The 52,946-nt window shown below is 64.4% G+C and carries 62 protein-coding genes, 2 tRNA genes and 1 pseudogene (2 of these 65 running past the window's edge); 24 read left to right on the forward strand and 41 right to left on the reverse strand.

Translation table 11 applies throughout. The annotated features are described in order from the left end of the window. On the forward strand, nucleotides 1-588 hold the 3' portion of the coding sequence (locus PI990_RS23925) for an alpha/beta fold hydrolase (protein ID WP_184487759.1). Its footprint begins 327 nt before the window's first position; the window shows 588 of its 915 coding nt (coding positions 328-915); its start codon lies beyond the left edge, outside the window; it ends in the stop codon at nucleotides 586-588. Beyond that, nucleotides 585-1,469, forward strand: coding sequence for a metal-dependent hydrolase (locus tag PI990_RS23930; RefSeq protein ID WP_043243092.1), 885 nt, complete (start codon nucleotides 585-587; stop codon nucleotides 1,467-1,469). The genes PI990_RS23925 and PI990_RS23930 overlap by 4 nt, the downstream gene beginning before the upstream one ends. Nucleotides 1,470-1,524: 55 nt before the next feature. Here the strand turns inward: PI990_RS23930 and rmuC are convergent, their stop codons facing one another. The 5 genes from rmuC to PI990_RS23955 all read right to left on the reverse strand — a co-directional run bounded on the left by rmuC (nucleotide 1,525) and on the right by PI990_RS23955 (nucleotide 6,036). Beyond that, nucleotides 1,525-2,886: a DNA recombination protein RmuC gene (gene rmuC, locus PI990_RS23935; protein WP_271661348.1), complete on the reverse strand. Its 1,362-nt coding sequence runs from the start codon at nucleotides 2,884-2,886 to the stop codon at nucleotides 1,525-1,527. A 166-nt stretch (nucleotides 2,887-3,052) separates the two neighbouring features. Next, nucleotides 3,053-3,460 carry a tetratricopeptide repeat protein gene (locus PI990_RS23940; RefSeq protein WP_021221395.1) on the reverse strand — a complete coding sequence of 136 codons (408 nt, stop codon included), beginning with the start codon at nucleotides 3,458-3,460 and terminating at the stop codon, nucleotides 3,053-3,055. 348 nt (nucleotides 3,461-3,808) lie between these two features. Beyond that, nucleotides 3,809-4,864 (reverse strand): AraC family transcriptional regulator, encoded by a 1,056-nt coding sequence (locus PI990_RS23945; protein WP_271658681.1) that lies wholly within the window; start codon nucleotides 4,862-4,864, stop codon nucleotides 3,809-3,811. 11 nt (nucleotides 4,865-4,875) lie between these two features. Beyond that, nucleotides 4,876-5,628, reverse strand: coding sequence for an RES family NAD+ phosphorylase (locus PI990_RS23950; RefSeq protein ID WP_271658682.1), 753 nt, complete (start codon nucleotides 5,626-5,628; stop codon nucleotides 4,876-4,878). Between the two features lie 36 nt (nucleotides 5,629-5,664). Next, the gene (locus tag PI990_RS23955; protein ID WP_021221398.1) at nucleotides 5,665-6,036 is read right to left on the reverse strand and encodes an antitoxin Xre/MbcA/ParS toxin-binding domain-containing protein; all 372 of its coding nucleotides are present in this window, start codon (nucleotides 6,034-6,036) and stop codon (nucleotides 5,665-5,667) included. A gap of 123 nt (nucleotides 6,037-6,159) precedes the next feature. Between PI990_RS23955 and PI990_RS23960 the strand changes: the two genes are divergently transcribed. Together PI990_RS23960 and PI990_RS23965 are read left to right on the forward strand one after the other, a co-directional pair. Next, nucleotides 6,160-6,642: a GreA/GreB family elongation factor gene (locus tag PI990_RS23960; protein WP_271658683.1), complete on the forward strand. Its 483-nt coding sequence runs from the start codon at nucleotides 6,160-6,162 to the stop codon at nucleotides 6,640-6,642. Nucleotides 6,643-6,693: 51 nt separating this feature from the next. Next, nucleotides 6,694-7,095, forward strand: a complete 402-nt coding sequence (locus PI990_RS23965) for a hypothetical protein (RefSeq protein ID WP_271658684.1) — start codon at nucleotides 6,694-6,696, stop codon at nucleotides 7,093-7,095. Between the two features lie 392 nt (nucleotides 7,096-7,487). Here PI990_RS23965 and PI990_RS23975 read toward each other — a convergent pair whose 3' ends face one another. Together PI990_RS23975 and PI990_RS23980 are read right to left on the reverse strand one after the other, a co-directional pair. Continuing rightward, nucleotides 7,488-7,934, reverse strand: a complete 447-nt coding sequence (locus PI990_RS23975) for a LexA family protein (RefSeq protein WP_265169509.1) — start codon at nucleotides 7,932-7,934, stop codon at nucleotides 7,488-7,490. Between the two features lie 102 nt (nucleotides 7,935-8,036). Then, entirely contained in the window at nucleotides 8,037-9,635 is a 1,599-nt protein-coding gene (locus PI990_RS23980) for a M28 family metallopeptidase (RefSeq protein WP_271658685.1), read from the reverse strand. A gap of 508 nt (nucleotides 9,636-10,143) precedes the next feature. Here PI990_RS23980 and PI990_RS23985 point away from each other — a divergent pair. Further along, nucleotides 10,144-10,695, forward strand: a complete 552-nt coding sequence (locus PI990_RS23985; RefSeq protein ID WP_271658686.1) for a GNAT family N-acetyltransferase — start codon at nucleotides 10,144-10,146, stop codon at nucleotides 10,693-10,695. Between the two features lie 178 nt (nucleotides 10,696-10,873). Here PI990_RS23985 and PI990_RS23990 read toward each other — a convergent pair whose 3' ends face one another. Together PI990_RS23990 and PI990_RS23995 are read right to left on the reverse strand one after the other, a co-directional pair. Next, nucleotides 10,874-11,113, reverse strand: a complete 240-nt coding sequence (locus PI990_RS23990) for a DNA-binding protein (protein WP_081672337.1) — start codon at nucleotides 11,111-11,113, stop codon at nucleotides 10,874-10,876. A 53-nt stretch (nucleotides 11,114-11,166) separates the two neighbouring features. Next, complete coding sequence (locus tag PI990_RS23995) at nucleotides 11,167-11,556, reverse strand: Arc family DNA-binding protein (protein WP_271658687.1); 390 nt, start codon at nucleotides 11,554-11,556, stop codon at nucleotides 11,167-11,169. Nucleotides 11,557-11,787: 231 nt separating this feature from the next. Here PI990_RS23995 and PI990_RS24000 point away from each other — a divergent pair, with 231 nt between their 5' ends. Then, nucleotides 11,788-12,072 (forward strand): hypothetical protein, encoded by a 285-nt coding sequence (locus tag PI990_RS24000; RefSeq protein ID WP_271658688.1) that lies wholly within the window; start codon nucleotides 11,788-11,790, stop codon nucleotides 12,070-12,072. 46 nt (nucleotides 12,073-12,118) lie between these two features. Here the strand turns inward: PI990_RS24000 and PI990_RS24005 are convergent. From PI990_RS24005 to dapA, 4 genes are all read right to left on the reverse strand, one after another. Further along, a tRNA-Ser gene (locus tag PI990_RS24005) sits at nucleotides 12,119-12,208 on the reverse strand. A 114-nt stretch (nucleotides 12,209-12,322) separates the two neighbouring features. Then, nucleotides 12,323-13,192: a phosphoribosylaminoimidazolesuccinocarboxamide synthase gene (locus tag PI990_RS24010; RefSeq protein WP_271658689.1), complete on the reverse strand. Its 870-nt coding sequence runs from the start codon at nucleotides 13,190-13,192 to the stop codon at nucleotides 12,323-12,325. A 131-nt stretch (nucleotides 13,193-13,323) separates the two neighbouring features. Further along, a complete protein-coding gene (bamC, locus tag PI990_RS24015; protein ID WP_021221406.1) occupies nucleotides 13,324-14,439 on the reverse strand; it encodes an outer membrane protein assembly factor BamC in 1,116 nt (371 codons plus the stop codon). An 18-nt stretch (nucleotides 14,440-14,457) separates the two neighbouring features. After that, nucleotides 14,458-15,336 (reverse strand): 4-hydroxy-tetrahydrodipicolinate synthase, encoded by an 879-nt coding sequence (gene dapA / locus PI990_RS24020; protein ID WP_021221407.1) that lies wholly within the window; start codon nucleotides 15,334-15,336, stop codon nucleotides 14,458-14,460. Between the two features lie 167 nt (nucleotides 15,337-15,503). Here dapA and PI990_RS24025 point away from each other — a divergent pair, with 167 nt between their 5' ends. Next, on the forward strand, nucleotides 15,504-16,061 hold the full coding sequence (locus tag PI990_RS24025) for a glycine cleavage system protein R (protein ID WP_021221409.1): 558 nt from the start codon (nucleotides 15,504-15,506) through the stop codon (nucleotides 16,059-16,061). Nucleotides 16,062-16,071: 10 nt separating this feature from the next. After that, the gene (locus PI990_RS24030; RefSeq protein WP_271658690.1) at nucleotides 16,072-16,545 is read left to right on the forward strand and encodes a peroxiredoxin; all 474 of its coding nucleotides are present in this window, start codon (nucleotides 16,072-16,074) and stop codon (nucleotides 16,543-16,545) included. Nucleotides 16,546-16,606: 61 nt separating this feature from the next. On the opposite strand, the gene PI990_RS24035 is transcribed toward PI990_RS24030, so the two are convergent. Beyond that, a complete protein-coding gene (locus PI990_RS24035; protein ID WP_271658691.1) occupies nucleotides 16,607-17,686 on the reverse strand; it encodes an AI-2E family transporter in 1,080 nt (359 codons plus the stop codon). 26 nt (nucleotides 17,687-17,712) lie between these two features. Further along, nucleotides 17,713-17,964, reverse strand: a complete 252-nt coding sequence (locus PI990_RS24040) for a sulfurtransferase TusA family protein (RefSeq protein ID WP_021221412.1) — start codon at nucleotides 17,962-17,964, stop codon at nucleotides 17,713-17,715. A 105-nt stretch (nucleotides 17,965-18,069) separates the two neighbouring features. Here PI990_RS24040 and PI990_RS24045 point away from each other — a divergent pair, with 105 nt between their 5' ends. Continuing rightward, nucleotides 18,070-19,503 (forward strand): M48 family metalloprotease, encoded by a 1,434-nt coding sequence (locus tag PI990_RS24045; protein ID WP_021221413.1) that lies wholly within the window; start codon nucleotides 18,070-18,072, stop codon nucleotides 19,501-19,503. Nucleotides 19,504-19,558: 55 nt separating this feature from the next. Here the strand turns inward: PI990_RS24045 and nadA are convergent, their stop codons facing one another. The 16 genes from nadA to aspS form a co-directional block, all read right to left on the reverse strand. Next, entirely contained in the window at nucleotides 19,559-20,617 is a 1,059-nt protein-coding gene (gene nadA, locus PI990_RS24050) for a quinolinate synthase NadA (protein ID WP_271658692.1), read from the reverse strand. Nucleotides 20,618-20,853: 236 nt separating this feature from the next. Next, nucleotides 20,854-20,929, reverse strand: a tRNA-Lys gene (locus tag PI990_RS24055). A 58-nt stretch (nucleotides 20,930-20,987) separates the two neighbouring features. Then, nucleotides 20,988-21,662, reverse strand: a complete 675-nt coding sequence (queC, locus tag PI990_RS24060; protein WP_271658693.1) for a 7-cyano-7-deazaguanine synthase QueC — start codon at nucleotides 21,660-21,662, stop codon at nucleotides 20,988-20,990. 1 nt (nucleotide 21,663) lies between these two features. Further along, nucleotides 21,664-22,311, reverse strand: coding sequence for a 7-carboxy-7-deazaguanine synthase QueE (gene queE, locus PI990_RS24065; RefSeq protein ID WP_271658694.1), 648 nt, complete (start codon nucleotides 22,309-22,311; stop codon nucleotides 21,664-21,666). A gap of 125 nt (nucleotides 22,312-22,436) precedes the next feature. After that, nucleotides 22,437-23,258 carry a tol-pal system protein YbgF gene (ybgF, locus tag PI990_RS24070; RefSeq protein ID WP_271658695.1) on the reverse strand — a complete coding sequence of 274 codons (822 nt, stop codon included), beginning with the start codon at nucleotides 23,256-23,258 and terminating at the stop codon, nucleotides 22,437-22,439. 6 nt (nucleotides 23,259-23,264) lie between these two features. Continuing rightward, a complete protein-coding gene (pal, locus tag PI990_RS24075) occupies nucleotides 23,265-23,762 on the reverse strand; it encodes a peptidoglycan-associated lipoprotein Pal (protein ID WP_111263836.1) in 498 nt (165 codons plus the stop codon). A 55-nt stretch (nucleotides 23,763-23,817) separates the two neighbouring features. Beyond that, complete coding sequence (gene tolB / locus PI990_RS24080) at nucleotides 23,818-25,119, reverse strand: Tol-Pal system beta propeller repeat protein TolB (protein WP_271658696.1); 1,302 nt, start codon at nucleotides 25,117-25,119, stop codon at nucleotides 23,818-23,820. Further along, nucleotides 25,119-26,120, reverse strand: a complete 1,002-nt coding sequence (gene tolA / locus PI990_RS24085; RefSeq protein ID WP_271658697.1) for a cell envelope integrity protein TolA — start codon at nucleotides 26,118-26,120, stop codon at nucleotides 25,119-25,121. Before tolA ends, tolB begins: the two co-directional genes overlap by 1 nt. Beyond that, nucleotides 26,120-26,578, reverse strand: coding sequence for a protein TolR (gene tolR, locus PI990_RS24090; protein ID WP_021221421.1), 459 nt, complete (start codon nucleotides 26,576-26,578; stop codon nucleotides 26,120-26,122). The genes tolA and tolR overlap by 1 nt, the downstream gene beginning before the upstream one ends. Before the next feature lie 33 nt (nucleotides 26,579-26,611). After that, nucleotides 26,612-27,307 carry a protein TolQ gene (tolQ, locus tag PI990_RS24095; RefSeq protein ID WP_021221422.1) on the reverse strand — a complete coding sequence of 232 codons (696 nt, stop codon included), beginning with the start codon at nucleotides 27,305-27,307 and terminating at the stop codon, nucleotides 26,612-26,614. Between the two features lie 2 nt (nucleotides 27,308-27,309). Further along, complete coding sequence (gene ybgC / locus PI990_RS24100) at nucleotides 27,310-27,756, reverse strand: tol-pal system-associated acyl-CoA thioesterase (protein WP_021221423.1); 447 nt, start codon at nucleotides 27,754-27,756, stop codon at nucleotides 27,310-27,312. A gap of 92 nt (nucleotides 27,757-27,848) precedes the next feature. After that, the gene (ruvB, locus tag PI990_RS24105) at nucleotides 27,849-28,901 is read right to left on the reverse strand and encodes a Holliday junction branch migration DNA helicase RuvB (RefSeq protein ID WP_184487739.1); all 1,053 of its coding nucleotides are present in this window, start codon (nucleotides 28,899-28,901) and stop codon (nucleotides 27,849-27,851) included. A gap of 6 nt (nucleotides 28,902-28,907) precedes the next feature. Next, complete coding sequence (ruvA, locus tag PI990_RS24110) at nucleotides 28,908-29,510, reverse strand: Holliday junction branch migration protein RuvA (RefSeq protein WP_031288464.1); 603 nt, start codon at nucleotides 29,508-29,510, stop codon at nucleotides 28,908-28,910. 21 nt (nucleotides 29,511-29,531) lie between these two features. Continuing rightward, a complete protein-coding gene (gene ruvC, locus PI990_RS24115) occupies nucleotides 29,532-30,056 on the reverse strand; it encodes a crossover junction endodeoxyribonuclease RuvC (RefSeq protein WP_021221426.1) in 525 nt (174 codons plus the stop codon). Nucleotides 30,057-30,117: 61 nt separating this feature from the next. Continuing rightward, a complete protein-coding gene (locus PI990_RS24120) occupies nucleotides 30,118-30,867 on the reverse strand; it encodes a YebC/PmpR family DNA-binding transcriptional regulator (protein ID WP_021221427.1) in 750 nt (249 codons plus the stop codon). 63 nt (nucleotides 30,868-30,930) lie between these two features. Next, a complete protein-coding gene (gene aspS / locus PI990_RS24125; protein ID WP_021221428.1) occupies nucleotides 30,931-32,706 on the reverse strand; it encodes an aspartate--tRNA ligase in 1,776 nt (591 codons plus the stop codon). Between the two features lie 225 nt (nucleotides 32,707-32,931). Here aspS and PI990_RS24130 point away from each other — a divergent pair, with 225 nt between their 5' ends. The 6 genes and pseudogenes from PI990_RS24130 (at nucleotide 32,932) to PI990_RS24150 (ending at nucleotide 37,482) form a co-directional block, all read left to right on the forward strand. After that, nucleotides 32,932-34,038, forward strand: coding sequence for an HD domain-containing phosphohydrolase (locus tag PI990_RS24130; RefSeq protein ID WP_265169517.1), 1,107 nt, complete (start codon nucleotides 32,932-32,934; stop codon nucleotides 34,036-34,038). An 85-nt stretch (nucleotides 34,039-34,123) separates the two neighbouring features. Beyond that, nucleotides 34,124-34,942: an SDR family oxidoreductase gene (locus tag PI990_RS24135; protein ID WP_271658698.1), complete on the forward strand. Its 819-nt coding sequence runs from the start codon at nucleotides 34,124-34,126 to the stop codon at nucleotides 34,940-34,942. 134 nt (nucleotides 34,943-35,076) lie between these two features. After that, the gene (locus PI990_RS24140) at nucleotides 35,077-35,547 is read left to right on the forward strand and encodes a Dps family protein (protein ID WP_021221431.1); all 471 of its coding nucleotides are present in this window, start codon (nucleotides 35,077-35,079) and stop codon (nucleotides 35,545-35,547) included. 105 nt (nucleotides 35,548-35,652) lie between these two features. After that, complete coding sequence (locus PI990_RS24145) at nucleotides 35,653-36,720, forward strand: GGDEF domain-containing protein (RefSeq protein WP_021221432.1); 1,068 nt, start codon at nucleotides 35,653-35,655, stop codon at nucleotides 36,718-36,720. Between the two features lie 159 nt (nucleotides 36,721-36,879). Next, nucleotides 36,880-37,155: pseudogene (locus PI990_RS31465) on the forward strand (cold shock domain-containing protein membrane protein); the annotation flags it as partial. Nucleotides 37,156-37,257: 102 nt separating this feature from the next. Further along, complete coding sequence (locus PI990_RS24150; protein WP_164488216.1) at nucleotides 37,258-37,482, forward strand: cold shock domain-containing protein; 225 nt, start codon at nucleotides 37,258-37,260, stop codon at nucleotides 37,480-37,482. Between the two features lie 53 nt (nucleotides 37,483-37,535). On the opposite strand, the gene PI990_RS24155 is transcribed toward PI990_RS24150, so the two are convergent. Together PI990_RS24155 and PI990_RS24160 are read right to left on the reverse strand one after the other, a co-directional pair. Further along, nucleotides 37,536-37,745, reverse strand: a complete 210-nt coding sequence (locus tag PI990_RS24155; protein ID WP_021221434.1) for a SlyX family protein — start codon at nucleotides 37,743-37,745, stop codon at nucleotides 37,536-37,538. Further along, entirely contained in the window at nucleotides 37,742-38,173 is a 432-nt protein-coding gene (locus PI990_RS24160; protein ID WP_021221435.1) for an HIT family protein, read from the reverse strand. Before PI990_RS24160 ends, PI990_RS24155 begins: the two co-directional genes overlap by 4 nt. A gap of 815 nt (nucleotides 38,174-38,988) precedes the next feature. Between PI990_RS24160 and PI990_RS24165 the strand changes: the two genes are divergently transcribed. After that, nucleotides 38,989-40,380: an OprD family porin gene (locus PI990_RS24165; RefSeq protein WP_271658699.1), complete on the forward strand. Its 1,392-nt coding sequence runs from the start codon at nucleotides 38,989-38,991 to the stop codon at nucleotides 40,378-40,380. Between the two features lie 118 nt (nucleotides 40,381-40,498). Here the strand turns inward: PI990_RS24165 and PI990_RS24170 are convergent, their stop codons facing one another. Then, on the reverse strand, nucleotides 40,499-40,906 hold the full coding sequence (locus PI990_RS24170) for a PaaI family thioesterase (protein WP_184488102.1): 408 nt from the start codon (nucleotides 40,904-40,906) through the stop codon (nucleotides 40,499-40,501). Nucleotides 40,907-41,021: 115 nt separating this feature from the next. Here PI990_RS24170 and PI990_RS24175 point away from each other — a divergent pair, with 115 nt between their 5' ends. Genes PI990_RS24175 through PI990_RS24185 form a run of 3 tightly spaced genes read left to right on the forward strand, consistent with a single transcriptional unit; the run spans nucleotide 41,022 to nucleotide 44,285 of the window. Continuing rightward, on the forward strand, nucleotides 41,022-42,737 hold the full coding sequence (locus PI990_RS24175; RefSeq protein WP_271658700.1) for a proline--tRNA ligase: 1,716 nt from the start codon (nucleotides 41,022-41,024) through the stop codon (nucleotides 42,735-42,737). Nucleotides 42,738-42,747: 10 nt separating this feature from the next. After that, the gene (locus PI990_RS24180; RefSeq protein WP_271658701.1) at nucleotides 42,748-43,704 is read left to right on the forward strand and encodes a hypothetical protein; all 957 of its coding nucleotides are present in this window, start codon (nucleotides 42,748-42,750) and stop codon (nucleotides 43,702-43,704) included. An 8-nt stretch (nucleotides 43,705-43,712) separates the two neighbouring features. Further along, nucleotides 43,713-44,285, forward strand: coding sequence for a lytic transglycosylase domain-containing protein (locus PI990_RS24185; RefSeq protein WP_184487732.1), 573 nt, complete (start codon nucleotides 43,713-43,715; stop codon nucleotides 44,283-44,285). A gap of 1 nt (nucleotide 44,286) precedes the next feature. Here PI990_RS24185 and PI990_RS24190 read toward each other — a convergent pair whose 3' ends face one another. Beyond that, on the reverse strand, nucleotides 44,287-44,562 hold the full coding sequence (locus PI990_RS24190) for an acylphosphatase (protein WP_184487731.1): 276 nt from the start codon (nucleotides 44,560-44,562) through the stop codon (nucleotides 44,287-44,289). Between the two features lie 2 nt (nucleotides 44,563-44,564). Beyond that, complete coding sequence (locus PI990_RS24195) at nucleotides 44,565-45,044, reverse strand: TlpA disulfide reductase family protein (RefSeq protein ID WP_271658702.1); 480 nt, start codon at nucleotides 45,042-45,044, stop codon at nucleotides 44,565-44,567. 30 nt (nucleotides 45,045-45,074) lie between these two features. Here PI990_RS24195 and PI990_RS24200 point away from each other — a divergent pair, with 30 nt between their 5' ends. Next, nucleotides 45,075-46,484, forward strand: coding sequence for a PilZ domain-containing protein (locus PI990_RS24200; RefSeq protein WP_271658703.1), 1,410 nt, complete (start codon nucleotides 45,075-45,077; stop codon nucleotides 46,482-46,484). 126 nt (nucleotides 46,485-46,610) lie between these two features. Next, the gene (locus PI990_RS24205) at nucleotides 46,611-47,003 is read left to right on the forward strand and encodes a hypothetical protein (protein ID WP_021221444.1); all 393 of its coding nucleotides are present in this window, start codon (nucleotides 46,611-46,613) and stop codon (nucleotides 47,001-47,003) included. Nucleotides 47,004-47,062: 59 nt separating this feature from the next. Here the strand turns inward: PI990_RS24205 and PI990_RS31470 are convergent, their stop codons facing one another. Both PI990_RS31470 and PI990_RS24215 read right to left on the reverse strand, forming a co-directional pair. Then, nucleotides 47,063-47,260, reverse strand: coding sequence for a hypothetical protein (locus PI990_RS31470; RefSeq protein ID WP_021221445.1), 198 nt, complete (start codon nucleotides 47,258-47,260; stop codon nucleotides 47,063-47,065). 168 nt (nucleotides 47,261-47,428) lie between these two features. Then, nucleotides 47,429-48,649 (reverse strand): YihY family inner membrane protein, encoded by a 1,221-nt coding sequence (locus PI990_RS24215; RefSeq protein WP_263399941.1) that lies wholly within the window; start codon nucleotides 48,647-48,649, stop codon nucleotides 47,429-47,431. Nucleotides 48,650-48,766: 117 nt separating this feature from the next. On the opposite strand from PI990_RS24215, the gene arsC reads away from it, so the two are divergent. The 3 genes from arsC to PI990_RS24230 are packed head-to-tail and all read left to right on the forward strand — an operon-like array spanning nucleotide 48,767 to nucleotide 50,125. Continuing rightward, a complete protein-coding gene (gene arsC, locus PI990_RS24220; protein WP_184487727.1) occupies nucleotides 48,767-49,120 on the forward strand; it encodes an arsenate reductase (glutaredoxin) in 354 nt (117 codons plus the stop codon). Beyond that, nucleotides 49,117-49,722 carry an NAD(P)H:quinone oxidoreductase gene (gene wrbA / locus PI990_RS24225; protein ID WP_184487726.1) on the forward strand — a complete coding sequence of 202 codons (606 nt, stop codon included), beginning with the start codon at nucleotides 49,117-49,119 and terminating at the stop codon, nucleotides 49,720-49,722. The genes arsC and wrbA overlap by 4 nt, the downstream gene beginning before the upstream one ends. Continuing rightward, nucleotides 49,715-50,125: a DUF2069 domain-containing protein gene (locus PI990_RS24230; protein WP_021221449.1), complete on the forward strand. Its 411-nt coding sequence runs from the start codon at nucleotides 49,715-49,717 to the stop codon at nucleotides 50,123-50,125. The genes wrbA and PI990_RS24230 overlap by 8 nt, the downstream gene beginning before the upstream one ends. A 40-nt stretch (nucleotides 50,126-50,165) precedes the next feature. On the opposite strand, the gene hda is transcribed toward PI990_RS24230, so the two are convergent. The 3 genes in view from hda to PI990_RS24245 are tightly spaced (at most 44 nt apart) and all read right to left on the reverse strand, a layout consistent with a single transcriptional unit that may run on beyond the window. Continuing rightward, the gene (gene hda, locus PI990_RS24235; RefSeq protein WP_021221450.1) at nucleotides 50,166-50,870 is read right to left on the reverse strand and encodes a DnaA regulatory inactivator Hda; all 705 of its coding nucleotides are present in this window, start codon (nucleotides 50,868-50,870) and stop codon (nucleotides 50,166-50,168) included. After that, complete coding sequence (locus PI990_RS24240; protein ID WP_184487724.1) at nucleotides 50,867-51,961, reverse strand: AI-2E family transporter; 1,095 nt, start codon at nucleotides 51,959-51,961, stop codon at nucleotides 50,867-50,869. The genes hda and PI990_RS24240 overlap by 4 nt, the downstream gene beginning before the upstream one ends. A gap of 44 nt (nucleotides 51,962-52,005) precedes the next feature. Beyond that, nucleotides 52,006-52,946 carry the 3' portion of a DUF2066 domain-containing protein gene (locus tag PI990_RS24245; RefSeq protein ID WP_271658704.1) on the reverse strand. 103 nt of this gene lie beyond the right edge of the window, so only the last 941 of its 1,044 coding nucleotides appear in the window; its start codon lies beyond the right edge, outside the window; it ends in the stop codon at nucleotides 52,006-52,008.

The following is a 52,946-nucleotide window of genomic DNA, read 5'->3' on the forward strand; positions in this document are numbered from 1 at the left end:
GGCTCGATCCAGAGCTGGGAAGCGGTGACTGAACCGCGTATCCAGCCCCTGCTGGCGTCCTACACCAGCATCTCCGGCCCCTGCCTGGACCACGTCGGCCACTGGATGCGCAGCCGCCTGCGGGAAAAGCGCGTCGGCGCCTACCTGCAGATGATCGGGCAACTGCTCAGCTCCTGGTACATCGCCTTTTTCCACACCCCGCTGCTGCCGGAGCTCACCTGGAAACTGGGACTTGCCCGCGCCTGGCCAGGCCTGCTGCGCCGCGTCGAAGGCATCGCCAAGCCACACGTCAGCAGCACCCAGCTCACCGACGGCCAGCGTGGGGTGAGGCTCTACCGCGCCAATTTCATCAGCAGCCTGTTCCGCCCCCGTGAACGTCACACCGACCTGCCCGTGCACCTGGTCATCCCCACCCGCGACCGCTTCGTGCGTCCGCAGCTGTTCGATGAGCTGACCCGCTGGGCGCCGACCCTGTGGCGCCGCGAAGTGCGCGCCGGCCACTGGCAACTGCTGGCCGAGCCGCAGCGGCTGGCCGGTTGGCTGCGTGAATTCGTCGACCGCGAGGAACCGGCCAGGAGAGCCTCATGAGCACCGAGCACCACCGCCTCGAACAGCGCAAGGTGCGCTTCGACTTCGCCGACACGCCGCTGCACTGGGTACCGGGCGAACCCGAGGCTTCGCACATCATGAACAGCCTGCACCTGATCCTGCCGGCCGGGGAGTTCTGGTTCTGCCGGGTCTACAACAAGGCCCTGCCCCAGGTGACCGACCCGCTGCTGGCCGAGGACGTGCGCGGCTTCGTGCGTCAGGAGGCGCAACACGCCCGCGCCCACGACAGCGCATTGAAACCCTACCTGGAACGCCACGGGCTGGACCCAGCGCCGGTCACCGCCGGCATCTACCGCCTGTTCGACAAGGTGCTCTGCGACCACCCGCTGGGCGAACACCGCCTGAGCCGCTGGCTGCAACCCTGGTGGCTGCGCCAGCGCGTCGGCCTGATCGCCGCCGTGGAACATTTCACCTGCGTGCTGGGCAACTGGATCATCACCACCCGCAGCCTCGACCAGGCCGACCCAGTGATGCTCGACCTGCTGCGCTGGCACGGTGCCGAGGAAGTGGAGCACCGCTGCGTCGCCCATGACCTGCATGTGCACCTGGGCGGCAGCCTGCTGGCGCGGGGGTTCTACATGGTGGTGGCGTGCATCGCGCTGATCACCCTGTTCAGCGTCGGCTCCGCCAGCCTGATGCGCCAGGACCCGGCCACCCGCAAGCGCGCCGGCTTCCTCCGTCACTGGCGCCGCCTGGGCGCCCGCGACACGCTGCCCACGCCCGCCAGCATCGGCCGCGCGGTGCTGCGCTATTACGAACCGGGCTTCCACCCGCGTACCGAAGGCGATCTGTCAGTGGCGCTGAGTTACCTGGAGCGCTCGCCGGCGGCGCAGCGTGCCGCGGCGGAAGCGGGCGCCTGACCTGCAGGCCGGCACCAAGGAATAAGGCCCACCAGCTGGGCCCAGAACGGAGGCATCACTCGTCCAGCTCATCCAGCAGCGGCAGCCCTGCCGCGCGCTCGAGCAGGTCGGTGGGTAGGCTCTTGCTGGCGCGAGCCCCCAACAGCTTGATGTGCTCGACCCGGCTGACGAGGTTGCCGCGCCCGTCCACCAGCTTGTTGCGGGCGGCGGCATAGGCCTTGTCCAGCTGCTGCAGGCGGCTGCCCATTTCGTCCAGGTCCTGCACGAAGGCGACGAACTTGTCGTAGAGGGCCCCGGCGCGCTCGGCGATCTCCCGGGCGTTCTGGCTCTGCCGCTCCTGGCGCCACAGGCTGTCGATGACCCGCAAGGTGGCCAGCAGGGTGGTCGGGCTGACGATGACGATGTGCTGGTCGTACGCTTCCTGGAATAGCCCCGGATCGGCCTGCAAAGCGGCAGCGAACGCGGCCTCGATGGGCACGAAGAGCAGCACGAAATCCAGGCTGTGCAGGCCTTCCAGGCGCTGGTAATCCTTCACCGACAGGCCCTTGAGGTGATTACGCAAGGACAGCACGTGCTGCTTCAGCGCCTGGGCGCGGACGGCCTCGTCTTCGGCGGCAATCAGCGCCTGGTAGGCGGTAAGGCTGACCTTGGCGTCCACCACCACCTGCTTGTCGCCCGGCAGCTGGATCAGCACGTCGGGCTGGAAGCGCTGGCCATCGGCGCTGTTCAGGCTGACCTGGGTCTGGTACTCGCGGCCCTTCTCCAGGCCGGCATGCTCCAGCACCCGTTCCAGCACCAGCTCGCCCCAGTTGCCCTGGGTCTTCTGGCCCTTGAGCGCGCGGGTGAGGTTGGTGGCTTCATCCCCCAGGCGCTGGTTGAGCTGCTGCAGGCGCTCCAGCTCCTTGCCCAGGGAGAAGCGCTCGCGCGCCTCCTGTTGATAACTCTCCTCGACACGCTTCTCGAAGGCCTGGATGCGCTCCTTCAGCGGGTCGAGCATCTGCCCCAGGCGCTGCTGGCTGGTCTCGGCGAAACGCTGCTCGCGCTCATCGAAGATCTTCCCGGCCAGCTCGGCGAACTGGGCGCGCAGGTCATCACGGGCGGCCTGCAGATCGGCCAGGCGCTGGGCGTGTGAATCCTGCTGCTCGCGCAGCTCGGCGGCCAGGGCGGCACGCTCGCTATCCAGGCGACGCAGCTCGCCCTCCTTGCGCTCGCGCTCCTCGCTCCAGGCCGCCTGGGCTTCGCGAGCGGCCTTGCGCTCGACGCCGAGCAGCTCGGCCTCGCGGCGCAACGCTGCCAGTTCGGCCTGTTGGGCGGCGTTGTTCTGGGTGAGTTCGCGGATTTCCACGCGGCTGTCGTCGAGCTGGGCACCGAGCCCGTCCTGGGCCATCTGCGCGGTGGCAAGGCGCTCGTCGAGCAACAGCCGTTCGAGTTCGCCGGCGGCAATGCGGCGTTGCTGATGCCAGGCCAGGCCCAACAGGGGAACAGCGGCGAGCGCGAGGCCGATCAGCAGATTGGGCAGGTCGAAGGGCATGGGGGGCTCCGCGGAAGGATGCCGGGCAGTATACCCAGCGCCCAGGCGGCGGTCAGGCGCTGGGCAGACGGCTCAGCAGGCGCTTGGCCTCGTGGGAACCCTGGGCGGCTGCCTGCTCCAGCCAGTGGCGGGCCTGCTGCAATTCCTGGGTGCGGGGCTGTGCATAAAGGCGGCCCAGTTCGAGCTGGGCGCGGCGATCACCGGCACGCGCGGCCTGGCGCAGCATGTCGAAGCCGATACGGCGATCACGGGTGTTGCCACAGTCGCGGCAGAGCATCTGGCCGAGGCGGCTCTGAGCAGCCACCACGCCCTGACGGGCCGGCTGCTTGAGCAGTTTTCCGGCAAGCCGCTTGACGCTGGCGGCCTGGCCGAGGCGAGGGTTGTCGAGCAACCAGAGGGCCATGCGCAGGGGCAAGCGTTGATTCTGCTGGGCGGTTTCGACGAGTGCTCTGGACTTCATGTAAAGGGGTGTGGCGGCCGGGAAGGTCGCGCACTCTACTCCTTTTTCGCCGCAGGTAAAGTCTTGCCAAGCCTGGGAGCGGCGTTCTAGAGCAAGCGCTCGGGACAATCCACAGAAGCTGTGGATAACTCTGTGGGAAAACAGCGAGAAATCCCCTTCAAACCCGATGAAACGGGCGCTCCCGTCAAATTGACGATTTTTTCACCAACCTGAAAACCCTTTATTTTTCATTGCTTTAATAGAGCGCCACGAAGAATCAAGCGGTTACGCGCGAATGTGACTGCGAAATGACAAGCTGCCTCGCCATTGTGCACAACTCATTCCTGTCAACCCCTGCAGCGCCCCGTTTCAGGGCGCTTCGGCCGCTTTTCCCCGGCGAAAAGCCGTCGGCGGCAAGCCCGTCCAGCGACGAAAGGCTCGGGAGAATGAGCTTTGTTCGGCAAAGCCCAGCAGGTAGGCGATTTCCAGCAGGGCGAAGTCGGTGTGCTGCAGGTAAAGCTGCGCCAGATCCTTGCGCACTTCATCGAGCAGACCGGGCAAGGCCAGGCCGGCTTCCCCCAGGTGGCGACGCAGGATGCGTGCAGTGAGCCCCAGATGCCCGGCCACGTCATCGAGGCCGATCTGCCCCTGCGCCAGGCCGGTGCAAAGCGCCGCACGCACCTCGTTGGCCAGGTTGGCGTCGAGGCGATAGGCCGCCAGGCAGGCTTCGCCCTGGGCGTCCATCAGGCTGCGCAGGTGGGGGTCGGCCTCTCGCAACGGCGTCTGCAGCAGCGCCCTGTGGAAAATCACCGCATTGCGCGTGCAACCACCCTGGACCGGGCAGCCAAGCACCTCGGCATAGACGTCGGCAGCCGTGTCGAGGCGATGGCGGAACTCCACCTGCAAGGGCTGCGCGCGCCCGTCACTCAGCCAGCGACCGAAGGCCAGCCAGCCGGCCAGGGCCATTTCCACCGCCTGGCGGGGCACCCAGGGCAACAAGCGTGGCCGCCAGGTCAGGGCAACCTGCTCGCCCTCCTCCTCCAACCGGGTTTCGCCGATGTCCCAGACCAGTTGCTCGAAACGCTGCAAGCGCTGGATGGCCTCACCCAGCGTGGCGCAGCTCATGGCCGAATAACCGAGCGCCTGGAACGAACGCGGGCGCACGGCCAGGCCCAGGCGCAGGCCGATCAGCGGATCGCCCCCCAGGCGCTCGGCCTGCAACAGCAAGGCGAAGGCCTTGAACAGCGGCAAGCGATAGCCCGGCAACGCCAGCTGCTCCGCCGGGATATCCACAACCCGCAGCAGCTCGCGGACATCCAGGCCGCGCTCTGCCGCCGCAGGCAGCAGCGACTCCACGTAGCTCGCGGCGATGCCGGCGGGGGAGCCGACTAGGGACAGCAGCCGTTGTGGCCAGGATTCGCTCATCGGGCGAGGGCTCATGCCGGCTGCGGCAAGCGACCGTCGACAAGGAACTGGGTCATGCGGAACAGGCGCGGCGTGTCCGGTGCCTGGGCATGCTTGAAGGCGACGTATTCGGCGGTGGTTTCGCAGAGCCAGGGCGTGAGATTGCGCGGCCGCCGCTCGGTGAAGGCTTCAGGGGTGAACAGGGCGATATTGGTGCCCTGCAACGGGCAACGCGCGGAACGGTACTCGAAGGCCTCGACCCCCGCAGCGCGCATGGCGGCACCCAGCGCCTGGCTGGTGCGGTAGTCCACCGGGTCGGCGAGTGCTTCGTCGTGGGCATCGAAAGGCGGCAATTGCAGTTGCACACCGCGCTCGACCTGGAAGCGCGCCTCGAAGGACGAATGCTCGGACAGGATGCGCCCGCTGGGCGGCGGCACCGCCATGCCGCTCCACAGCACGAAGCGGTAGAAGGCCCCTTCGGCCATGGCGGTTTCCAGGCGTGATGCGGCATAGAACAGGCTGGGCTCATGAACGGTGCCGAAGCGCGATCCCCAGCGCAGCGGCGGGTAGCGGAACGGGGTCTTCAGCAGGTAGTGCAGCGGTTCGGCGCTGCGGGGCAGCGGCGGCTTGCTGGTCTCGATGAGCTCCTCCAGCAACGCCTGCTCGGCGAGGTTATCCACCAGCTGCAAGGTCGCCACCTGCTCCTGGCTCTCCACCAGGCGCACCAGGCGGCCACGCAAGGGCCTGATCCGTTCCGAGCCTTGGCAGGTCGTCCAGATATCCATGTCCAGCCTTCCTTCGTTGTTTTTATCGGGGGACGTTCAGATCTTGCCGCGTATGGCGTCCAGGTACTCCACCACCCTTACCAGACCCTGCACCTGGGCCATCAGTTCGAGGGGCACGGCACCCAGGTGGCGGTTCTCGGTGCGCAGGAAATGGCGCATGTCGTCGAGGTTGCCGCCGAACAAGGCGAACAGGGCGCGGTAGGCGCGGATCAGCAGCAGCGCCAGCTCGCCGGTCTTGCTCTGTGGGCGGATGCCGCCGCTGTCCGCCCAGCGGGTGATGGCGGTACGGTGCACCCCGACGATGTCGGCCAGTTGCTGCTGGGTCAGCCCCAGTTGCTCACGGGTATTGAGCAGGGCCTTGGCCAATACGGCATCGGGATCGAGGGTGGGGCGGCTGAGGGCGCTCATGGGATTCCTCCGTGCGTTTGCATCAATATAAAGCAAATATGCTGCAAACACACAAAATACAATCCCCTCCTCTTCACCGATTGGCAGCCGTAGAATGCACCCTTCGCCGCAGGAACCTTCGCCATGGACAAAGCCCGTATCCAGCACTTGATCATCGACACGCTCACGCACGATCTGGAGCTGCTGCAACGTGCCGCACAGACGGCTTATGAAGCAGCGACCCATGAAGAGAACGTCGCCGAGAACAAGTACGACACCCTGGGCCTGGAAGCCTCCTACCTGGCTACCGGGCAAGCCCGCCGCGCGGCCGAGATCAAGCAGGCGATCGGGCTGTTCCAGAACCTGGTGCTGCGTGAACACGACCCGGCCCTCGGCATCCAGCTCAGCGCACTGGTGCACCTGGAGGCCGAGAACGGAAGCGGCCAGCTACTCTTCCTCGGCCCGGAAGCTGCCGGGCTGAAAGTGCAGGGCGAAGACGGAGAAGTCACCGTGATCACCCCGCGCTCCCCGCTGGGGCAGGCCTTGCTGGGCAAGGGCGCTGGCGCGGAGATCACCCTGGTGATCGGCGGCACTCGGCAATGCTATGAGGTGATAGCAGCCCATTGAGATCGAACCTGGCACGCCCGGATCGGTCCATTGGCCACACAGGAGGTCCCCATGCCCACTCGCAGCCGCACGCTTCACGTCAGCCTCAACCCGGTGAAACTGGTGCTCTGCATCGCCCTGGGCATCTGGCTCGGTTTCGTCGCCGTTGCCGGCACCGCCTGGTTCGGTTATCGCCACCTGGTGAGAGCCGCCTGGGAGCAAGTGGGCCAGAGCGCTACCGCCCCCTTGGGTTCGCCGGTGGGGCCTGCCCCCACACCTGCACCCGCCCCACAAAGCAACGCGCAGATGTTCGAGCGCTACCAGCAGAACCAGGGCGCTGCCCAGCAGCGCGACAACGCCCGTATCGAAGAGGCGGAACGCCTGGCCAGCCCCAAGTGCCAGTTCTGGACCGCCCAGCAGCGCAACGCGCCCAATGAGAAAGCCCGGCAGAACATGGAGCGCTTCTGCAACTGAGGCAACCCCGCCGCACGTCGTTCGACCCGCACTTTATTGCGCCCCAGCTGCCGAAGTTTTCAAGCACCGGCGCATTTCGCCCAAAGGAGCCGGCCAGCCGACCGAAGGCGGGGCCTGTCAGGGAAGCGTCACGGATGCCGGACTAAACTCCAGATGTGTGCCCATCTGCGGGCACCGAGGCGGTTAGCGATGAGTCCTGAAGCCTTTATCGTGTTGTTGATCCTGGGTTGGCTACTGGTAGCCGTTGCGATGCTCTGGGCCATGCTCAGAATCACCCATCACCACCATCACCCCACCACCCGAGCGCCACGTGAGCAGGTCGAACACCCGACCAGCGGGCGCAAACCCCGGCAAGCGACCGTACCCCATCACTGAGGTACGGCCTCCCCCCCTCACGCCAATGGCTGCCAGCGCTCCGGTCGACGGAAGCTGTGGGTGACCACGCCGCGGATCATCCAATCCTGCTCGGGCGAGAGGTTCAGCGCGGGGTAACGGGCGTTCTCCGCCATCAGCACGCGGCGCCCGTCCTCGTGGCGCAATCGGCGTATGTAGAAATCCCCCTCGATGACCGCCACCACCAGGCTGCCGTCGACGGCTACGCGGGAGCGATCCGCCAGCAGCAGGTCACCGGCGACCAGGCCCATGCCGTCCATGCTGTCGTCTTCCAGACGCACGGTGAAGGTTTGCGGAATGTCGATGCCCAGGAGCTCGTCCAGGCTGACGCAGCCTTCCAGGCGCAAGCGCACCGGCCCTTTGGCGTTTTCATCGATGGCGAGGGTGTAAAGCGGGAGTTTGGCGAATGACGGCCCCAAGCGGCCGATGATGCGGACGTTACCCATGGCGGAGCCCCCATATACTGTTCATGCATACAGTATTTGCGCGCCTGGGCTTCGTCAATGGGGAGCTTGCGCCGGGATACCCGGCGCAAGTTAGATCAGGCGTTACTTGATGTAGGCATCACCCCAACGCTCGATATCGCGTACCGCGGCCTTGCGCAGGGTTGCGCCCTGGGCCTTCTTCGCCGCTGCGATTTCGTCGTCGATGATCTTGGTGGAAATCGACAGCCAGCTGGTGGCGAACGCCATGGCGTCACCATTGATCTCCAGTGCATCGAGATCGATGTTCGCCGTGCTGTCACAGGCACTGTGGTAGCAGGGGTCGAACGGCTGGCCGGCGGCTCCGCCATATTTCTGCGCCTGCTCTTCGGTCTTGATGTCCTCGGCGCCGGTGAACAAGCCACCGAAGGCGATGCCATCCTCGAAGAACTGCGCATAGTCGGAGCGGAAGTCGATCTCGGTGCCTTCGAACTGCGCACGGCGCAGCTTGAAGTAGGCCTCGAACAGATGCTCGATCGCCGCCGAACCGGCCGGCCCCTTCAGGCCGAAGGAAGAACCGTCGCCGTCATAGATGAAGTTCGCGTAGTTCGGCGAGCCGATCATGTCGAAGTTCAGGTAGGCCTTGATCTTCTTCTTCTCCTCGGGGGTGAGGTTGTTGACGTAGTAGGTCGAGCCCACCAGCCCGGATTCCTCGGCGCCCCACCAGGCGAAACGCACCTTGTTCAGCGGGTAGGCCTTGCGCAGCAGCACGGCCATCTCCAGCAGCGCGGCGCTGCCGGAACCGTTGTCGTTGATGCCTGCGCCCTCGAACACGGAGTCCAGGTGCGAACCGACCATCACCACGTTGTTCGGGTTGCCGTAGCGAGTCTCGGCCACCAGGTTGTAGGTCTGGGTCTTGGAGCGCACCACATCGACCACCATGCGCAGTTGCAGGCCTTCAGTACCAGCCCAGGCGGCGCCGTTGTCGTAGGTGGCGAAGATCACCGGGATGCCGCCTTCGTAGCCATCACCCAGGGTGACGTTCTCCAGGCCCTTGCGGTCGTCGGTGTTGCCCTGGTTGAAGATGATCACCCCGGCAGCACCGGCGGCGGCGGCGTTCTCGGCCTTCATCTCGAAGTTGCAGGTGCCCCGCTGGATCAGCGCGATGGAACCGCTGGGGAAGTTGGCGAAGTCTTCCGCCTCGCAGCCGCTGGAGGAGTTGTTGCCCGCTCCCAGGGCCACGTCCACGGGCACCACCTTGGCGCTCACGTCACCGGCTTCGGTTTGCGAGAGGTAAGTGAAGTCCGTATCCCAGACGTAGTTGCCAGGGGTTGGTGTGACTGCGTTCAGGGTGCCCGGCCCTTTCGGGTAGTAGGCGGTGAAGGGGAACGGCTGCACCGTCACCTTGTAGCCGGCCTTCTGCAGGGTCTTCTTCACATAGTCAATGGACGCCTGGTAGCCAGGCTGCCCAGCGGCGCGGTTGCCGCCATTGAGGCTGGCGATGTCCTGTAGCGCCTGGAGCCGGGTGAAGATGTTGCTCGCCTGCAGGCAGCGCGGCAGGCCGAGCGGCGTGCCGACCAGCAAGGGCGAGTTGCAGATGGAAGGGTTGGGTTTGCCGGGACTCCAGAATTCCTTGAATTCGGCGTCTGCGGCGGGGCTGGCGAAGGAAGCGGTGGAAACGGCGAAAGCGAGGGAACCGACAACACGTCTGAAATTATTTTTCATGCTGACTCCAATCCTTTTGAAGTGGTTGTAGGCAGGCCTGAAATGGCATTGCGCCACTGTCCGGTACTTCATCCTTCGGACGGCCTAAAACCTAGACTGGAGGGTGTAGCCGGGGTTCTTCGCGCGTGACGGGGAAAACGTGCACTTTGTCGCTTTTTCGATACAAAAAGGCGCAAGCTGCGACGAACGTTTCGGAAAATGAACTCATTTTGATATCAATAAAATGTCTTTTGGCCATCATTTCGGGAGCGGTGCAGGGTGACCGACGCGGCAACGGCTCCGAAGGATCACGGAGCACCGAAGAAGGATTCAGGGGCCTTGCTTGACCAGGTACCAATCTGTGGCCCTTGAGCTCCTGCTCGGCACGACGGTGTCGTCCCCGTAGGCGTAAGCCGGATCAGAGGCCTTGTACAGCGGCAGTACCTCGATCTCGCTGGCTTCCTGCTCGGTTTTCAGCCGGGCGCGCTACCATCCCGGCCCCACACCCTGGATCAACTGCAGGAAGCCCATGAGCAGCACCCCGGACATCACCCTTCACACCGCACCGGTAGCCGATTCGGACCTCGACTTTGTGTTCACCTTCGAGCGGCAGCAGGTAGTGGACCGGGTCATTCGCTTGCAGGCGGGCCACGCGGTGGAGAGCGCCGATCCCTTCATCGACGACTGGTCCCCGGCCGACCGCCAGGAAGTGAAGGACACGCTGCGGGCCGCTCTGGCCAACGGCGGCTTGGTCTGCCTGGCGACCCGCCTGGGGCGGGTCGTCGGCTTCGCCTGTGTGGACGGCGCGCCTATAGAACCCACCGGGCGCTACCGGCCATTGAAGGAGTTCCATGTCGAGGCCACCAAGCGTGGCAGGGGCGTCGGGCGCCTGCTGTTTGCCCGCTGTCTCGAAGAGGCCCGCCACAAGGGCATCCAGCGCCTGTATGTCTCGTCCCACTCGGCGAGGGAGACGGTGCGGTTCTACCAGCGTCAGGGTTGTGTGGATGCGCAGTGGTTGTGGCCGGAACAGGCTGAGCGGGAGCCTTGCGACTATCCGATGGAGTACGAGGTTGGGCGATGAGCAGCTCTGCTTGTCTGGCATTCCCTTGCCCATGAACCTGGCGAAGCATGGCATCCACTATTCAGGAATGCGCTGGCGTTCGTCCGGTCTCAGCTGCCGGGAGCACGACTGGAGAAGCCAGGCGCTTAGGCAGAAGCGATACAGCGCTGGGCGGAAAGCTGCGGGTCACAGCCCGTGGTCACTCAGCGCTGGATGGCGATAAATCTGGATGGGTGTCGTCATAGGCCGGGCTTGTCTGCCCGATCTCGGGTGCAATCTGGCCGCAAGCCAGCCAGAACGCGTACTGGGGATAGGCCTTCACAAGCACGTCGATCTCTTCCGTGCTGACTCTCACCGCACCTTTGCTGACGCTTCGCCAACGGTCGTGGTTGCCTCCACCCAGTTCACTGGCCTTTTTCGGCCCCAGCCGCTTGATCAACGCTCGTGCTCTATCGCCCGCTGTCTGCATAAAACGTCTTTAACGTTACCGTCTCAAAACTCAATACTAATAGAGGCTGCGTCTTTCCAGCTCGCCTTGTAGCCCGCTTCAGACAGCTCTTGCAGGACACCGCTCATGAGGAGAGACAGGTGAGCCTCCGGAAGCCCGAAGTTCAATCCCAGGTCTTCGACATCAACCTTCGCACCGTCATGACCAAGCCTGACGGCGTACGAGATGGCTTCAATCGCTCTTCTACGAATCTCGTCCGGCAATCCCGCTCTCGCCATCAGCGCCAACTCCCTTGCTCTGGCAGCTGGCATCAGCTTCTCGGTGGCGAACTCTCCAAGAAAGCTGGCTTCGATGCGAGCAATTAGCTCGGCGTTCAGTGATCGGCCTGAATTCTTTGCTGCCAGCTCCACTTGGGCGCGCAACTCGATAGGCATTCTCAGTTTGAATTGGGGGTCTTCTCTGCTCATCCGCGGGAGGATGTACCACCGTGGTATTGACAGCAATAGAACCACCGTGGTCCCATTCAACAAAGTGAACCACCGTGATCCTATCAAGAGCACTCGGAGTCGACTCATGCACCCGAAAGACTTCTTTACGGCTCCCCTGCCCATCCACGGAAAGTGCACGGGTCCATTCAGCGCTTGGGATTCCGAAGGGGAAGAAACATGAACAACCAGCCCTTGAACACCGCCAGGGCCCTGGCAAACCTGGGACAGACGGTAGTAATGGAGCTGCACTGGGAAGAGGTGCCGCACCCGCTGTTCTGCTGCTACCACATCGTGGGCGTGGTGGTGCCGGTGGAGGGGATTTGCGAGGAGGGCTACTTCCTGGTGAAGAACGCGCTGGCGCCGGGGCCGTTCCCGGATGAGCTGTTCTGGTCGAACATCCTCCGGATGAAGGTGCTGGTACAGCGCCCCGCGCCAGCGCCAGGCGCGCGCGGGCATGCCTGAAAGCACAAAGCCCCTGGCTCTCGCGAACCAGGGGCTTTGTTGTATATGGCGGGAAGATAGGGATTTGAACCCTAGGTGCCATTGCTGGCACAACGGATTTCGAATCCGTCCCGTTCGGCCACTCCGGCATCTTCCCGAACGGCGCGCATGATACCAGCTGAAAGGCGTTTGGCGAAGCCCGCCGAGGCAATTTTTTCGCGTGCATTCAGATGCTTGCGTATTGCCCGGGCTGGCAGCCCTGCCGCTGGGATCAGGCGGTGAGCTTGGTCAGGGCTTCGCGGTACTTGTCGGCGGTCTTCTGCGCGACGTCGGCGGGTACGGCGGGGGCCGGCGGCTCCTTGTTCCAGCCGGTGGATTCGAGCCAGTCGCGGACGAACTGCTTGTCGAAGCTGGGCGGGTTGCTGCCTTCGACGTAGCTCTCCACCGGCCAGAAGCGGCTGGAATCGGGGGTCAGCACTTCGTCCATCAGGGTCAGGGTGCCGTCTTCGTCGATACCGAACTCGAACTTGGTGTCGGCGATGATGATGCCGCGGGTGGCCGCGTATTCGACGGCAGTGCTGTAGAGAGCGATAGCGGTGTCGCGCACCTTGGCGGCCAGCTCCTTGCCGATGATGGCTTCGCACCGCTCGAAGGAGATGTTCTCGTCATGGTCGCCCACGGCGGCCTTGGTCGAGGGGGTGAAGATCGGCTGGGGCAGCTTGGAGGCTTCCTTGAGGCCGGCGGGCAACTGGATGCCGCAGACGGTGCCGCTCTTCTGGTACTCCTTCCAGCCGGAACCGACGATGTAGCCACGCACGATGGCTTCGACGGCAACGGGCTTGAGGCGCTTGGCGACCACGGCGCGGCCTTCCACCAGCGGCAGCTCGGCGGCGGGGACCACGTCCTCGACCTTGTCGCCGGTGAAGTGGTTGGGCACCACGTCGGCGAGCTTGTCGAACCAGAAGTTGGAGATGGCGGTGAGGATCTTGCCCTTGTCCGGGATCGGCTGTTCGAGGATGACATCGAAGGCCGAGAGCCGGTCGGTGGCGACCATGAGCATGCGCTTGGCATCGATCTCATAGAGGTCGCGGACTTTACCGGAGTAGATCTTCTTCAGGCTCAGGGTGCTGGGAGTGGTCATGGGGATTTTCCGCCTCTGTTAAACGAAACAGGCGAAACCTGCGGGGTTTCGCCTATTGTCTTGCCGCCGCGCCCTGGGGCGCGTCGACTGGAGCCCGGGTGAAGGTTGCCCGCCACCCGGTCGGTCCGGCCTCAGCCGAGGTTTTCCTGGATCAGGCCCAGCACACGGCGCGCCACATCGGCGGGTGCCACGGTGTTGATGTCCTTCTCCACGGTGACCTGCACGCTGTCGCCGACGCGGGTCAGGCGGACCTGGTAACGGTCGGCGCGGGCTTCGATCTCTTCCTTGCTGGGCGCGCTGCCCCACAGGCGGCTGAAGAAACCGGGTTCCTGGTCCTTCTCCGCGCCTTCGGCGAGGTTGATGTAGTACACGCCCAGGCTGCGGTTGATGTCGTCGACGCGGACGTCGGCCACTTCCAGGGCACGGCCCACGCTCGACCAGGAACGGTCGAAGTCGGCGCCCAGGTTGAGGATCGGGTTACCGCTGCCGTCTTCGGACAGGGTCACGCGGCTCGGCGCATCGAAGTCGCGGGCGGCCAGCAGGGACACGGAACCACCCTGCTCGGCGCTGCGCGCCATGGTGGCGAGCATTTCGTCCATCAGCGCGGCCTCGAGGCTCGGGCTGTCGGAACGGCTCGGCCAGCCGGTGTCGGCGGTGCTGCCTGCCGGACGGGTGGTGGTGAGGACGAAGATCTCGCTGGTGTTGCGCTGCACACCCGGCTCGATGCGTACGCGGGCACGCACTTCGCTGTCGGGCTCGACACCGCTCACGCGGCTGCCGAGGCGGCGTGCCAGGGGAGCGGAGAGCTGATCCAGGCGCTGCCAGCCGGTGCTGAACTCACCGGTCTGCGGGCGCTCGTCGACGACCTTGAAGCCGCCGTCTTCGAAGAACTGGCGCGCGACCGGCCAGACTTCTGCCGGGACGCGCTGGGCAACCACCCAGCGGGAGTCGCCGCTCTTCTGCAGGCTGTAGTCGCTGACCTCGCCCTTGACCTGCAGGGGCTGCGGGCGCGGGACTTCATAGTCGGCATCGTTGCGGCTGTCGGCGACGTTCACCGGCACCGGCAGCAACGGGTCAAGACGTTTGGATTGGGCATCCGGGGGCAGCTGCATGGGCGCGGTCTGGCGCGCTTCCAGGTAGTCGTTGCCGCGGTCGCGGAAATAGCCATCTTCGCCCCAAAGCCAGCCGCAGCCGCTGGTGCTGGAGATCATCAGGGCGAGAGCGGAAAGTCCGGCCAGTCGCTTCATGCGTAGTAATTCCTCGGATTAAACCAATACACCGGACTGGCGGAGCGCCTGACGCAGCGGTTCGTGGCAACGCGGGCTGAGCCAGGTCAGCGGCAGACGGATGCCGTCGGGCATCAGGCCCATCTCGTGCAGGGCCCATTTCACCGGAATCGGGTTCGATTCGATGAACAGCGCCTTGTGCAGCGGCATCAGCTTGTCGTTGATGGCACGGGCGGTTTCAGCATCGCCACGCATGGCGGCGGCGCAGAGTTCGGCCATCTCGCGGGGGGCGACGTTGGCGGTCACGGAGATGTTGCCCTTGCCGCCCATGAGCATCAGCTCGACGGCCGTGGCGTCGTCACCGGAATAGACGAGGAAGTCCTTGCTCACGCGATCCAGTACTTCCTGGCCGCGCTTGAGGTCGCCAGTGGCTTCCTTGATACCGATGATGTTGGAGATCTTCGCCAGGCGCTCGACGGTCTCGGGCAGCATGTCGCAGACGGTGCGGCCGGGTACGTTGTAGAGGATCTGCGGGATCGCGACGGATTCGGCGATGTGGCGGAAATGCTGGTACAGGCCTTCCTGGGTCGGCTTGTTGTAGTACGGGGTCACCAGCAGGCAGGCATCGGCGCCAACGCCCTTGGCGGCGGCGGTGAGGTCGACCGACTCACGGGTGGAGTTGCCACCGGTGCCGGCGATGACCGGGATGCGGCCATTGACCTGATCCACCACGCGGCGGATGACTTCGATGTGTTCGTTCACGTCCAGCGTCGCGGATTCACCCGTGGTGCCGACTGCGACTATGGCGTTGGTGCCTTCCTGCAGGTGGAAATCCACCAGCTTGGTCAGACTCGCCCAGTCCAGTTGACCTTGTGCATCCATGGGCGTGACCAGTGCCACCATACTGCCCGCAATCATGCAACCGCTCCTGCCGGAAAAAGAGAGCCGTAATGGTACTGGTGCCCATTGCCCAGCACAAGCTGACGAGGGTGCCTGAAGCATTCCCCTCGGCGGCGCTTTTCGCTAACCTTCCCGCTTTGATCGGCGCGGCTTTGCCCGCCCTCCTCTCGCTTTAGGAATGCTGCATGTCCACCACCCCGCCCCGCGAACAATTCCTTGTGATCAGTGCCCTTGGCGTCAACCCGATGGAGCTGACCAACGTGCTGTGCCGAGCCAGCCAGGAAAACCGCTGCGCAGTGGTCAGCAGCCGCCTGACCCGCCACGGCGAGTACTGCGCCCTGGTACTGCAGGTATCCGGCAGTTGGGATGCCCTGGCCCGCCTCGAAGCCGGCCTGCCGGCCCTGGCCAAGCGCCACGAGTTCACCACCCAGGTGACCCGCAGCGCCGCGCTGGAGCCCCGCCCGCAGTCGCTGCCCTACGTCGCCTACGTCAGCGCCGCGTACCGCCCGGATATCCTCAACGAGCTGTGCCAGTTCTTCATCGATCACCGTGTCGAACTGGAGAGCCTCACCTGCGACACCTACCAGGCGCCGCAGACCATGAGCACCATGCTCAACGCCACCATCACCGTGACGCTGCCCGCCGGCACCCAGATCAGTTGGCTGCGCGATCAGTTCCTCGACTTCGCCGACGCGCTGAACCTCGACGCGCTGATCGAGCCCTGGCGCCCGCAGCACCCGTAAGGAGCAAGACATGGCCGTAACCATCGACCAGCCGGTCGCCGACTTCACCGCCCCCGCCACCAGCGGCCAGCAGGTGACCCTCTCCGCCCTCAAGGGCAAGCAGGTAGTGATCTATTTCTACCCGAAGGACAGCACCCCGGGCTGCACCACCGAAGGCCAGGGTTTCCGTGACCAGCATGGCGCCTTCGCAGCAGCCAACACGGTGATCTTCGGCGTCTCCCGCGATGGCCTGAAGTCCCACGAGAACTTCAAGTGCAAGCAGGAGTTCCCCTTCGAGCTGATCTCCGACAAGGACGAGGCCGTCTGCCAGCTGTTCGACGTGATCAAGCTGAAGAAGCTCTACGGCAAGGAATACATGGGCGTCGACCGCAGCACCTTCCTCATCGACAAGGACGGCGTGCTGCGCCAGGAGTGGCGTGGCGTGAAGGTCCCCGGCCATGTGGATGCCGTGCTCGCCGCCGCGCAGGCGCTGAACAAGGGCTGAGCCCAAGCGCCATGCAGACGCAATGAAAGAAGGCCGCGATCGCGGCCTTTTTCATGTGCACTCACATCAGCGGTGATGGCCCTTCCCGCAGGGGCCCGCTGCGTGGCCAGGCATCCAGCACCGCCTTGAACAGGGTCGCCAGGGGAATGGCGAAGAAGATCCCCCAGAAGCCCCAGAGCCCGCCGAACAGCAGCACTGCGCAGATGATCGCCACCGGGTGCATGTTCACCGCCTCGGAGAACAGTAACGGCACCAAGATGTTGCCATCCAGCGCCTGGATCACCCCGTAGACCACCATCAGGTAGATGAACTGGTCGCCCCAGCCCCACTGGAACAGCGCGATCAGGGCCACCGGTACGGTCACCACCACCGCGCCTATGTAGGGCACCACCACCGAGAGGCCGACCAGCAGGGCCAGCAACGCCGCATAGTTGAGCCCGAGAGAGACGAAGGCGACGTAGGTCACGCCGCCGCAGATGACGATCTCGATCACCTTGCCGCGGATGTAGTTGGCGATCTGCTGGTGCATTTCCCGCCAGACCTGGGTCATCAGCGCCCGCTCGCGCGGCAGGTAGCCGCTCATCCAGCGCTGGATCAGCTCGCGGTCCTTGAGGAAGAAGAACACCAGGATCGGCACCAGCACCAGGTAGATCATCAGGTTGACCACCAGCGGCAGGCTGGAGAGCGAGAAGGTCAGCGCCCACTGGCCGAACTTGCCGATCTCGCTGCGGGTCACCTCGATGGCATTGAGCACCTGCTCGTCGGTGACCAGGTGCGGGTAACGCTCGGGCAGCAGCAGGAGCAGCGACTGCCACTCGCCGAGCATGCGCGGCAGCTCGTTGAACAGGGTGCTGAGCTGCTGCCAGAGCAGCGGCATGAGCACCACCAGGAACAGCGCCAGGGCACCGATGAACAGCGCGAACACCAGCCACACGGCCAGCGTCTCGGGCATGTGCAGGCGCTCGAGGAAATTCACCACCCCCTGCATCAGGAAGGCCAGCACCAGACCCGCCAGGACCGGCGCCAGCATGTTACCGAGGGTGAGGACGAGGGTGAAGCCCAGGACCAGGAAGACCGCCAGTACCACCGCTTCTTCATCGGAGAAGTAGCGCTGCACCCAATCGCGAAGCACCTTGAACATCAGAGTTCCTTGGTAAGCGGAGAAATTCAGGCCTTGCGCAGCCAGTAGCGATAGGTCCCGCCCTGCTCTTCCTCGTGCAGCAGCACGTGGCCGGCGAGGCGGGCGAAGGCGCGGAAGTCGCGTTGCGAACCGGCATCGGTGGCGGTGACCTTGAGCACTGCGCCACTGGCCAGACGGTTGAGTTCCAGCTTGGCCTTGAGCAGCGGCAAGGGGCAGTTGAGCCCGCTGGCGTCGAGTTCGGCGTCGAAGGTATCGGGAGCGCCGGTGGCGTCTGTCATGGGTGTTCTCCAGGAGGGCGCCTAGGATACAGAAGCCCGCGCAACCCTGGCCAGCCGACCGGGCGGGAGGCTACAGTTAGCGCTTTGCCGACAAGAGCCCTGTGCATGAATCCGCTGCGCCCCACTCTGCTGACGCTTGCCTGCCTCCTCGCATCGCCCGTGATGGCCGATGACCTGCCGTCCCTCGGCGACTCCAGTTCGGCCATCGTCTCCCCGGAACAGGAACACCAGCTGGGCCGCGCCTGGCTCAGCCTGCTGCGCGGCCAGGTGGAACAGCTCCCGGACCCGCAGCTCAAGGACTATGTCGAAACCAGCGTCTACCGCCTGGCCGAAACCAGCCAGTTGCAGGACCGTCGCCTGGAATTCGTGCTGCTCAAGAGCCCGCAGCTCAACGCCTTCGCCGCACCGGGCGGCATCGTCGGCGTCAACGGTGGCCTGTTCCTCTATGCACCGAACGAAGCCGAGTACGCCTCGGTCCTCGCCCACGAACTGGCTCACCTGTCGCAACGCCACTTCGCGCGCGGTATCGAAGCCCAGCAACGTATGCAGATCCCGGTGATGGCGGCCATGCTGGCCGGTATCGTCGCCGCCGCTGCAGGCGCCGGTGACGCAGGCATGGCGGCGATCATGTCGACCCAGGCCGCCGCGATCCAGGAGCAGCGCCGCTTCTCCCGGCAGAACGAACAGGAAGCCGACCGCATCGGTCTGCTCAACCTGGAAAAGGCCGGTTACGACCCCCGCGCCATGCCCAACATGTTCGAGCGCCTGATGCGCCAGTACCGCTACGACTCCAAGCCGCCGGAATTCCTCCTCACCCACCCGGTGACCGAGTCGCGTATCGCCGACACCCGCAACCGTGCCGAACAGGCGCCGCCGGGCGGCGTGGAGAACAGCCTGCGCTACCAGTTGATGCGCGCCCGCGTGCAACTGATGTTCGAGGAAACCCCGGGGATTTCCGCCAAGCGCTTCCGCGCCATGCTTGACGCCGACCCCAAGCTGGATGCCGCGCGTTACGGCCTGGCCATTGCGCAGATCAAGAACGGCCAGCTCAACGAAGCGCGTGAGGGCCTGGCGCAATTGCTGGCCAAGTCGCCCAACGAGATCGTCTACAACCTCGCCCAGGTGGACCTGGACATCACAGCCAACCGCCTGCCGGACGCGCAGAAACGGGTCGACCGGCTGCTGGGCCTGTACCCCAACAACTACCCGCTGAAGCAGGCGCGCAGCGACCTGATGCTCAAGCTCAACAAACCCCAGGAAGCGGAGAAGATCCTCGACGGCCTGGTGAAGTCCCGGCCCAACGACCCGGACGTCTGGTACCAGGTGGCCGAAGTACGCGGGCTGGCCGGCAACACCATCGGCCTGCACCAGGCGCGCGCAGAGTTCTTCGCCCTGGTCGGCGACTACGACCAGGCCATCGAGCAGCTGGATTTCGCCAAGCGCCGTGCCACCAACAACTTCCCGCTCGCCTCGCGCATCGATGCACGCCAGCAGGAGATGATCGAGCAGCAGAAGACCATCAAGCAGATGATGCGCTGACAGCAAGCGCACATGAAAAAGCCCGGACAGGTCCGGGCTTTTTTGTGCGTGCCGATCAGGCGTTGCCGGCGAGCTTCAACCGTGCGGCCTGGGTGAAATCGAGCATGCGCTTGAGCGGCTTGATCGCCCGGGGCACCAGCGCGGCATCGACGAAGATCTCGTTGCTACCTTCGCGCAGGCACTGCAGGGTGCGCTCCAGGGTGTTCATGGCCATCCAGGGGCAGTGCGCGCAACTGCGGCAGGCAGCACCATTGCCGGCGGTGGGCGCTTCGATGAACTGCTTGTCCGGGCACAGCTGCTGCATCTTGTAGAAGATGCCGCGGTCGGTGGCGACGATGAACATTTTGTTCGGCAGGGTTTGCGCGGCCTTGATCAGCTGGCTGGTGGAACCCACCGCATCGGCCAGTTCAATGACCGCCTCGGGCGATTCCGGGTGGACCAGGATGGCCGCCTCCGGGTACAGCGCCTTCATGTCTTCGAGCTGCTTGGCCTTGAACTCCTCGTGGACAATGCAGGCACCGTCCCAGAGCAGCATATCGGCACCGATCTCGCGCTGGATGTAACGGCCCAGGTGCTGGTCCGGCGCCCAGATGATCTTCTCGCCGTTGTCCATCAGGCTCTCGACGATCTCCAGCGCACAGCTGGAGGTCACCACCCAGTCGGCCCGGGCCTTCACCGCCGCGGAGGTATTGGCGTAGACGACCACGGTGCGCTCCGGATGCTGGTCGCAGAACGCCGAGAACTCGTCCACCGGGCAACCCAGGTCCAGGGAGCAGGTCGCTTCCAGGGTCGGCATCAGCACGCGCTTTTCCGGGTTGAGGATCTTCGCCGTCTCGCCCATGAAGCGCACGCCTGCCACCAGCACCGTCTTCGCCGAATGCTGGTTGCCGAAGCGGGCCATCTCCAGCGAGTCGGACACGCAACCACCGGTTTCCTCGGCCAGGGCCTGGATCACCGGGTCGCAGTAGTAGTGGGCGACGAGCACTGCATCCTGCGCCTTCAGCTCGGCGGCGATGTCTGCACGCAGCTGCGCCTCTTCATCAGCCGAAAGCTGCCGGGGCTGCTTGGCGGCGAGGTGGGCCTGGACGAGAAAACGTTCGGAGAGATGAGACATGTCTGCGGGACCTGCGAGCGCACTGCGCGAAAGCCTGTTGGGTCACCGCCCCGCCAAGCCAGGGGCCATGCGGTTCGGGGCGCGGATGATAACGCAGATTAACGCCAATGGGCATGGCTGCGGGAGAGGCCATCCGTCCCCCGATGAGGGGGGGGACCATACTTTTCGGCGGACAAACGAAAAGCGGGAAGACCTTTCGATCTTCCCGCTTCCGTTGCTCCTCGCGGAGCCTTGTATGGTGGGTCGTGTAGGATTCGAACCTACGACCAATTGGTTAAAAGCCAACTGCTCTACCGACTGAGCTAACGACCCGACGCGGAGCGCATAATACTGATTTTATTCAGGAATTCAACACCCCACCGAAAATATTTCAGAAATATCTCGTAGGATCCTGCACCCCAGCCGCTTCGAAGCCGGCTGCACGCAGGCGGCAGCTGTCGCATTTGCGGCAGGCGCGGCCTTCGTCATCGGCCTGGTAGCAGGACACCGTCAAAGCGTAGTCGACGCCAAGCTTCATGCCCGCCTGGACGATATCCGCCTTGCTGAGGTTCTGCAGCGGCGCCTGGATGCGGAAACCATCCCCTTCCACCCCGGCCTTGGTCGCCAGGTTGGCCATGCGCTGGAAGGCCTCGACGAACTCGGGGCGGCAATCCGGGTAGCCGGAATAGTCCACGGCATTGACGCCGATGAAGATATCCCGCGCGCCGAGTACTTCGGCCCACCCCAGGGCGAGGGACAGGAACACGGTGTTGCGTGCCGGCACATAGGTGACCGGGATGCCTTCGGTAGGGGCTTCCGGCACATCGATGCTGCTGTCGGTCAGGGCCGAGCCACCGATGCCATCGAGATTGAGGCCAATCACCTTGTGTTCGACCACACCCAACTGGCGGGCCACACGCTCGGCCGCCTGCAGCTCGGCGCGGTGACGCTGGCCATAGTCGAAGCTCATGGTGTAGCAGGCGTAGCCCTCGGCGCGGGCCATGCCCACTACGGTGGCGGAGTCCAGGCCGCCGGAGAGGAGGATTACCGCTTTCTTGTCGCTCATATCAATGTCCCGGCTCGTCGTTCCAGAGGATCTTGTGCAATTGCAGCTGCAGGCGCACCGGCAGGTTGTCGGCCACTATCCAGTCCGCCAGGTTCCGCGCGCTCACCTGCTGGTGGCTGGGCGAGAACAGCACTTCACCCGCGCGTTGCTCCAGGCGGTACTCGATCAACTTGGACACGGCCCAGTCGTAGTCCTCGCGGGAACAGATGACGAACTTCACCTGGTCGTTGCGGGTCAGCAGGGCCATGTTCTCGTAGCGGTTGCGCCCGACTTCGGCGGAGCCCGGCGTCTTCAGGTCGACGACACGGCTGACGCGGGTGTCCACGGGGGCGATATCCAGGGCTCCGCTGGTCTCCAGGGAAACCTCGTAGCCGGCATCGCAGAGCCGTTGCAGGAGCGGAATGCAGTTGGGTTGCGCCAGCGGCTCACCGCCCGTCACACAAACGTAGCGGGGCTTGTAGGCGGCCACCTGGGCGAGGATGTCGTCCAGGGTGTGGATCTGGCCGCCATTGAAGGCGTAGGCGGTGTCGCAGTACTGGCAGCGCAGGGGACAGCCGGTCAGGCGCACGAATACCGTCGGCAAGCCGGCGGTACGCGTCTCCCCCTGCAGCGAGTAGAAGATCTCGGTCAGTCGCAGGGTCTGTTGCATAAGGGCCACGGGCGTGACGGCTAAACAGGCCATCCGCCTCCGTTGCTGGAAGAAAATATGAGGGCGGCGATTCTAAACGAAAAAACCCGCGACAGGCGCGGGTTAATCGATGCTCGGGGCGTGGATCAGGGCAGGCGCTGAAGGTCCCGCTGCGCCAGCTGGGCGGCGGAGCTGCCCGGGTACTGGGCGACGACCTGCTTGAGGATGCCCTTGGCCTTGTCGGTGTTGCCCAGGCGCTGCTCGACGTCGGCGAGCTTGTAGAGGGAATCCGGCACCTTGGCGTGCTGCGGATAAACCTGGCTGACCTTGGCGAAGGCCTGGCCGGCGCCCTGCAGGTCGCCCTTGGCGAGGTTCACCTCACCCAGCCAGTACTGCGCGTTGCCGGCGTACTGGCTGTTGGGGTACTTGCGCAGGAACGCGCCGAAGGCCTGGCTGGCCTTGTCGAAATCCTTGGCTTTGATCAGGTCGAAGGCGGCGTCGTAGTACAGCTTTTCCTTCGCCGGATCGCCCGGTTCGGTGCTGGCCGCCGGCTGTTGTGCCGGAGCCGAGGGGGTGCCGGCGGCGTTGATCGCGCCATCGGCAGGGGGATTCTGTTGTGCGGCTGGTGCGCCCGCTGCGCCCGCATTCAAGCGGCTATCCAGATCCTGGTATCGCTCCAGCGATTCACGCTTGAGCTGCTGGATCTCGTTCTGCTGTTCTTCGACCATCCCGCGCAGGCGGGCAGTCTCTTCCTGCATCTGTTGCAGCTGCATGAACAGCTCGCCTTGCGCGGACACCGGGGCCGAAGCCCCGGATCCGGCATAGGCGCCAGTCGTGCCATAACCAGCGGGCGGGTAACTGTTGCCGTAACCGGCATCGTTTCCGTCCACCACGGGAACCTCAGCAAAGGCGGCCAGGGGCAGGCTGCTGAGGGCCAATACAGTCAAAGCATGACGGCACTTACGCATATCGAATTACTTACGCAGTTCGACGCGACGGTTCTGAGCCCAGGACTGCTCGTCGTTGCCAGTGGCAACCGGACGCTCTTCGCCGTAGGAAACCAGTTCCAGCTGAGCCGGGGAAACGCCCTGCAGAACCAGGTAGCGCTGAACGGCCTTGGCACGACGCTCGCCCAGAGCCATGTTGTACTCGCGGGTGCCGCGCTCGTCGGTGTGGCCTTCCAGAACGACGCGAGCGCCGTTGCCTTTCAGGTCCTTGGCGTGTACGTCCAGAGCGCGCATGGCTTCCGGCTTCAGGTCGGAGCTGTCGTACTCGAAGTAGAAGGTGGTGATGGCGCGCAGAGCAGCTTCTTCGCTCAGGCTGCCGTCAACACCGCTGTTGCCGCTGTTGTAGCCAGCGTTCGGGTCTACAGCGCCCTGGCCGGAATCGTCGCCGCCCTTGGAGGAGCAACCAACTGCAACAGCCATGGCCAGAGCCAGAGCAGCGAACTTACCGAATTTAATCATTTCCATCATGTAACTCCTAATGAGCCCCAGTGTGTTTAGCAAAACAATAGTGGATACCGCGTCAGTTCAGGTACGGCGACCAGGACGGTTCGCGGATATCGCCTTGAACGGTTGGAATCGGGAGTCGCACGCGCCCGTTTGTGGACACGAGCATCAGGACTCCCCGGCCCTGCTGGCGGGTGGCGTAGATTAGCATGGTGCCGTTTGGCGCAACAGTGGGCGAGTCATCCAGAGTGGTGCCGGAAAGGATGCGCGGAGCACCGCCACGCACCAGGTCCATGGCCGCCACCTTGAAGTTGGTGAAGCCGTCCTGGCGGTGGATCATCACCAGGGTCTTTTCATCAGCCGAGAGCTTCGGGTTGGCGTTGTAGTTGCCCACGAAGGTAACGCGCTGCGGCTCGCCGCCGTTGATGTTGGTCTTGTAGATCTGCGGCTTGCCGGCGCGATCCGAGGTGAAATAGATGGTCTGGCCATCGGCGCCCCAGAAGGGTTCGGTGTCGATCGCCATGTGATTGGTGACGCGGCGCAGCTGACGGCTGCCCAGGTCCATCACGTAGATCTCCGGGTTGCCGTCCTTGGACAGCACGAACGCCAGGCGATTGCCTTCCGGCGACCAGGCCGGCGCGCCGTTCAGGCCTTCGAAGTTGGTGATCTGCTCGCGGCGACCGGTGTCGACGTGCTGGATGAAGATGCGCGGGCGCTTCTGCTCGAAGGAGACATAGGCGATACGGCGGCCATCCGGCGCGTAGCGCGGCGAGAGGATCGGCTCACGCGACTGCAGCAGGGTCACGGCGCGCTGGCCGTCATAGTCCGAACGTTGCAGGGTGTAGCGGGTGTTGTTCACCGAGAAGCGCTCTGCGGTCACGTAGAGCATGCGGGTGGAGAACGCCCCCTTCACGCCGGTGAGCTTCTCGAAGGACTGGTCGGCCACGTAGTGCGCCATGTCGCGCAGTTGGTCGGTGGAGCCACTGACGCTGCCGGCGAACACCTGTTGCTCGGTGGCGACGTTGAACAGGGCGAACTGCACTTGCAGGCGGCCGCCAGCCGGAGCGATGTTGCCCACTAGCACGTATTGGGCGCCAAGGGCTTTCCAGTCGCGGTAGATCACTTCGCTGGCCTGGGTCGGCAGGCTGATCATGTTCTGCCGCGGGATGGGCTCGAAGTAGCCCGAGTTGCGCAGGTCGTTGCCGATGATCTCGGACATGTCTTCGGGCAGGACGTTGCCGCCCTGCCAGCCGAAGGGCACTACGGCGACGGGAACCGCGCGATCAGCGCCAGTGCGCACCAGAATGTTCTTTTCTTCGGCCTGAGCGACGCCAGCCAAGAAGAAAAGAGTTAACAGAACACCTTTAAGAATCTTCATCACAACGCTAGGTCCTCAGGCGTGAATGTCATCTTGAATGAACGATAGGGATTGAAGTCTGCGGAACTCATACCCTGCATCTCGGTTATACGACCCACATTCTTCACTGCGCTGATGGCCGATTGGTCAAATGCCGAATCACCACTCGAGCGCGATATCGAAGCGTTGGTGATGGTGCCGTCCGGCAGCATATTGATCTGAACAACGACCGACATGCCATTGCGCGCCGACGGTGGCCTTGTCCACAGCTCCGATACTCTAGAACGAATCAGGTCGTCATAATTACCCGCCGTCTTGTCACCCACCTCATCGGCCAGCGCTTGCTCGCGCTCTACCTTATCGGAGAGCAATTCGGCGAGCGCGGCAGCCTTCTTCTCATCATTCGATTTGCGCTTGGCCTCCTCCGCTGCCTTTTTCTTCGCGGCTTCGGCGGCGGCCTTCTTCTTCGCATCCTCGGCAGCCTTCTTCTTCGCCGCCTCGGCTGCAGCTTTCTTCTTCGCCTCTTCAGCGGCTTTCTTCTTGGCCTCTTCGGCAGCCTTTTTCTTGGCTTCCTCTTCGGACTTCTTCTTGGCGATGTCGGCCTGCTGCTTCTTGGCCTCCTCAGCTTTCTTGGCGTCGTCGGCCTTCTTGGCTTCGGCCGCCTCTTCCGCTTTTCGAGCTTCGTCGGCTTTCTTTTGTTCCGCAGCCTTGGCGGCAGCGACCTTCTGCTGCTCCAGCTTCTGCTGCTCGGCCTTCTTCTGCTCCATCTGCTCGGTTTCGTACTGCGGAGCAGCGGCTTTCTTGGCTTCGCCGGCGATCTTCTGGTTGGTCTGGGTGGTCGCCTGGCTCTGCGATTTCAGCTGATACAGCGTAGCCTGCACGATGGGGCGCGCCGGCGGCAGTTCAGGAGTGAAGGCGAAACTGACGAACAGCGTGCCGAAGATCAGCACGTGCAAGCCTATGGCCCAGACCGCGGGCCAGAAGTAGCTTTCCGATGGGGAGCGTTCGCTCTGCTGCTGCATCAGGGCGCCTCGGTGATCAGCCCGACATTACCCACGCCGGCCTGCTGCAGGCCGCCCATGACGGCCATCACGGAGCCGTAGTCGACGGCCTTGTCGCCACGCACGAAGACCTGGACCTTCTTACCCTGGCTGGTGTTCTGGCTCATGATCGCCGTGACCGCCTGGACCAGCTGCGGCAATGTGCTGGACGTCTCGCTGGCCTTGCCCTGGTCCGGGTCCACTTCCTCGCCCATGTTCCAGTAGTAGCTTTTGTCGGCCTTGATGGAGATGGTCAGCACCCGGGAATCGTTGTCCTGGGGCAGCGCCTCGCTGGAGACCTTCGGCAAGTCGACCTTGACGCCCTGGTTGAGCATGGGCGCAGTCACCATGAAGATGACCAGCAGCACCAACATCACGTCGATGTAGGGCACCACGTTCATCTCGGCAACCGGCTTGCGTTTGTGGCGAATTCTGGCCATGGCGTGAAACCTGTCCTCTATTGAACCTGCGTCTTATTCGTCGCTGGTGTGCACTTTGCGGTGCAGGATGGCCTGGAACTCGTCGGCGAAGGTGTAGTAGCGACTGATCAGGGTCTCACCACGCGCGGCGAAGCGGTTGTACGCGATGACCGCCGGGATCGCCGCGAACAGGCCGATGGCTGTAGCGATCAGCGCCTCGGCAATGCCGGGGGCCACGGTGGCCAGGGTCGCCTGCTGCACCTGAGCCAGGCCGCGGAAGGAATTCATGATCCCCCAGACGGTGCCGAACAGGCCGATGTAGGGGCTGGTGGAGCCGACGGTGGCGAGGAACGGCAGGCTCTGCTCGAGCTTCTCTTCCTCACGGGAGATGGCCACACGCATGGCGCGGGCCACGCCTTCCATCACCGCATCCGGGTCTACGCCAGGCTGCTGGCGCAGGCGGGAGAACTCCTTGAAGCCGGCACGGAAGATCTGCTCGACGCCGGAATCCGGGTCCGGGTTGCTACCGGCCTGGCGATACAGCTTGGACAGGTCGATGCCCGACCAGAAACGCTCCTCGAAGGACACGAGGGACTTCTTGGCCGCGCGCAGCAGATTGCTGCGTTGGAAAATCATGATCCACGAGGTGACCGAGGCGGCCACCAGAGTGAGCATGACCAGTTGCACCACGATGCTGGCGTTGCTGATCAGGCTCCACATGGAGGTATGGTCGACGACGTTGGCTTCCACGCTTAGTCTCCTGCAGGGGATTGGCCCGGTACGGCGGCGAAGGCTGAACGCAGCGCTTCGGGGATCGCCCGGGGTTTCAAACTGTCGGCGCGCACACAGGCCACCAGGAACTGCCCTTCACAGAGCAGCGCATCATCCGTAGCCCGCCTCACCTGTTGACGAAAGCGCAGGCTGGCACGGTTCAATTCGATCACTTCGGCGCTGATGGTCAGCTCGTCGTCGAGCCTGGCGGGGGCGTGATAACGCGCCTCGGCCGAGTGCACGACGAACAACAGGTTCTCCCCGACCAGCTCGGACTGGGCAAAGCCCAGGCTCCGCAGGCATTCGGTTCGAGCCCGTTCCATGAACTTGAGGTAGTTGACGTAATAGACGATGCCACCGGCATCGGTGTCTTCGTAATAGACGCGGCTCCGATGCACGAAAGGCTGGGCCCCATTTTGCGCGCGCATACTCTAGTGCTTACTCCAAAGGTTGCCAATCGGGCCGGGTAACTGTTTTTTTCATCCCCGGCCCCCGCCGCTCGCTTCGACAGCGATTTCCCTTATTCGTCCCCCGCCCCGGAGAAATCATCAGCGGGCGGCTCGACCATGCGCTTGGGCAGGTTCAACCCGAAATGCAGGTAGGCATGACGGGTGACCACACGCCCACGCGGCGTGCGCATGATGTAGCCCTGCTGGATCAGATAGGGCTCGAGAACATCCTCGATGGTGTGACGTTCCTCACTGATCGCCGCCGCCAGGTTGTCGACGCCTACCGGGCCACCGTCGAACTTGTCGATCATCGCCAATAGCAGACGCCGGTCCTGGTGGTCGAAGCCACGTTCGTCGACGTCCAGCAGGTTGAGCGCCTGGTCGGCAATGACCCGGGTGATCTGCCCCTGGCCACGGACTTCGGCGAAATCGCGCACCCGTCGCAATAGGCGGTTGGCGATACGCGGCGTACCACGGGCGCGGCGGGCGATCTCGAAGGCGCCCTCCGGCTCGATGTGCAAGCCGAGGATGCCGGCAGAGCGGGTGACGATGCTGGTCAGGTCCGCAGTGCTGTAGAACTCCAGGCGCTGGACGATGCCGAAGCGGTCGCGCAGCGGGTTGGTCAGCATGCCGGCGCGGGTAGTGGCGCCGACCAGGGTGAAGGGCGGCAGGTCGAGCTTGATCGAGCGGGCCGCCGGCCCCTCGCCGATCATGATGTCGAGCTGGAAGTCCTCCATCGCCGGGTACAGCACTTCTTCGACGATGGGCGACAGGCGGTGGATTTCGTCGACGAAGAGCACATCGCCGGACTCGAGGTTGGTCAGCAGCGCCGCCAGGTCACCCGGGCGCTCCAGCACGGGGCCGGACGTGCTCTTGATCGAGACGCCCATTTCCTGGGCGATGATGTTGGCCAGGGTGGTCTTGCCCAGGCCCGGCGGGCCGAAGATCAGCGTGTGATCGAGCGCCTCGCTGCGCCCGCGGGCCGCCTGGATGAACAGTTCCATCTGCTCACGCACGGTCGGCTGGCCGACATAGTCGGCGAGGCTCAGCGGGCGGATGGCCCGGTCCAGCTGCTCGTCGCGGTCGCGGCTGCTGGCGGTTATCAGGCGGTCTGCTTCGATCATGCGGTGTTACACCATTCCTTTCAGGGCACGGCGGATCAGTTCTTCGCTGGAAAGCCCTTCTTCCTTGATGGCTGCAACGGCACGGCTGGCTTCCTGGGGCTTGAAGCCCAGGGAGATCAGGGCGCTGAGCGCATCGTTTTCGGCGCTGGAGGCGGCAGCCTTGAGCGGCTCCACCACCAGGGTGGAAATGCTCGGCATGGTTTCCCAGGCCTTGAAACGGTCCTTCAGCTCCACCAGCAGGCGCTCGGCGGTCTTCTTGCCCACACCGGGGATCTTCACCAGGGTCGAGGTGTCCTGGGCCTGCACGCAACGCACCAGCTCATCCACTTCCAGCCCGGACATCAGCGCCAGGGCCAGCTTCGGGCCAACGCCGTTGAGACGGATCAGCTCACGGAACAGCTCACGCTCGCGCTTCTCGAAGAAGCCGTAGAGCAGGTGCGCATCCTCACGCACCACCAGATGGGTGTGCAGGGTCACGGGCTCGCCGGTCGAGGGCAGGCGGTAGAGGGTGGTCATGGGCACTTCCAGCTCGTAGCCGACGCCGTTGACATCGAGAATCAGGTGCGGCGGCTGTTTTTCCGCCAGGGTGCCACGCAAACGTCCAATCACGAAGTGCGTCCTTATATGGGGTTACAAACGGAGCCGCCCGCCACGGCGCTTGGCGGTTGCCAGGCCATGGGGAATCAGGCTCTGCCGGTGGTGCGCATGGCACAGGGCGATGGCCAGGGCGTCGGAGGCGTCGATCTGTGGCTTCTGCACCAGCTTGAGCAGGTGCATGACCATCATCTGCACCTGCTGCTTGTCGGCGCCACCGGTGCCGGCGATGGCCTGCTTGACCTGGCTGGCGCTGTACTCGGCCACCTCCAACCCTTCCTCGCTGGCCGCGACTATGGCGGCACCGCGAGCCTGGCCCAGCTTGAGGGCGGAGTCGGCGTTGCGCGCCATGAACACCTTTTCGATGCCCATGGTCACCGGCCCGTAGGTCTGGATGACCTCACGCACGCCACGGAAGACGATCAGCAGGCGCTCCTGCAGCTCGCCGCTGCCGGTGCGGATGCAGCCGGAAGCGATGTATTCACAGCCGCGCCCGGTATCGCGAACCACGCCGTAACCGGTGATGCGCGAACCAGGGTCGATACCGAGGATCAGGGTCATTGGCGCTCTATATCAGGTGCCCAAGTAAAAAAGCCGAAGCGTCGGCTCCGGCTTTTTCGTGTCAGCCCAGCTGGGCCATCACATCGTCGGGGATGTCCACGTTGCTGTAGACGTTCTGCACGTCGTCGAGGTCTTCGAGCATGTCGATGAGCTTCAACACCTTCTGCGCGGTTTCCACATCGGTGATCGGTGCGCTGATCGAGGGGATCATCGCCACTTCTGCCTCGTCACCCTTGAAACCGGCGGCGGTGAGCGCTTCGTTGACGCTGAGGAAGTCGGCGAAGGAGGTGTACACCTCGACCGAGCCGTCTTCAGCGGCAACCACGTCATCGGCACCCGCTTCCAGCGCGGCTTCCATCAGGGCGTCTTCATTCACGCCAGGGGCGTAGCTGATCTGGCCCTTGCGGTCGAACATGTAGGCCACCGAACCATCGGTTCCGAGGTTGCCGCCACACTTGCTGAAGGCGTGACGCACTTCAGCGGCGGTGCGGTTGCGGTTGTCGGTCATGGCTTCGACGATAATTGCCACGCCGCTCGGCGCATAACCCTCGTAGCTCAGCTCGACCATGTTGTCGGCTTCGTTGGAGCCGGCGCCACGGGCGATCGCGCGATCGATGGTGTCGCGGGTCATGTTGGCGGTGAGCGCCTTGTCCACGGCCAGGCGCAGACGCGGGTTGTCCGCCGGGTTGCCACCGCCATGCTTGGCGGCAACGGTCAGCTCACGGATGAGCTTGGTGAAGATCTTGCCGCGCTTGGCGTCCTGGCGCTCCTTGCGGTGCTTGATGTTGGCCCATTTGGAATGACCAGCCATATCTGACTCCGTGCTTGCTAGGTGGCGGCGGCGCACCGGGCGCCACCGTCGGGATGGAACGGTTTACTCGGCCTTGGGCTGTTCGCGCAGGCGGATGTGCAGTTCGCGCAGTGCCTTGCCATCCACGCTGCCCGGAGCCTGGGTCATGACGTCGCCGGCGCTCTGGGTTTTCGGGAAGGCGATCACTTCGCGGATCGACGCAGCACCGGTCATCAGCATGACCAGGCGATCCAGGCCGAAGGCCAGACCACCGTGCGGCGGAGCACCGTACTTCAGCGCATCGAGGAGGAAGCCGAACTTCTCTTCCTGCTCGGCATCGTCGATGCCCAGCACGCGGAACACGGCCTGCTGCATGGCCTTGTCGTGGATACGGATGGAGCCGCCGCCCAGTTCGGTGCCGTTGAGCACCATGTCATAGGCACGGGACAGCTTGCCGGCCGGGTTGGCCTCCAGCTCTTCCGGGCTGCACTTGGGCGCAGTGAACGGGTGGTGCAGGGAGGTGAGGCTGCCGTCGTCGTTCTCTTCGAACATCGGGAAGTCGACGACCCACATCGGCGCCCATTCCTTGGTGAGCAGGTTGAGGTCATGGCCGACCTTGATGCGCAGGGCACCCAGGGCGTCGCAGACGACCTTGGCCTTGTCGGCACCGAAGAACACGATGTCGCCATCGACCGCACCGACGCGATCGAGGATCACGTTGAGGTTCGGCTCGGCGATGTTCTTGACGATCGGCGACTGCAGGCCGTCGATACCGTTGGCGCGCTCGTTGACCTTGATGTAGGCCAGGCCCTTGGCACCGTAGATGCCGACGAACTTGGTGTAGTCGTCGATCTGCTTGCGCGGCATGCTCGCCCCGCCCGGAACGCGCAGTGCGGCAACGCGGCCTTTCGGATCGTTGGCCGGGCCGGAGAAGACCTTGAATTCAACGTCCTTCAGTTGGTCGGCAACGTCCACCAGTTCCAGCGGGATGCGCAGGTCGGGCTTGTCCGAGCCGTAGCGGCGCATAGCTTCTTCGAAGGGCATGTGCGGGAACTCGTCGAACTCGACGTCGAGGACTTCCTTGAACAGCTGGCGAACCATCTTCTCGGTGATGGCGATGATATCGCTCTCGTCGAGGAAGCTGGTTTCGATGTCGATCTGGGTGAATTCCGGCTGACGGTCGGCACGCAGGTCTTCGTCGCGGAAGCATTTGGCGATCTGGTAGTAGCGATCGAAGCCGGCAACCATCAGCAGCTGCTTGAACAGCTGGGGCGATTGCGGCAGGGCGAAGAAGTTGCCCGGGTAGGTGCGGCTCGGCACCAGGTAGTCACGCGCGCCTTCCGGAGTCGGGCGACCGAGGATCGGCGTCTCGACGTCGAGGAAGCCGTTCTCGTCCAGGTAGCGGCGAATGCTGCTGGTGATGCGCGCGCGCAGCTTCAGCTTGGCGGCCATTTCCGGGCGACGCAGGTCGATGAAGCGGTAGCGCAGACGGGTCTCTTCGCCCACGTCGGAGTATTCGTCCAGCGGGAAAGGCGGGGTCTCGGCCTGGTTGAGGACTTCGAGCTCATAGCCCAGCACTTCGATACCGCCGGACGCCATGTTGGCGTTGACCGCACCGGCCGGGCGCGGACGCACCTTGCCGGTCACCTTGACGACGTACTCGCTGCGCACGCGGTCAGCCTTGGCGAAGGTCTCGGCGCGATCCGGGTCGAACACCACCTGGGCCAGGCCTTCACGATCACGGATGTCGAGGAAGATGACCCCGCCATGGTCACGGCGACGGTGGACCCAGCCGCAAAGTGTGATTTCCTGGCCGTCCAGGCTCTCGTTCAGTTGGCCGCAATAGTGGCTGCGCATCATGGTCGTGTTTCGCTTCTCTTGAGTCTTGAATTCGTCGGGCCGCCAGTGTGCGTGCCGTCGATGACCGCGAACGGGCTGCGAATCGCCGCCGGGCATCGGGACCACACTGCCGCTGGCCAGGGACCGGTGGCAAAGGGGCGGATTATATATGGTTAATCGACACCGCGCAGCCGCCCGCCGGAAGCCTTTCTATACTGAAGGGCCCAAGCCGGTGGAGGACCATCCATGGCCACGCCTCGCCCCGTCGACATCACCACGGACCTGCTGGACGACTTCCGCCAGGAGACACGCGAGCAGTTCTCCCGCTGCGAGCACCTGCTGATCGAACTCGAGCGCCATCCCGATGACGACGAGCGCCTGCGCGAGCTGTTCCGCCTGGTGCACACGCTCAAGGGCAACCTCGGCTACGTCGGGCTGGACCGGCTGAACACCCTGCCCCAGGCCCTGGAGGATGTGCTCGCCCAATTGCGCGAAGGCACCCTGGTGTTCGACAGCCTGCTGGGCGACATCCTCCTGCTGCTGCAGGACCGCCTGCGCCTGCAGATCGAACAGGCGCTGAAGGGCGACACCCGCGAACCGGCGGACATCCGCTCACTGAGCAAAGCCCTCAAGGCACTGGCCAATGCCCCCGAACAGCGCCAGGCGGAACTGCGCAGCGCGCTGCTGCATCGCCTGGACCCGAGCACGCGCCTGCTGCCCCCCGAACCCGAAGCGAAGAACACTGGCCCCCTGGCCCGCCACGGCCTGGAAGACGAACCCGACCTGCGGTTCTTCGCCGAGCTGATGCTGGCGGCGGAGAACCGCTCGCGCTTCTGGCTGGGCCGTGGCCAGCGCCAGCTGGAACTCGCCCTGGCGATGAACGAGCGCGCCGGGCGCCCCGTATCGCCCCGCCAGCTGGCCGCAGCCGTGTGCCTGCACGACCTGGGCATGGCGCTGCTACCGCTGGAGCTGCTGCACAAGCAGGAGCCACTCAACCATGACGAGCGCCGGCGCATGCAATCCCACCCGCGCATGGGGGCGGAACTGCTCAAGCGCATGCCGCAATGGGAAGACGCCGCCGAGATCATCCTGCAGCACCAGGAGCACGCCGACGGCAGCGGCTACCCCAAGGGCCTGCATGAAACGGAGATCAGCCCCGGCGCACTGATCCTCGACATCGTCGACACCTTCGACGCCCGCACCCATGAGCGTGCCCACCAGACACTGAGCAAACGCCCACTGCTGCGCGCCATCCTGGAGATCAACGGCCTCGGCGGCAGCCAGTTCAGCGCCTACTGGGTCAATATGTTCAACCTCTGCCTGCAGGAAGACCCCGCCCTCGCCCACCTTTGATTCGGTTGTCGCCCCCTCGCCCCCTGACTAAGCTGCCCACGCAGCCCGGCCACCCGTGACGGGGCAGAACCAACAAGGAGTCCAGATGCAGGCGCTAGAAGGGAAAGTCGCAGTGGTGACGGGAGCAGGATCAGGCATCGGCCGCGCACTGGCTCACCAACTGGCCGCCGAAGGCTGCCACCTGGCGCTGGCCGACCTCGACCGGGAAAACCTCAGCCAGGTGGCCAGTGAACTGCAACGCGACGGGCTGAAGATCACCACCCACCCGCTGGATGTCGCCGAACGCGCGGCTGTCTACGCCTTCGCCGACGAGGTGCTGGCCGCCCACGGCAGCGTGCAACTGGTGATCAACAATGCCGGCGTCGCCCTTTCGCAAACGATCGCGGAGCTGCGCTACGACGACTTCGAATGGATCATGAACATTAACTTCTGGGGCGTGGTACACGGCACCAAGGCCTTCCTGCCGCACCTGCTGAAGAACAACGAAGGACAGATCGTCAACGTCTCCAGCATTTTCGGCATCATCAGCCTGCCCACCCAGGGCGCCTACAACGCCAGCAAGTTCGCCGTCCGCGGCTTCACCGAAGCCCTGCGCCAGGAGCTGGCGCACACGGGAGTGAAAGCCGCCTGCGTGCACCCCGGCGGCATCCGCACCAATATCGCCAAGGCCGCACGCTTCTACCAGGGGCCCGACGGCCGCCAGGACGCCGCCCGTGCAGCAGCGCAGTTCGACAAGGTGGCCCGCACCACACCCGACGAAGCCGCCCGGGTGATACTCGACGGCATTCGTCGGCAACACCCGCGCATCCTGATCGGCGCCGACGCCCGCCTGCTCGACCGCATCCAGCGGCTGTTGCCGGCCAGCTACCCGCGAATCCTGGCGAAACTGCTCGGCCGTCGCTGACGTTATCGACGGTCGATAGCCTCAACGCATCGCAACGATTGATATAAGCCAAGGCAGACCATGGGGCGCTCTATGCTAGGCTCTGCCGCATCACAGGCCCTAGCCAGGCCCTGGCCACTGAGAGGAGTAAAGGCATGGAAATCAATATCGGAATCGCCGAACAGGATCGCGCAGCTATCGCCGAGGGCCTGTCCCGCTTGCTGGCGGACACCTACACCCTCTACCTCAAGACCCACAACTTCCACTGGAACGTCACCGGGCCGATGTTCAACACCCTGCACCTGATGTTCGAAGGGCAGTACACCGAACTGGCACTGGCCGTGGACTCCATCGCCGAGCGCATTCGCGCCCTGGGCTTCCCGGCACCGGGCACCTACGCCTCTTATGCGCGCCTGTCGTCGATCAAGGAAGAAGAAGGCGTACCCGCTTCCGAAGACATGATCCGCCAACTGGTGCAGGGCCAGGAAGCCGTTGTACGCACCGCCCGCGGCATCTTCCCGCTGCTGGACAAGGTCAGCGACGAGCCGACCGCCGACCTGCTGACCCAGCGCATGCAGGTCCATGAAAAGACCGCCTGGATGCTGCGCAGCCTACTCGCCAGCTGATCACGGAAAATCTCCAGCAAAGGCCCGGTTCTCCGGGCCTTTCGCTATGCGCAAAAGCCTGCCTGAACTATGCTCTGGCAATCCGCTCCCGACACAGTGACGCGAATGAGTCAGCCGCCGAAAACACCCCTGCTCATCGAGCTGTTCCCTGAAGAAACCCGCGAAGCAGCCGAGTTGCTCAAGCAGGCGGTACCCCTCATGGTGCGCCACGACATTCCGCCGAATCCGGTGCACTACGCCCTCTGGTACACCTACAGCAAAGGCCTGGAGCCCGACCTCAACCGGCGCCTCGACAAGATCGTCAAGGACTTCGACAGTTTTCCCCCGGAATCCGCGATCAAGCTGTACCGCGACTACATCATCCGTGGCGAGCTGGACGCCGCCCGCGCCGGGCAACAGCAGGTCATCGAATTGGTGGATGACATCGAATCCGGCGTTACCCGCAGCGTTGTCGGCAGCACCGCCTACCAGCACAGCCTGACCCTCGGCCTCGCCGCCCTGCACGACCCGATCATCGACGACCTGCCCGGTGTCCTTGGCGAGCTGCAACAAAGCACCCAATTGATGCAAGAGCAGCAGGAACAATTCCTCTATCGACTGCGCGCCGCCCAATCGGAGATCCAGAACCTGCGCAACCAACTGGAAAAAGCCCAGATGGCCGCCACCCTGGACAGCCTCACCCAGGTGTTCAACCGCCACGCCTTCACCCGCCTGCTGGAACAGGCACTGGCCAACAGCCACGACGGGCTGGCCCTGGTGATGCTGGATATCGACCACTTCAAGCAGTTCAACGATCACTTCGGCCACCCCCTGGGTGACCGGGTGCTGCAGCACGTCGGCCAGTTGCTCCGCGAACTGCTCCCCCCCCGTGCCATGGCGGCCCGCTATGGCGGCGAAGAGTTCTGCGTAGTACTGCGGGACTGCTACGACCTGGCCACCGCTCACCAATTCGCCGAAAACCTGCGCCTGAAGTTCCAGTCGCTACGGGTCAAGGTGCGCCGCACTGACCAGGTCCTCGACACCATCACCGCCAGCTTCGGCCTGGCCCTGGCAGAGCCCGGCGACAACCTGGAAAGCCTGCTCACCCGGGCGGACGACGCCCTCTACCAGGCCAAGCGCAACGGCCGCAATCAGGTCCACCCCCAAGCCCCGGAAGCGGCGCTAACCGCTTGATTTGAGTAGCCCTCCTCTTTGCTGTTAAATACGGCCCGGTGCTCCCGGCCTCAAGTTGCCGAGGCCCGGAAACGACCCCCAGATCAGCCTTCCGTAAACCGGAACCGCTACCCGGATGGTCCTTCCGACGCGAGCGTTATCAAGGTGAGTCCATTGAATATGTTGAAGATCGTCCATCTGCTGACGGGCGCTGCTGCGCTCCTGTTGTCCTTCGTCCCTAGCCTGCGCACCGACGCCCTGCCCTACCTGCAACAACCCGATGCCCTTTATCTGGCACTGCTCGGCCTGCTCAACCTGCTGCTCGCACCCGTCGTACCGGCCTGGGCCAAGGGCCTGCGCAACCAATTGCAAGGCGTCGTCTCCGCCCTGCTGGTCCTAGCCGTGGTCCTGCAGACTCTGAACCTGCTCGCGCCGCTGTCCACCATCGGCAACCAGCCGGCCATCCTCCTCAGCCTGCTGACCGCCATCGCCGCCGTGCTGCTGCACCTGGCGATCAACCTGCGCAAGGTCACCCAGGCCGCCCCCCTGCCCCAGGACATGTCCAACCGCGAGACCGGCACGGTCAAGTGGTTCAACACCTCCAAGGGCTTCGGCTTCATCTCCCGCGACTCGGGCGATGACATCTTCGTGCACTTCCGCGCCATCCGCGGCGAAGGCCACCGCGTCCTGATCGAAGGGCAGCGCGTCGAGTTCTCCGTCATGCAACGCGACAAGGGCCTGCAAGCCGAAGACGTTATCGCCGCACTGCCTGGCCGCCGCTAAGTCAGCCACCAAAGAAAAGCCCGCCAGATGGCGGGCTTTTTCATGCACTCGATTCAATAGTGGGGGGGCGGCACGTCGTCATCACCACCGCCACCAAACTGCCCGATCAGTTCCTCCTGGCGCTTGGCCAAGGCAGCCAGTTGCAGCTGCAAACGCTCCACGACCCGCTGCTGCATGACCAGCACATCGTTGAGCGCCTGGATGGTGTCGTCCTGGAACGCCAGGCGGGTTTCCAGTTCGTTGATGCGCTCCTCCAGGCTCATGGCTGAACCTCAGCGAAACGGAAATCATCGGTAAGCACCAGGCGCAGCTTGGCCATCACCTCGTCGACCTGCTCCGCCGTATAGGGCTGCGCTGGATGCCGCCCCCACACCGGAGCGGGCCAGGCGGCATCTTCACGACGACGCGCGATCACATGCATATGCAGTTGGCTGACCACGTTGCCCAGGGTGGCGACGTTCATCTTGTCGGCGCCGAAGCTGTCCTTGAGCACCTCCGCCAGGCGAGTGGTTTCGCTCCACAGGCGCAGTTGGTCATCAGCATCGAGCTGGAACAGCTCGCTGACGTCCTCACGACGGGGCACGAGAATGAACCAGGGGTAGTGCACGTCATTCATCAGTAGCAGACGGCACAGCGGGAAATCTCCGACCTGCAGGCAATCCTGCTGCAGTCTCTGATCCAGGGCGAACATAACGACCTCTCCTGTTCTTCCGGGTGTAACCCAAGCTTAATCCCGCCCCGGCGACAGACAAAACAGCGCGAGACAGGAAACGGCGCGCAGGATACCCAAGGAAAGATTCCGGCGGAACCGTAAGCCCTTCTATATAAGGAGGCGCACGCATGCTGGCGCCCTGCGTCCTGAAAGTGCGCAGCGGTTACCGCAACGCACCAAAATCGCACACAGAGTCAAAGACCGTTACCCCACGCCACACTCGCCCCATCACGGGGCATGGCTCTAGCGAAGCCAACGCCACACCGCAACCCCCGGAAAGCATGAGAACACCCGCCATCCCCCAGGCTGACAGGCTGCACGGCAGAGCCGCCGGGCAACACCGGCCCGCCCCGAACGAGCCATCCGCCACACTGCGGCAAAATTTCCAGGCAAAGAACCCACTTTGAGCACGCTTGTTGCTTTAGAGGGAACAAGGTCGTAGCAGGCACCTGCAAGTGCCCGTACCCCGCCTTCGAAGTGCCGGCAACAGGCTGTCAAACAGCCATCAGCAGCGTGCAGTGAATGTAGGACGGAAGTGCAGGCTTAGTTGTGCTAAGTGCCCGCCCAGACCGCATAAAAATACGAAACGAAGGGATTGCAAGGCGAAAACTACGAATATGCGACATGCTCACACTGAATTTGCGACATGGCCGTGAAGAATTCGTAAGGAATAGAGTTGAACTATCGCCAACATAGACGTCGTGCTATAAGTTAGCGCCGACACAAAAAGAAAGAACCGCCTTCAACATATAAGAAAGCGGCGAGAATCTTCAAAAACCAAAGGAGCAATCACAATGCAAGTGATGAAGTGGAGCGCACTGGCCCTGGCCGTGACCGCCGGTACCACCCAACTGGCATTCGCCAGCGCCCAGGACGAATCCAAGGGCTTCGTTGAAGACAGCAAGCTGTCCGTTCTGAACAAGAACTACGCCTTCTACCGCGACTTCCGCAACAATGGCGTAAACAACGGTGGCGATGCAGACAACCAGAACTACCGCAACGAGTGGGCCCACGGCATCCTGGCCAACTACCAATCCGGCTACACCCAAGGCACCGTTGGCTTCGGCGTTGATGCACACGCTGCATTGGGCATCAAGCTGAACAGCGGCAAAGGCACTTCCGGCACGGGCTTGATGCCGATCGGTAGCGACGGCCGCGCCGAAGATGAATATTCCTATGCTGGCGGCGCAGTGAAGATCCGCGTCTCCAACACCGAGTTGAAATACGGCAACCTCGTCCCCACGGCTCCGGTATTCGCTACCGGCACCTCGCGCCTGTTCCCGGGTTCTGCCGAAGGCTTCCAGATCCTCAGCAGCGAAATCGAAGGTCTGTCCATTGATGCAGGTCACTTTACCTCCATTCGTGACGGCAGCTTGGCCACCAACAAGGACGGCAACATCGCACTTGCCTATGGCGGTACCAGAAACGCTAATGCCCTGAATGGCCCCGTGATCATCGACGCTAACAGCGCTGACTATATTGGCGGCACCTATGCCATCTCGGACCAGTTGTCCGTCAGCCTGTACGGCGCAGAACTGGAAGATATCTATCGCCAGTACTATGCCAACGCCAACTACAGCATCCCGCTGTCTGATGACCAAGCCCTGGGCTTCGACTTCAACATCTATCGCACCCTTGACGAAGGCAAGTCGAAAGCCGGTGAGATCGAAAACACCGCCTTCTCTCTCGCCGCGTCCTACTCGATCGGTGCCCACAAGCTGACCCTGGCCCACCAGCGCGTCAACGGCGATGAGCCGTTCGACTACATCAGCATGGACGGTAATAACTCCGGCGACTCCATCTTCCTGGCCAACTCCGTGCAGTACTCCGACTTCAACGCCCCGGGCGAGAAGTCCTGGCAACTGCGTTACGACCTGAATATGGCCACCCTTGGTGTACCGGGCCTGAGCTTCATGGCTCGCTACATCACCGGCTCCGATGCAGACGGCACTAAGGCGGACCCGAACGGCGCCTACGCTGGTGCTTTCGGCGAAGACGGCAAGGAGTGGGAACGCAACCTGGAAGCCAAGTACGTGGTTCAAGAGGGTCCGGCCAAGGATCTCTCCGTCCGTGTCCGCCACTCCACTTGGCGCGCCAACAACGACATGGGCGGCTTCTACTCCAACGACAGCAGCGCTGTCGACGAAGTTCGCATCATCACCGAGTACCCGCTGGACATCCTGTAATACAGGCCCCGCGGTTACTTCGATACAAAGAGCCCGGCTTATGCCGGGCTCTTTCTTTATATAGATACCTATACATACGGAGTTGATTGTTATTACCAACTAAAAGTTGTCGCCTCAGTCAGATTGGCAATGCATAAGTCCCCGTTACATGTGCCACCAGCTCATCTTCCCCGCCTTGTGAATACAACGACACTTCGCACACCGCCTGCCTTCTGCTCAACCTGAGTATCCGCGCATCAGCGAGCAGATCCACAGCCTGCGGCCGCGCCAGGAAGTTGATGTTGAGGTTGCTGGTCACCGCCATCTCCACCCGCCCCAACCTGCCGAGCACCACTGCATACATCGCCGCATCAGCCAGCGCCATGATGGTCGGGCCGGACAGGGTGCCGCCCGGCCGCACCAATTTGGGCTGGAAGGGGACCCGCGCCAGTGCACCCGCTTCGTCGAGGCGCTCGATGCGCAGGTCGATATCCTCGGCCATGGGCACGCCCTGGCGGATCAGCGCCTCCACCTGTTTTGCACTCAAACCGCCCATCGCCTCTCCCCTTGCCGATTACCGGGCCGCAACCTGTACGCGCCCCAACGAGCGCCGTACAATGCCGAGCCTATAAAACCCATCGCAACCGACGAAACGGCCAAACATGCGTACCAGTCAGTACCTGCTCTCCACCCTGAAGGAAACCCCCACCGACGCGGTGGTGATCAGTCATCAGCTGCTGCTGCGCGCGGGCATGATCCGCAAGCTGGCTTCCGGTCTCTACACCTGGCTGCCGATGGGTCTGCGTGCGCTGCGCAAGGCCGAGGCGATCGTACGTGAGGAAATGAACGCCGCTGGCGCCCTCGAAGTGCTGATGCCGGCCATCCAGCCCGCCGAACTCTGGCAGGAATCCGGCCGCTGGGAACAGTACGGCCCCGAGTTGCTGCGCCTGAAGGACCGCCATGGTCGCGAATTCTGCGTCGGCCCGACCCACGAGGAGGTCATCACCGACCTCGCGCGCAACGAGCTGAACAGCTACCGCCAGCTGCCCATCAACATGTACCAGGTGCAAACCAAGTTCCGTGACGAGATCCGTCCGCGCTTCGGCCTGATGCGCGGCCGCGAATTCATCATGAAGGACGCCTACTCCTTCCATGCCTCCCAGGAATCCCTGCAGGACACCTACGACGTCATGTACGGCGCCTACTGCAAGGTGTTCACCCGCCTGGGCCTGAACTTCCGCCCCGTGCAGGCCGACAACGGCTCCATCGGTGGCAGCGGCTCCCATGAATTCCACGTGCTCGCCGACTCGGGCGAGGACGACATCGTCTTCAGCGACAGCTCCGACTACGCGGCCAACATCGAGAAGGCCGAAGCCGTACCGCGCGAAACCTCCCGTGGCGCCGCCACCGAGGAACTGCGCCTGGTGGACACCCCCGACACCAAGACCATCGCCGCCCTGGTCGAGAACTTCGGCCTGGCCATCGAGAAGACCATCAAGACCCTGGTCGTGCATGGCGCCGAGGAAGGCACACTGGTCGCCCTGATCGTCCGTGGCGACCACGAGCTGAACGAAATCAAGGCCTCCAACCAGGCCCTGGTCGCCAGCCCCCTGGTCTTCGCCAGCGAAGAGGAACTGCGTGCCGCCATCGGTGCCGGCGCCGGTTCCCTGGGCCCGCTGAACCTGCCCATGCCCTGCATCATCGACCGTTCCGTGGCCTTGATGAGCGACTTCGCCATCGGCGCCAACATCGATGACAAGCACTACTTCGGCGTCAACTGGGAACGCGACCTGGCCGTGCCGGAAATCGCCGACCTGCGTAACGTCGTCGCCGGCGACCCGAGCCCCGACGGCAAGGGCACCCTGGTGATCAAGCGCGGCATCGAAGTGGGTCATATCTTCCAGCTCGGCACCAAGTACAGCGAGGCGATGAACCTCAGCGTACTGGGCGAGAACGGCAAGCCCGTTACCCTGATCATGGGCTGCTACGGCATCGGCGTATCCCGCGTGGTCGCCGCCGCCATCGAGCAGAGCTACGACGAGCGCGGCATCCTCTGGCCGGACGCCCTGGCGCCCTTCCAGGTCGCTCTGGTACCGCTCAAGTACGAAACGCCCGCCGTCAAGGAAGCCACCGACAAGCTCTACGCCGAGCTCACTGCCGCCGGCATCGAAGTGCTGCTGGACGACCGTGACAAGAAGACCAGCCCCGGCGTGAAGTTCGCCGACATGGAACTGATCGGCATCCCCCACCGCATCGTGGTGAGCGAGCGCGGCCTGGCCGAAGGCAACCTGGAATACAAGAACCGCCGCGAGACCGACAGCCAGGCTGTCGCCGTCGACGAGGTTCTGTCCTATATCACAGCCCGCGTACGTCGCTGATCGAGAAGAAATGTTCAAGCGTAGTTCCATCCGCCTCACCGGCGCCGCCCTTGGCGGCGCCCTCTTCCTCAGCGGCTGCGCCAACCACCTGCCCCAGCGGGCGGAACACGAGGAGCGCGTCGAGCGCAAGCTGCTCAACCATGAGCTGCAGATCGACGTCGGCGAGCCCCGCGTGCTGGAACTGCCACAGCGCCGCGTGCGCGTGAACGAGCAGAAGACCTTCGAGGTGACCGAGTTCGAGGTCACCCGCCGCTATGACCGCTACACGCCCTACCAACCCTGGCGCGAACTCTATGAAGTGCCGCTGGGCGCGGTAGCGGTAGTGGCAGGCGTCGGCGCCAACGTACTCAACGTGGCGCTCCTCGGCAGCCTGCCCGATACCGCTACCAAGGACTGGATCAGCTACGGCTTCGCCGGGCTCAACCCCTTCATGAACGTCGAGTCCAATGGCCGCTCCGAGCAGAATCTGGCCAGCCTCGACGAGCAGCAACGCGACAAGCGCGTCGAATACTCCAGCCTGCCCTGGGCCGAACGCCCGGTACTGGTGACCGCCGGCAAGCAGAGCAATGAGCTGCTCACCGACCGCCACGGCGTACTGCGCCTGAACCTGCTCGATGGCCCCTTCGCCGAACAGGACACCAGCCGCATCGGCAAGCTCCTGCTCAGCGTCGAAGACCCGCTGGACAGCACTCGCGCCGAAGCCACGCTGATGGTCAGCCGCAGCCTGCGCAGCAAGCTGCAGGAAGCCCATGCGCTGATCTTCGAAGACCTGGAAGACGACGAGGTGCCGCAATGGGTGCACCGGGTCAAACGTCTGTCCGAGCTGGGCCTGGAAGAGGAAGCCAGCGAGCTGGAACAGAGCCTGATCGAACTGACCCGCAATGATCCCGAGCTGCAGCAGGAATTCCTCAAGGCGCTGATGAAGGACGCCGGCCGCCTGGCAGCCGATCCTGGCGAAAGCGACTGAGCCACTCCGTGCCCTGGCGAACCCTGCTCCTGAGCGGCCTGCTGGCGCTGGCCCTGCCCGCCTCCGGCAATCTGCGCCAGGCGCCGGAACCCGAGCTGCGGGAACTGCTGCAGCACACGGTGGCCGAGGCCGATAGCTTCGGCGACCGCTTCGACGCCGAAGTCTGGCTGCTCGACATGTCCACCCGCCTGAAACGCTATGTGCCAGACCCGGCGCAGCGCCTCGACCTGCTCAGGCTGGTGCACCACGAAGCCAGCAAGGCCGGGCTCAGGCCTGACCTGGTACTGGCGCTGATCCATGCTGAAAGCCGCTTCGATCGCTTCGCCATCTCATCCGTAGGCGCGCAGGGAATGATGCAGGTGATGCCCTTCTGGAAAGCCGAACTGGGCCGCCCCCAGGACAACCTCACCGACAACGCCACCAACCTGCGCTACGGCTGCACCATTCTCAGCTACTACCTGAAGAAGGAACGGGGCGATATCAACCGAGCCCTGGCCCGCTACAACGGCAGCCTCGGCGAGAACTGGTACCCGGCCAAGGTGGTCGGGCTCTGGCAGGACATCTGGTACGTGCGCCCCTGACCTAGCGCCGTACGATGAACCCGGCGATACCCTGCAAGGGTTGCTCCGTCAGTTCCACCACATCGACCTTCGCCCCGCTCGGGCCTTGCTCGAGCCAGGCGGCGAGCTCGCGAACCGCGCCCTCCTCGCCCTCGAACAGCACCTCGACGCGACCATCCGCAAGGTTACGCACCCAACCGTCCAGATCGAGGCGGTCCGCCTCCTCCTGGGTCGACTGGCGGAAACACACGCCCTGGACCTTGCCGCTGACATAACCGTGCAGGCAGATGCGCGCCATGCTTACTTTCCTTCCTTCAGTCTGGTCAGGTGCCCGGAAATCCCGGCAGCGGTCTGTTCGCCCATCAGGCGCTCACGCACCTGGCCCTGGGGGTCAATGATATAGGTCACCGGCAGCGCCTCGCTGCGCGGCAATTTGTAGCGCTCGGCCGGGTCCTGGGCGAGCACGGTGAAGTCGATGCCCATCTGCTTGGCGGCCTTTTCCAGCTCGGCCCCCTGCAGGCCGTCGAAGTTGACGCCCAGCACGCGCGCACTGCCACCCTTGAGCTGCCCGGCCAGGGCGTTGAGCTCGGGAATCTCGGTACGACAGGGCCCGCACCACTCCGCCCAGTAATTAATCACCAACCACTGGTTTTCGAGGCCGTCAGTCGCTACCTTCTGTCCATGCTGATCGAGGCCGACGTCATCCGAACAACCTCCCAGCAACAGCCCGGCACCCATGAGAATGAGCGCCCCGAAAACAGCCTGGAGTCGTGATCCCATGCAATCGATCCTCGTGTACGCAGGGTTGATATGACGCTGGATGCCCTGTGCCTGGAAGTGCCGGACATCCTCGAAGAGGACACCCCTATCCTGGCGGGCCTGAACCAGTTCCTCGCCGAGGCACGCCTGCAGCCCCAGGATGGCGCGCTGCAGGAGGTGCTCGGGCGATTGTTCCGGCTGAACCGGAGTGCGGTGACCTTACTCGAAAGGCAACGGGCGCTGCAAAGCTTCAGCGAGGAATACCGCCACTACGCCACGGCCTATGAACAGGGCGCGCTGCCGCCGATGCTGTTCCTGCGCCTGTGCAGTGAACTGGCCGCCGGCTTCAAGCGCCTGCTGCTGCAGATACTCCAGGGTCGCCAGCCTTCCCGGCCGCACCTGGCCTGGTGCCTGTACATGGCCCAGCATTTCATTGCGCAGACGCTGATGCGTCACTACCAGCACTACCAGGAGCCGCCCGGCTCGCTGTGGCGCGACAGCCACCTGCTGTTCTGGATCGGCGAGCACCAGGAGTGCCTGGACGAGCCGGTCGCCGCGGCCTTCCGCCCCGTGCCCGCCAGCACCCTGCGCGGCCTCTATCAGCAGGTGCTGCTGCTGGCCCTGAGCAACCCCTTCCACCTCACCGAAGGCGAATGCACGCTGCTGTTCGGCGCCCTCGCGCCCCTGGCCGGACTGGCGCACCTGCTGCCCTGGGATCAGGAAGACGAAAGCGACGGTGCGACGATCGACCTCACCGAGGCGCAACCCTATGTCCCCCAGGACCGCCTCGACAGCATCATCTCCAGCCCCTACCTGCGTCGCCTGGAGCTGGGCCCCCTGCTGATCGCTCTGCATGACCCCGCCCCGCTGCAAAGTAGCGCCGAGCACGAACTGCTCGAACGCGTGCGGCAGAACTGGCTGGGCCGCCAGCAGCGACGTCATCCGCGTACCGAGTACGAAGGCTCCTGCAGCATGGTGGTGGGCCTGCCCGCCATCCATGCCCAGTTGCTGGCGCAACGCCCGGCCAGCCTGGATGCGCAGATGCTCGACTCCAGCGCCGGTGGCGCCAGGCTGCTGTGCCACGCCGACCAGGGCGCGCAACTGCCGGTGGGGCAACTGACCCTGCTGCTCAACAGTGGCACGCCGACCCTGGCACTGGTGCGCTGGCGCCACACCAACCAGGAAGGCCTGCACCTCGGCCTGCGCTACCTCAAGGGCCTGCCACGGCCGGTCTGGCTGCGCCGGGCCCCCAACTCGCAGACCCACCCCGGCGTGCTGCAAAGCACCCCGGCCCCCGGCAATGGCTGGCATCACGGCCTGTGGCTGCCCAAGGATCAGTTCGTCGGGGGCGAACACCTCTGGCTGCAGCTCGCCAGCGTGCACAACCAGGCCATCCTGCCGCTGCCCGAGCCCAACCTCAGCACCGCCATGGTCGCGCGCTATCCGCTGAAAATGGCCTGATCGGCGAAAGTGCGAGACGGGTCACGCCGCTCATCGGCGAAGCGCACAGTTTCATCCGGGCACCCTCCCTATAATTCCCCGCACTAACCGTACGAACGTTCCGCTATCAGCCTGGAAACCCCCCTAATGTCCCAGAATCAAGACAAGCTGATCGGCCCCGTGCCGTCCCGCATCGTCGAGGCGGCACGCCCGATCGTGACCCCCTACGAGGGCCGGGTCGCCGAATTCAATATCGCCGCCTGGCTGCAGTTGCCTGGCCTAGCCACCCTGCCGGTATCGCTGCTGGTCAGCTACCGCGATGGCGAAATCCGTCGCGAAGTCGCGGTGGACCACGGCAAGGTCAACGCCCACGGCAAGATCCTGCTCTCGGGCATCGCCCGCATGCCCGTGAAGCACAAGATCGAAGACATGCAGGTGCGCCTCAAATCGGCGGTCACCGTGCAAGGCCTGCTGGTGGAAGAACTCTTCGTCCAGGCCGTCGAGCAGGCCGGAGCGGACAGCCGCCAGGCGCTCGCCTGATCGGCCACAAGGGCTGAAAACGAAAACCCCGCGCCTGTCGCGGGGTTTTTCATTTTCACTCAGGCGCGAGCAGCGCCATTGCTGGGGGTTGGCGGCTCCTGGTCCTCTTCCCGACGGGCTTCGGGTACGGGCGCGGGGGGAACCAGGGATTCGGGCCATTGCGAGAACTGCAGGCCGGTGATCCGGTTCAGGCGCTCGAGCGCCTCCTGCGGATCACGCTCATGGAGATGGACAACTTTGCCCTTGGCCTTACTCATAGAACACTTCTTTCCTTGGCTTATCCCTGCCTAATGGCAGAGTGACAGCAAACTCTCCCTGAGATTGCCAGAAACGTGCCATTTTCCACCTCCCCGCGCTTTCTGGCTCTGGTGCCAGGTGGAGACGGAAATGGCAGCTGGCAATATGCCGCAAACTGCCCTTTTTTGTCACTCCGATGCAGGCCGCAACCAGCCCGCCAGGCTGCCGTCGAACAGCGCCTGCTGCTCCTGCTGCAAGGCCTCCAGGGCAGCCTTCAGCGGCGGGTACCAGGCTTCGTCGAGGTGCTCCGGCAGTTGCGCCGGGCGCGGCAACGGCCAGGGACAGTGGCTGAGCAACTGATGCAGGCTGTAGCTGTTCAGGTCACGGGAAAGCACCCAGGAGCCCCCGCCCACCCGACAGGCCAGGTGCTGGCCTTCGAGCAGCTCCATGAACTCCAGCCACTCGTCCTCCGGCAGCAGCCAACCAGCACGCTGCACATCCAGGTGCCGTGCCGGCAGGCCGCGGATCTGGCGGTCATGCATCACCCGCAGGATGCCCATCAGGGACAGCAGGCGCGGCATCTGCCGGCGCCGCCAATGGCGCGAACCGGCCAGGTTGCACACCAGTTCCGCACCGAAGAGCACGATCACCCAGGACACATAGACCCACAGCAGGAACAACGGCACGGTAGCGAAGGCGCCGTAGATCAGTTGGTAGCCCGGGAAGAAGCTCACATAGAGCCCGAACAGCGCCTTGGCTGACTCGAACAGCAGGGCCGTGAAGGCGCCACCGATCAGCGCATGGCGGATCGGCACCCGGGCATTGGGCACCGCCGCGTATAGCAAGGTGAAGGCCGCCACGTTGAACAGCAGCGGCGTGAAGCCCAGCAGGATACGGGTGCCGGCAATCTCGTTGAGGCTGGAAAGCAGCGAAAGAGAGGTGATGTAGGTGCTCACCGCGAAGCCCGTGCCCAGCAGCAGCGGCCCCAGGCTGAGGATCGCCCAGTACAGCAGGAAGCTGGAAACGCCACGGCGCGGCTGGCGCACCCGCCAGATGGTGTTGAACGCCTTCTCGATGGTCACCAGCATGGTGAAGGCGGTCACCGCCAGCAGCGCCACGCCCACCCAGGTCAGGTGCCGGGCCTGCAGGGTGAAGCCTTGCAGGTACTCCTGCACCGCCTCGCCGCTCGACGGCACGAAGTTATGGAAGATGAAGCGCTGGATCTGCTCGCCCATGCCCTGGAAGGCCGGAATGGCCGAGAGCATGGTGAAGGTCACGGTCATGATCGGCACCACCGCGAACAGGCTGGTATAGGTCAGCGCGGCTGCGCTGTTCATGCCGTGGTCACTGAGAAAGCGATGCAACAGGAAGCGCCAGAACTCTTCCACGTCTTTGATGCGTTGGCGCATTCCATCTCCTTAGTTGCTGGGTGCCCTGTCCGCTGGCCGACTCGACACGCAAGGTTCAGACCTGCGCCCGGACGCGGTTAGAATAGCCGCCTCCCACAAGGCCTTGCGACCCCCGCCATGACCGAAATGACGCTGTATCACAATCCCCGCTGCTCGAAATCACGCGGCGCCCTGGAACTGCTCGAAACACGCGGCCTCGTACCGCATGTCGTGCGCTACCTGGAAACCCCACCCAGCGTCGCCGAAATCGAAACCCTGCTCAGCCGCCTCGGCATCGGCGCGCGCCAGCTGCTGCGCACCGGCGAGGACGAATACAAGAGCCTCGGCCTGGACGACGCCGGCCTCGATGACGCCGCACTGGTCGCCGCCATGAGCGCTCACCCCAAGCTGATCGAGCGCCCGATCCTGGTGGTGGGCGACAAGGCCGTGATCGGCCGCCCGCCGGAGAAGATCCTGGAGATCCTACCTTGAGCGCGCCCTACATCCTGGTCCTCTACTACAGCCGCCATGGCGCCACCGAGCAGATGGCCCGGCAGATCGCCCGGGGCGTGGAACTGGGTGGCATGGAGGCGCGCCTGCGTACCGTGCCCGCCGTCTCCACCGAATGCGAGGCGGTCGCCAGCGACATTCCCGCCGACGGCCCGCTCTACGCCAGCCTCGACGACCTGAAGAACTGCGCCGGCCTGGCCCTCGGCAGCCCGACCCGCTTCGGCAACATGGCCGCCGCCCTCAAATACTTCCTCGACGGCACCAGCAGCCTCTGGCTCAGCGGTGACCTGGTGGGCAAGCCCGCCGGCGTCTTCACCTCCACCGCCAGCCTGCACGGCGGCCAGGAAAGCACCCTGCTGTCCATGCTGCTGCCGCTGCTGCACCACGGCATGCTGGTCACCGGCCTGCCCTACAGTGAGCCGGCCCTGCTTTCCACCAGCGGTGGCGGCACGCCCTACGGCCCCAGCCACTACGCCGGCGCCGACGGCAAGCGCGCCCTCGACGAACAGGAAACCACCCTTTGCCGCGCCCTGGGCCAACGCCTGGCGACGACTGCGATCCGCCTGGAGAAACCCCGTGGCTAAGCAACCCAAGATCCTCCCCGAACTGAGCTGGCTCGCCCCGCGCCTGGCCATCAGCCGCGCCCTGAGCCTGTTCGCCTTCTTCGGCCTGGCCCTGCTGCTGGTGGTCTGGACCCTGGTCTACGCCGAGCTCAACGGCGCCCGCCCCTGGGTGGTGCTGAGCATCGAGCTGCTGCCGCTGGCGCTGCTGGCGCCAGGCATGGTCCTCGGCAACGCCCGCGCCCATGCCTGGGCCTGCTTCGTGATCAACCTGTACTTCATCCAGGGCGTGCTGGCGGCCACCGACCCGAACCGCGCGCTGTTCGGCTGGCTGATGGGCGGGCTCAGCCTGCTGCTGTTCTGCGCCGCGCTGCTCTACACGCGCTGGCGCTTCCAGTACAACCGCAAGCTGGCCGGGGAAAGCTGAAGGGACATGCGAAACGGCGCGGCCGTGGGCCGCGCCGGACTCACCAGCCCAGGGTTTCCTTGAGGAAGGGAATGGTGAGCTTGCGCTGGGCCTGCAGGGAGGCCTGATCGAGACGTTCGAGCAATTCGAACAGGGCGCTCATGCTGCGCGACCCGCGGGTGAGGATGAAACGCCCGACCTCGTCGGTCAGGTGCAGGCCACGGCGCGAAGCGCGCAATTGCAGGGCGCGCAGCTTGTCCTCATCGGACAGCGACTGCAGCTGGAAGATCAGCGCCAGGGTCAGGCGTGATTTCAAATCCGGCAGCTTCACCGGCAACCCGCGCGGCGCGGTATTGGCCGCCAGCAGCAGCTTGCGACCGGAATCGCGCAGGCGGTTGAACAGGTGGAACAGCGCCTCTTCCCAATCCGCGCGACCGACGACCGCGTCGAGGTCATCAAGGCAGACCAGCTCGCACTGCTCCAGGTTGTCGAGGATCGCCGTCCCGTATTGCGCCAGCTCCGCCAGGGGCAGATAGACCGCCTGCTCGCCGCGCTGCTCGAAGCGCAGGCACGCCGCCTGCTGCAAGTGGCTGCGCCCAACACCCTCCCCGCCCCACAGGTAGATCAGGCTTTCGGTCCAGCCGGCATCGGCCTCGCAGAGACGCTCGACATAGCCGAGCGCCGCGGCGTTGGCGCCGGGGTAGTAGTTGGCAAAGGTCGCGTCGTCACGCAGGCGAATGCCGAGGGGAAGCTGAATGGGTTTCATGCCGAATCGCTGGGTTCGTCGGAACCGCTGCCGGTCTCTCCGTAAAGTTGGGAAAGTTTATATAAATCATGAGCATGACGCAGCAAAACCATGATCACCGCTGCAACAGGCAGCGCCAGTAGCACGCCGGTGAAGCCAAACAACTGGCCACCAGCGAGTATGGCGAAGATCACCGCCACCGGATGTAGGCCGATGCGATCGCCCACCAGCAGCGGCGTCAGCAGCATGCCTTCAAGCAATTGACCGATGCCGAACACCACCGCGACGCCGATCAGCGGGTACAGCTCGAAGCCGCCGAACTGGAACAGCGCCGCCGCCACGGCGGAGCCGAAACCGACCACGAAGCCCATGTAGGGAACGATGCTGGCCAGCCCGGCGAGCAGGCCGATCAGCAGGCCGAGGTCCAGCCCGATGGCCATGAGCCCGACGGAGTAGATGACGCCCAGCGCCAGCATCACCAGCAGTTGGCCGCGAATGAAGGCACCCAGCACTTCATGGCATTCGCCCGTCAGCTTCAGCACCAACCCCTCGCGGTTGCGTGGCAACAGACCGCGCAGCTTGGCCATCATCAGGTCCCAGTCACGCAGCAGGTAGAAGCCGACCACCGGGATCAGCAGCAGGTTGCCGATCCAGCCCACCAGCGCCAGCCCGGAGGCGGTCGCGCTGGCCAGCAGCACGCCGACCACATCGGTGGTCTGGCCGAGGTGGCCGCTGATCACTTCCTTGAGCTTGTCGAAACGCCAGAAGCCCTGGGGCAGCCCCAGCTTGGCCTGGACCCAGGGCAGCGCGCTGTTCTGCAGCCAGTCGAGCATCTGCGGCGCCAGTTCATAGAGGCGCACCAACTGGCGACCCAGCATGGGCACGAGGACCAGCAGCAACGCCAGGAGGATCAGGCTGAACAGGGTGAATACCGCCACCACGCCCCAGGTGCGCGACAGGCCCAGGCGCTCCAGCCGGTCCACCAGCGGGTCACCCAGGTAGGCCAGCAGCATGCCCACCAGGAACGGGGAAAGAATGGGGTGCAGCTGATACAGCAGCCAGCAAAGAAGCAGGACGCCCCCCAGCCAGAGCCAGCGACGCGAATCGGTCATGGGAAATCCTCAGCCTTGAGTTACGGGAGTGGCCGTCCGGGCCCTCACCAGTGGAATCGCAATACCGGGTCACGCGGCTGCACCTGCGGCGCAGGGGCGGCGCCCGGGGTGGCCGGAGCCTGGCCGGCATCCACCGGAGCGGCCTCGGCGGGCGACTCCTGCAAACCGTTCAGTGCCAGTTGGGCACGCAGTTGTTCGCTGCTGGCGTTGACCTGGTAGCGCAACAGATCGCCTTCGACCTGCACCAGGCGGGCGCCGAACGGCTCCAGCGCGCGGGACAGTTCGGCGTAGCGCGCAAGGTCAGCGCCCTTCACTTCCAGTATCTGGCTCTGGCCGACACCCGCCGCCACCACGAAACGCGGTGCCAGGCGCTGGCTCACGGCGAGCAGCACGGCATCGGCCAGCGCGCCCTGGTCGGCAGCCTCCAGGGTGCCCTGGTCGCGGTTGTCACCCAGCCACAGGTGCCATTGCGCCTTCCACTTGCCATCGGCTTCGCTGGCCAGCACGGCGAGCAAGGCATCGGCGGAATAACGTTCGGAGGCCGGGCGCAGCGCCTCGGGGTCGGTCGCCACCAGGGCTTCCGGGGTGGCCACCAGCTGCTCGCTGAGGTCGGCCAGCGGCAGGCGCAGGGGCAGGCCGCGGTGCTGGGCGGCATCACGCAGCGGCTTGGCCGCTTCCTGGGCATCGCCCACCAGGCTGGCCCCTTCGCTGCTCTGGTTCAGCCACCAGCCGAGGATCGCTGGGCGGTTGGCGCCCCACAGCGGTACGCCGGCCTGACGCAGGGTGCGCTCGGTGGTCACGGGGTCGAAATCCACCAGCAGGGACTGGCCCTCGTAGCCGAACTGGCTGATCAATTGCTGCGGGTTCTTGCGCGCCTCGGCCAGCGCCGGGTTGTCCAGCGCCTTGGCATCGCCGGCCAGGCGGATCACCAGGGTCTCCAGCGCGCGGTTCAGGGCCTGGTCACGGTCCGCCGGCTGCTGCGAAG

The sequence above is a fragment of the Pseudomonas sp. TUM22785 genome, assembly GCF_028198105.1.
In the GTDB taxonomy this organism is placed as follows: domain Bacteria; phylum Pseudomonadota; class Gammaproteobacteria; order Pseudomonadales; family Pseudomonadaceae; genus Metapseudomonas; species Metapseudomonas solani.

Bases quoted from the DNA above. Each gene is read 5' to 3' on its own strand.
- ruvB (WP_184487739.1), bottom strand. From the start codon at position 28,901: ATGATCGAAGCAGACCGCCTGATAACCGCCAGCAGCCGCGACCGCGAC.
- PI990_RS24195 (WP_271658702.1), bottom strand. From the start codon at position 45,044: ATGGGATCACGACTCCAGGCTGTTTTCGGGGCGCTCATTCTCATGGGT.
- tolA (WP_271658697.1), bottom strand. From the start codon at position 26,120: ATGCAGCAGCAGAGCGAACGCTCCCCATCGGAAAGCTACTTCTGGCCC.
- PI990_RS24010 (WP_271658689.1), bottom strand. From the start codon at position 13,192: ATGACCACTCCCAGCACCCTGAGCCTGAAGAAGATCTACTCCGGTAAA.
- PI990_RS24000 (WP_271658688.1), top strand. From the start codon at position 11,788: ATGAACAACCAGCCCTTGAACACCGCCAGGGCCCTGGCAAACCTGGGA.
- tolR (WP_021221421.1), bottom strand. From the start codon at position 26,578: ATGGCCAGAATTCGCCACAAACGCAAGCCGGTTGCCGAGATGAACGTG.
- queC (WP_271658693.1), bottom strand. From the start codon at position 21,662: ATGAGCGACAAGAAAGCGGTAATCCTCCTCTCCGGCGGCCTGGACTCC.
- PI990_RS23945 (WP_271658681.1), bottom strand. From the start codon at position 4,864: ATGAGCGAATCCTGGCCACAACGGCTGCTGTCCCTAGTCGGCTCCCCC.
- PI990_RS24040 (WP_021221412.1), bottom strand. From the start codon at position 17,964: ATGACAGACGCCACCGGCGCTCCCGATACCTTCGACGCCGAACTCGAC.
- PI990_RS23950 (WP_271658682.1), bottom strand. From the start codon at position 5,628: ATGGATATCTGGACGACCTGCCAAGGCTCGGAACGGATCAGGCCCTTG.
- PI990_RS24145 (WP_021221432.1), top strand. From the start codon at position 35,653: ATGAGTCAGCCGCCGAAAACACCCCTGCTCATCGAGCTGTTCCCTGAA.
- PI990_RS23980 (WP_271658685.1), bottom strand. From the start codon at position 9,635: ATGAAAAATAATTTCAGACGTGTTGTCGGTTCCCTCGCTTTCGCCGTT.
- queE (WP_271658694.1), bottom strand. From the start codon at position 22,311: ATGCAACAGACCCTGCGACTGACCGAGATCTTCTACTCGCTGCAGGGG.
- bamC (WP_021221406.1), bottom strand. From the start codon at position 14,439: ATGAAGCGACTGGCCGGACTTTCCGCTCTCGCCCTGATGATCTCCAGC.
- arsC (WP_184487727.1), top strand. From the start codon at position 48,767: ATGACCGAAATGACGCTGTATCACAATCCCCGCTGCTCGAAATCACGC.
- PI990_RS23955 (WP_021221398.1), bottom strand. From the start codon at position 6,036: ATGAGCGCCCTCAGCCGCCCCACCCTCGATCCCGATGCCGTATTGGCC.
- PI990_RS23930 (WP_043243092.1), top strand. From the start codon at position 585: ATGAGCACCGAGCACCACCGCCTCGAACAGCGCAAGGTGCGCTTCGAC.
- PI990_RS24045 (WP_021221413.1), top strand. From the start codon at position 18,070: ATGAATCCGCTGCGCCCCACTCTGCTGACGCTTGCCTGCCTCCTCGCA.
- dapA (WP_021221407.1), bottom strand. From the start codon at position 15,336: ATGATTGCGGGCAGTATGGTGGCACTGGTCACGCCCATGGATGCACAA.
- PI990_RS24200 (WP_271658703.1), top strand. From the start codon at position 45,075: ATGACGCTGGATGCCCTGTGCCTGGAAGTGCCGGACATCCTCGAAGAG.
- PI990_RS23985 (WP_271658686.1), top strand. From the start codon at position 10,144: ATGAGCAGCACCCCGGACATCACCCTTCACACCGCACCGGTAGCCGAT.
- PI990_RS24120 (WP_021221427.1), bottom strand. From the start codon at position 30,867: ATGGCTGGTCATTCCAAATGGGCCAACATCAAGCACCGCAAGGAGCGC.
- ybgC (WP_021221423.1), bottom strand. From the start codon at position 27,756: ATGCGCGCGCAAAATGGGGCCCAGCCTTTCGTGCATCGGAGCCGCGTC.
- PI990_RS23995 (WP_271658687.1), bottom strand. From the start codon at position 11,556: ATGCCTATCGAGTTGCGCGCCCAAGTGGAGCTGGCAGCAAAGAATTCA.
- nadA (WP_271658692.1), bottom strand. From the start codon at position 20,617: ATGTCTCATCTCTCCGAACGTTTTCTCGTCCAGGCCCACCTCGCCGCC.
- tolB (WP_271658696.1), bottom strand. From the start codon at position 25,119: ATGAAGATTCTTAAAGGTGTTCTGTTAACTCTTTTCTTCTTGGCTGGC.
- PI990_RS24180 (WP_271658701.1), top strand. From the start codon at position 42,748: ATGTTCAAGCGTAGTTCCATCCGCCTCACCGGCGCCGCCCTTGGCGGC.
- PI990_RS24035 (WP_271658691.1), bottom strand. From the start codon at position 17,686: ATGTTCAAGGTGCTTCGCGATTGGGTGCAGCGCTACTTCTCCGATGAA.
- PI990_RS24240 (WP_184487724.1), bottom strand. From the start codon at position 51,961: ATGACCGATTCGCGTCGCTGGCTCTGGCTGGGGGGCGTCCTGCTTCTT.
- PI990_RS23960 (WP_271658683.1), top strand. From the start codon at position 6,160: ATGGACAAAGCCCGTATCCAGCACTTGATCATCGACACGCTCACGCAC.
- PI990_RS24030 (WP_271658690.1), top strand. From the start codon at position 16,072: ATGGCCGTAACCATCGACCAGCCGGTCGCCGACTTCACCGCCCCCGCC.
- PI990_RS24215 (WP_263399941.1), bottom strand. From the start codon at position 48,649: ATGCGCCAACGCATCAAAGACGTGGAAGAGTTCTGGCGCTTCCTGTTG.
- PI990_RS24140 (WP_021221431.1), top strand. From the start codon at position 35,077: ATGGAAATCAATATCGGAATCGCCGAACAGGATCGCGCAGCTATCGCC.
- ruvC (WP_021221426.1), bottom strand. From the start codon at position 30,056: ATGACCCTGATCCTCGGTATCGACCCTGGTTCGCGCATCACCGGTTAC.
- PI990_RS24165 (WP_271658699.1), top strand. From the start codon at position 38,989: ATGCAAGTGATGAAGTGGAGCGCACTGGCCCTGGCCGTGACCGCCGGT.
- PI990_RS23975 (WP_265169509.1), bottom strand. From the start codon at position 7,934: ATGGGTAACGTCCGCATCATCGGCCGCTTGGGGCCGTCATTCGCCAAA.
- PI990_RS24160 (WP_021221435.1), bottom strand. From the start codon at position 38,173: ATGTTCGCCCTGGATCAGAGACTGCAGCAGGATTGCCTGCAGGTCGGA.
- PI990_RS24205 (WP_021221444.1), top strand. From the start codon at position 46,611: ATGTCCCAGAATCAAGACAAGCTGATCGGCCCCGTGCCGTCCCGCATC.
- PI990_RS24135 (WP_271658698.1), top strand. From the start codon at position 34,124: ATGCAGGCGCTAGAAGGGAAAGTCGCAGTGGTGACGGGAGCAGGATCA.
- pal (WP_111263836.1), bottom strand. From the start codon at position 23,762: ATGGAAATGATTAAATTCGGTAAGTTCGCTGCTCTGGCTCTGGCCATG.
- PI990_RS24175 (WP_271658700.1), top strand. From the start codon at position 41,022: ATGCGTACCAGTCAGTACCTGCTCTCCACCCTGAAGGAAACCCCCACC.
- hda (WP_021221450.1), bottom strand. From the start codon at position 50,870: ATGAAACCCATTCAGCTTCCCCTCGGCATTCGCCTGCGTGACGACGCG.
- PI990_RS24130 (WP_265169517.1), top strand. From the start codon at position 32,932: ATGGCCACGCCTCGCCCCGTCGACATCACCACGGACCTGCTGGACGAC.
- ybgF (WP_271658695.1), bottom strand. From the start codon at position 23,258: ATGCGTAAGTGCCGTCATGCTTTGACTGTATTGGCCCTCAGCAGCCTG.
- PI990_RS23965 (WP_271658684.1), top strand. From the start codon at position 6,694: ATGCCCACTCGCAGCCGCACGCTTCACGTCAGCCTCAACCCGGTGAAA.
- aspS (WP_021221428.1), bottom strand. From the start codon at position 32,706: ATGATGCGCAGCCACTATTGCGGCCAACTGAACGAGAGCCTGGACGGC.
- PI990_RS24155 (WP_021221434.1), bottom strand. From the start codon at position 37,745: ATGAGCCTGGAGGAGCGCATCAACGAACTGGAAACCCGCCTGGCGTTC.
- PI990_RS24025 (WP_021221409.1), top strand. From the start codon at position 15,504: ATGTCCACCACCCCGCCCCGCGAACAATTCCTTGTGATCAGTGCCCTT.
- PI990_RS24150 (WP_164488216.1), top strand. From the start codon at position 37,258: ATGTCCAACCGCGAGACCGGCACGGTCAAGTGGTTCAACACCTCCAAG.
- PI990_RS24190 (WP_184487731.1), bottom strand. From the start codon at position 44,562: ATGGCGCGCATCTGCCTGCACGGTTATGTCAGCGGCAAGGTCCAGGGC.
- PI990_RS31470 (WP_021221445.1), bottom strand. From the start codon at position 47,260: ATGAGTAAGGCCAAGGGCAAAGTTGTCCATCTCCATGAGCGTGATCCG.
- PI990_RS23940 (WP_021221395.1), bottom strand. From the start codon at position 3,460: ATGAAGTCCAGAGCACTCGTCGAAACCGCCCAGCAGAATCAACGCTTG.